Genomic DNA, 56,884 nt, shown 5'->3' with positions numbered 1-56,884 from the left:
ACAGGCCAGCGCCAGGGTGCCACGGCAAGCCCACGTCGCAGCACTATAAAGCAGACACCGCCGTACGCATAAGCGACCAATGAGTCAGTAACTGAATATTCGTCCGCCAGCCTTTGTTGATGCGGCGCACGTACGAGGGGAAAAAGTGGTGCTAGCATAGAGCCATCATTGAACCTGCATAGCCCACTAACAAGTAGCCAGGACATGACCCAAGCCGCGGAGCCGAGCCAGGAGCGCCTGTCGCAGGAGCTCGAACAGCTGTTGCAGCGCCTGTCGCGCACGCGCCTGCGCCATGACGACCAGCCCGACCAGCTGGAGCTGCCCGCTGCACGCAAACCGGTCTACCTGCTGCTGCACGACCATGAGCGTGCCGAGCGCCTCGCCCAGCAACTGGAGTTCTTCGGTTTGAGCGCGCAGCCGCAGCCCTGCGCCAATGCGTTTCTGGCATCGCTGGCCGAGCAGCCTCCAGCCGCCATCGTCATGGATGTCGACTTCACCGGCCCCGGTGCTGGCTTGCCATTGGCCGCGCTGGCGCAACGGGGCCAGGCGCAACCCATACCCTTGCTGTTCTTCAGCCTCCACGAGGCCGATACGCCGACCCGCCTGGCGGCAGTGCGCGCCGGCGGCCAGGCGTTTTTGACCGGTACCCTGGAAGCCTCCAGCCTGCTGGAAAAGCTCGAAGCCATGACCAGCCACGCACAGCAAGACCCCTTGCGCGTGCTGATAGTCGACGACTCCCGCGCCCAGGCCCTGCATACCGAGCGGGTACTGGCCAGTGCCGGGATGCTGACCCGCAGCCTGAACGACCCGATCCGCGCCATGGTCGAGCTCGCCGACTTCCAGCCCGACCTGATCATCCTCGACCTCTACATGCCGACGTGCTCGGGCCCGGAACTGGCCAAGGTGATCCGGCACAATGACCGTTACGTGAGCCTGCCGATCATCTACCTGTCCGCCGAGGACGACCTGGACAAACAGCTCGACGCGATGAGCGAGGGCGGCGACGACTTCCTGACCAAACCAGTAAGGTCGCGGCACCTGATCACCACCGTGCGCAACCGCGCCGCCCGCGCCCGCCACCTCAAGGCCCGCATGGTCCGCGACAGCCTGACCGGGCTGTACAACCACACGCACATCCTGCAACTGCTCGAAGACTGCAGCTACCGCGCCCGCCGCGAGCGGCAACCGCTGAGCTTCGCCATGCTCGACATCGACCACTTCAAGAAAATCAACGACCGCCACGGCCACCCAATGGGCGACCGGGTGATCAAGAGCCTGGCGCTGTTCCTCAAACAACGCCTGCGCAAGACCGACTTCATCGGCCGCTATGGTGGCGAGGAGTTCGCCATCGTCATGCCCAACACCTCGCTGGAAGCCGCGTACAAGGTGCTGGACGAGATTCGCCGGCGCTTTGCCGAGATCCTCTACCCGGCGCAGCCGGAAGATCTGCGATGCACCTTCAGTGCCGGGGTCGTGCAACTGCAGGATGAGCTGGATGCGCTGAGCATGGCCAGCACGGCGGACGAGGCGTTGTACCGAGCCAAGCATGCCGGGCGTAACTGCGTGGTCCGGGTCGAACCGTAACCGTCACAGGCAATAGCTCAACGCCATCATCGTCATCACCTGGTAACAAATTCGCCATAAACTCAGGCACCTATCTCTCGACTCCCCCGCAGGAAGTTCGCGGCTATGCGCCTGAAGTGGCTGACCAATTTCAACACCCTGTTGCTGGTGACCGTCTGCATCGCCCTGGGTGCGACCTTGTGGTGGTCGCAACGCGCCCTGGAGCGACCCTATCAGTTGATGGAGCGCTACCTGGGCCTGTCGCAGCAGTTTCAGAACCAGGCTGTGCGCAATGTCCAGGCTTACCTGGGCAGTGGCGACGCCTTGCGCCACGCCGCAGCCGTGGAGGCCAACAAGCAGCTCGAAGCTTCATTGACCGACTGGCCGCCAGCACTCGCCAGCAAGCTGCGCCCGAGCCTGGGCACCCTGCAGGCCTTCACCGCCAACGAACTGCTAGCCGCCGGCAAGCTGGCCGGCGACCCGCAGGCGCTGCTGCTGCAGGCCGAGCGCGAGCTGGGGGCCAACTTCGAACAGCTGACCACCTATGCCCGCGACAGCGGCAGCAACGAAGCCAACCGCTACCTGCTGCCCTTGCTCGACGCCAGCGTGCACCTGGGCCGGCTGTCGCTGGCCCGGGACAAACTGGTCAGCAGCGGCCGCGCCGAACTGGCCGACGAAGTCGAGCGCGAACTGCAACTGATCCGCAACCAGGCGCAAATCATCGACGGCCTGCCACTGCTGGGCGTGACCCGCGCCGCCGAATCCAGCGCCGACGACTTCGCTGCCATGATGGGCCTGGAGTCCCAGGCCAATGGGCAACAGGAAGACGTGGCGATCGGCCTCAAGCGCGAGTTGCTAAGCCTGCTCAACCGCTACCCCGCCGAACTGCAACGCACCCGCGAGCAAATCGAGCGCCGCACCGCGCTGGCTGCCAGCACCAACCAGCGGCTGGAAGCCGTGCAACAGGCCATCGCCAGCCTGGAGCCGCAAGTACGCGGCCAGCACGCCAAGATTGCCAGCGAAGTGCGCAGCATGCAGGGGCTGATGATCGGCATGATCCTGCTCATCGCCCTGCTCATCGACACCTTGCAACGGCGCCTGGCCCGCACCCTGACCAGCCTGGCACCGGCCCTGTCGCGCTGGGCCGAAGGCAACTTTGCCGCGCCTGTCGTGCTGGGCAAGACCAACCGCGAGCTGCACGACATACAGGAATCGCTCAACCGCCTGCGTCACTACCTGGTGGAACTGGTCGGCACCATTCGCCACAACGCCGAGCAGGTCGCCGGCAGCAGCCACGCCCTGGCCGGCATGAGCGCCGCCCTGCACGACGGCGCCGAGCGCCAGGCCGGCGACACCGGGCAGATTCGCGATGCGCTGGGCGAGCTGGAAGCGACCATCCAGCAAGTGGCCGGCGACGCCAGCTCCGCCGCCGATGCCAGCCGCGATGCCGGGCGTGCGGTGGAACAGGGCCAGGCGGTGATCGGCCAGAGCCTCTCGGGGCTGCGGGCGCTGGTCGACGAGGTGCAGGGCAACGCGCGGATGATCGAACAGCTGGCCGAGGAATCGGCCACCATCGGTGGGGTGTTGACGGTGATTCGTGCCATCGCCGAACAGACCAACCTGCTGGCATTGAATGCCGCCATCGAGGCCGCTCGTGCGGGCGAGATGGGCCGTGGCTTCGCCGTGGTGGCCGACGAGGTGCGCTCACTGGCGCAGCGCACCACGGGGGCTACCGGCGAGATCCAGGCACTCATCGACCGCCTGCAGCAGGCGGCGCGGGAGTCGGTGGCCGGCATGCGCACCCAGCTCGAACACGCCGAAGCCACCGCCAACCAGGCCCAGGCCGCCGATGGCGCGCTGGACGAGATCGTCAGCGCGATCCGCACGATCGCCGATACGGCGGTACGCATTGCCGACGTCACCGCGCAACAGAGTGGTGCGGTGAGCGAGATTCGCGATCACAGCGAGCGGATTCACGCGTTGGGTGAAGACAACCTGCAGCGCATTGGCGAAGGGCGTGAGCAGGGTGAGCAACTGCTGGACCTGGGCGCGGAGCTGAGCAAGGCCGTGCGGGCCTTCAGGGTCTAGCATGCATACGCTATCCATGTAGGAGCGGCCTTGTGTCGCCATCCCTTTCAACCTTCGCCAACTCCGTTATCATGCGGGCACGTTCCACCTCGCGAGTCCGCCATGCGCCGCCTGTTTTTCCTGCTGTTCCTGCTGCTGGCCAGCCCTGCTTTCGCCTCGGGCCTGCTCGACAACCGCCCCAGCGCCACCCTCGGCGCCGCTTCGCTGTCCAACAGTGCCGACTTCCTGCCAGTGCATGAAGCCTTCAAGCTCAGCCTGGTGCAGGCCGATGCGCAGACCCTCAAGCTGCGTTTCGTCGCCACCGACGGTTACTACCTCTACCGCCATCGCTTCCACTTCCGCACGGAACCGGCGGACATCGCCCTGGGCACGCCGAACATCCCCAAGGGTGAAGCCAAGCACGACGAGTTCTTCGGCGACGTCGAGGTCTACCACGGCGTGCTCGACATCGAGATCCCCCGTACCGACGCCCGTGCCTTCACGTTGCTGGTGGGTTACCAGGGCTGCGCCGACAAGGGTCTGTGTTACCCCCCGGAAACCGTGCGCCTGACTATTGATGGCGAAGGCGGCGCGGCTGGCGCGGCCCTGCCGGCAGGTAGCGAACAGGGCTGGAGCTGGAAGTCACTGCTGCTGTTCTTTCTCGCCGGGGTCGGCCTGACCTTCACCCCTTGCGTGCTGCCGATGCTGCCGATCCTTTCTGGCGTGGTCCTGCGTGGCCAGGTCGGTGGCCTGCGCGGCCTCTCACTGTCGCTGGCCTACGTGCTGCCGATGGCCGCCAGCTTCGCCGTGCTCGGCGCGCTGATGGGCCTGTTCGGCGCCGGCCTGAACCTGCAAGCACGCCTGCAGTCTGCCTGGGTACTGGTGCCGTTCGCGTTGTTCTTCGTGGTGTTCGCCCTGGCCATGTTCGGCCTGTTCGAACTCAAGTTGCCCCAAGCCCTGAGTAACCGCCTCAACAACGTCGCCAACCACACCCGGGGCGGCTCGCTGCTGGGTGCGGCAATTCTCGGTGTGCTCTCCAGCCTGCTGGTCTCACCCTGCGTATCGGCGCCGCTGGCCGGGGCCTTGTTGTACATCAGCGCCAGCGGCGATGCCTTGGGCGGTGCGCTCAAGCTGTTCGCCCTGGGCCTGGGCATGGGCGCCCCCTTGCTCATGATTGCCACCGGTGGAGCAGCCTGGTTGCCGAAGAGCGGCCCTTGGCTGAATACCGTGAAAAACGCGATCGGCGTGTTGCTGCTGGGCCTGGCCATCGGTTTGCTCAGCCGCGTGCTGCCGGGGCCGGCGACCTTGTTGCTGGTCGGCTTGCTGGCGGCTGGCGTGGCGCTGTTCCTCGGTGCACTGGAATTCGTGGTCAAGCCACCCCGCCAGCGCCTGGCTCAATTGGTGGGCCTGGCGCTGCTGGTGTATGCGTTGGCCTGCTGGTACGGTGCGCTGAGCGGCCAGGGCGACCCGCTGCGCCCATTGCCGCCCCCCGCCGCCGCCACAGTCAGCGGTGCAGCACCCAAGGCCGATGCCTGGCAAACCGTCACCACCCCGGCCGCACTGGACGCCGCCCTGGCCGAGGCCAAGGCCGCTGGCCAACCGGTGCTGCTGGACTGGTACGCCGACTGGTGCATCAGTTGCAAGGTGATCGAACACGACGTGCTCAATGCGCCGCAGGTTCAAGGGCAACTGGGCGCCTTCAAACTGCTGCGCTTCGACATCACCGAAAGCAGCGCCGAGCAGCGCACGCTGCTTGACCGCTATCAACTGTTCGGGCCGCCGGCGCTGCTGTTCTTTGCGGCGAACGGCAGCGAAATGACCAGCGATCGGGTCGTTGGCGAGATAAACGCCGGGGAATTTGCGCAAATTCTAACGCGCGTTCGCGGCAAACTCGGTCTATAACTTCCCGCGTGCCGGGAAATTTCTCCAAAGGAGTGACCAGATTTAAATATTTGGTCACATACTTCGCGCGAACCTCGGGCAACGTGCTGGCTATTGCCGGGAACTGGACACTTGCTGTCGCTTTGCGGCACACTCGCCGCGCTGTGTCGAATTGCCCTACAAATCCAAGGAAACCGCAGATGGCAACCCTACTGGTGCTTCACGGCCCCAACCTGAACCTGCTCGGGACTCGCGAACCGGGCCACTACGGTGCCGTGACCCTGGCCCAGATCAACCAGGACCTGGAACAGCGCGCCCGTGCCGCGGGCCACCATTTGCAGTACCTGCAGAGCAATGCCGAGTACGAACTCATCGAGCGTATTCATGCCGCACGCAACGAGGGTGTCGACTTCATCCTGATCAATCCGGCTGCTTTCACCCACACAAGCGTCGCATTACGTGACGCATTGCTCGCGGTGAGCATCCCATTCATCGAAGTGCACCTGTCTAACGTGCACAAACGCGAACCGTTCCGTCACCACTCCTACTTTTCAGATGTTGCCGTAGGAGTGATCTGCGGCCTGGGCGCCAGCGGTTATCGCCTGGCCCTGGAATCCGCGCTGGAGCAACTGGCTGCCAACGCACAGCCCTGATAACGAAAACCCTGGCCTCAGTGGGCCGGGGTTGCAGAGAAACGTTCAGATACGTTTTTAAATTTCGCCCCCTGACCGAACCTTTGGGAGTTGATGATTAATGGATATCCGTAAAGTCAAGAAACTGATCGAGCTGCTGGAAGAGTCTGGCATCGACGAGCTGGAGATCAAGGAAGGCGAAGAGTCGGTCCGTATCAGCCGCCACAGCAAGACCCCGGCTGCCCAGCAGTTCTACGCACCTGCGCCGATGGCTGCCGCACCTGCCGCTGCTCCGGTTGCCGCCGCTGCGCCTGCCGCCGAAACCGCTGCTGCCGCCCCTGCCCTCAAAGGCACCGTGATCCGTTCGCCAATGGTCGGTACCTTCTACCGCAAGCCTTCGCCGACCTCGCCGAACTTCGCGGAAGTTGGCCAGACCGTGAAGAAAGGCGACACCCTGTGCATCGTCGAAGCCATGAAGATGATGAACCACATCGAAGCCGATGTTGGCGGTGTCATCGACGCCATCCTGGTGGAAGACGGCCAGCCGGTTGAGTTCGACCAGCCGCTGTTCACCATCGTTTGAATCGCGGAGAGCCAACGATGTCTGGGAAGCTCGAAAAAGTCCTGATCGCCAACCGTGGGGAAATTGCCCTGCGCATCCTGCGTGCCTGCAAAGAGCTGGGCATCAAGACCGTCGCCGTGCACTCCACGGCCGACCGTGAACTGATGCACCTGGGCCTGGCAGACGAGTCGGTCTGCATCGGCCCTGCATCGTCCAAGGATTCCTACCTGCACATCCCGGCGATCATCGCTGCCGCCGAAGTCACCGGCGCCACTGCGATCCACCCGGGTTATGGCTTCCTCGCGGAAAACGCCGATTTCGCCGAGCAGGTGGAAAAGTCCGGTTTCGCCTTCATCGGCCCGAAAGCTGACACCATTCGCCTGATGGGCGACAAGGTTTCGGCCAAGGACGCGATGATCAAGTCGGGCGTGCCAACCGTACCGGGCTCCGATGGCCCACTGCCGGAAGACGAAGAGGTCGCCCTGGCGATCGCCCGTGACGTCGGTTACCCGGTGATCATCAAGGCCGCCGGTGGCGGTGGTGGTCGCGGCATGCGCGTGGTGCACAAGGAAGAGGACCTGATTGCCTCGGCCAAACTCACCCGTACCGAAGCCGGTGCTGCCTTCGGCAACCCGATGGTCTACCTCGAGAAGTTCCTGACCAACCCACGTCACGTGGAAGTTCAGGTCCTGTCCGACGGCCAGGGCAACGCCATCCACCTGGGCGACCGTGACTGCTCGCTGCAGCGCCGCCACCAGAAGGTACTGGAAGAAGCCCCGGCCCCGGGTATCGACGAGAAGGCCCGCCAGGAAGTCTTCAAGCGTTGCGTCGATGCGTGCATCGAGATCGGCTACCGCGGTGCCGGTACTTTCGAATTCCTGTACGAGAACGGCCGTTTCTACTTCATCGAGATGAACACCCGCGTGCAGGTTGAGCACCCGGTGTCGGAGATGGTCACCGGTATCGACATCGTCAAGGAGATGCTGAGCATCGCCGCTGGCAACAAGCTGTCGTACCGCCAGGAAGACGTGGTCATCCGTGGCCACTCGCTGGAGTGCCGGATCAACGCCGAAGACCCGAAGAAGTTCATCCCGAGCCCAGGCAAGGTCAAACACTTCCACGCTCCGGGCGGCAACGGCGTACGCGTCGATTCGCACCTGTACAGCGGCTATTCGGTTCCGCCGAACTACGACTCGCTGATCGGCAAGCTGATCACCTACGGCAAAGACCGTGACGAAGCCATGGCGCGCATGCGCAATGCCCTTGACGAGATCGTCGTCGACGGCATCAAGACCAACATCCCGCTGCACCGCGACCTGGTGCGTGATGAAGGTTTCTGCAAAGGCGGCGTGAACATCCACTACCTCGAGCACAAACTGGCCAACCAGGAGTGATCGCGTTAGCGTGATGCAAAAGAACCCCGGCTCAGCGCCGGGGTTTTTTATTGCCTGTCTGGCCCTACCCTTTCATCCGCGGCATCTCGATCCGGTGCTCATGCACCCGCCGATACAAGGTCGCCCGCGATATCCCCAAGGCCCGCGCCGCTTCCGACGGTATCCAGCGGTGCCGTATCAGGGCATCGAGCAGCAACTGCCGGGCCGGGCTCGATACCCCGGCATCAGCCACAGGCACGGCATCACCCCGCACCTCCTGCGGCAGATTTTCCAGGCAGACCTGCCCACCTTCGCTGACTGCACAGGCATAACGCAGTACCTGCCGCAGCTGGCGCAAATTCCCCGGCCAGCGATACACGAGCAGCGCCTGCAACGCATCGTCGGCCAGCATCACCTCAACCCCGCAAGCCTCGGCCTCCTCAGCCAGCAACTGATGAATCAAGCCCAACCGATCCTCCCGCTCCCTTAGTGGCGGCAACTCAAACCGGGCATTGGCCAAGCGGAAATACAGATCCTCACGAAAACGCCCTTCACTCACCATCGTGGCCAGGTCGCGATGAGTCGCACAGATCACCTGGATATCCACCCGCTCTCGCCGCGCAGCCCCCAGCGGCGCCACTTCACCTTCGGCCAGCACCCGCAGCAGGCGGGTCTGCAGGTTCAGCGGCATGTCGCCAATCTCGTCGAGGAACAAGGTGCCGCCATCGGCCTGCTGCAGCAGCCCCTGCATGCCTTTGCTCGACGCACCGGTAAACGCCCCGGCGACATAACCGAACAGTTCGCTCTCGATCAGGCTCTCGGGGATGGCGGCACAGTTCAAGGTGACGAACGGCCCGTCACGGCGCTGGCTCTGCTGATGCAACTGGCGGGCGAAGACTTCCTTGCCGGCCCCGGTCTCGCCCTGCACCAGCACCGCCAGGTGGCAATCCTTGACCCGTGTGGCCAACCGCAGGTGCTGCTCGATGCGCGCATCCTGTGTTGGCTGCAAGGGTTGCACCCGGCCCCGTCGCTGGGGCGCACTGACCCGCCCGTACAACCCGCCCCACCCTGGCAGGCGCTGGGCCGAGGCCTCGTTGGCGCGGCGCAGCTGGCCCATGTCGAACAGCTCACCGATGTGTTCAGGCAAGCGCCCGTGCTGCGCCAGCAAACGCGCGCGGGCCAGGCTGTTGATCGCCTGCAGGCGGCCGTCGGCGTCCCAGGCCAGCAGGTAGTCAGGCTGGCTCTCCACATAACCCGGCGTGCCGTGGGCGCGCATCACCCAGTGGCCTTGGGCGCTGTGCATGAAAAAGGCGTTTTCGATCTCCCGTGCAGTCTGTTCCACCAGCTGCAGGATCAGGTGCTGGCTGCGACGATCGTCAGGCGATTGCAGGGCGGACACATCCACTACGCCGAGCAGCCCGCCCTGCGGGTCGAACACCGGCGCCGCCGTGCAGGTCAGGCCGATGAACGCGGCGCGAAAGTGATCGCGCTTGTGCACAGTGACCGGCGCCTGGCTGGTCAATACCGCCGCCACGCCGCACGTGCCCTCCTCGCCTTCCGACCAGCAGGTGCCCAGATACAACCCGGCCTTGCGGCAGTCGTTGCGAATGGCAGATTCGACCCGGTAATCGATGGTGCGCCCCAGCGCATCGGTCAGCAGCACGCAATAGTCGGCACCACGCACCCGTGCATGCAAACGGGCCACCGCATCGCTGGCAATGCGCAGGAACAGTTCGGCGCGTTCGCGGCACTCGTTGAGCAGGCTCTGGGAAAGAATGCGCGGCCCTTGCTGGGACCCAGGGTCAAGACGGTACAGCTCCATGGAACGGCGCCAGGAATCGAGGATCAGCGGCGGCACCGGCGCCTGGGGCAGGCGGCCGGCGTTCTTCAGCACCCGGCTGACGCAATCGACATGGGCTCGGGAGTTCGCGGCAAGCATGAGGCCTCCGGTTCCTGTTTGTTCTTGTCGTTGTGCGGCCATTAAGCGCCTGACGGCCTGTGCAGACAAGCGCCGTGTGATTACCGGCGGGCTTGAGACGCCGCGTCTCAGCTCCGGGCAAACACCCGGCAATACTGGCACGCAGCGTCTCAGACAAGGGGCAACGGCAGCCTGGCCCTTTAGCCCTCCAGGCTTTCTGCCACGGGCTATCCAGCACCTATCTGGAAAGCTGGCATCCCGCTTGCTCAAGCCTAGGCAAACAAGAACACGAGGTGTGCCATGCCGCATCCCGCTCCGACCATCGGGATCATTGCCAACCCTGCTTCCGGCCGCGACCTGCGCCGCCTGACCAGTAACGCCGGGCTCTACTCCAGCACCGACAAGGCCTCGGTCATCCAGCGCCTGCTAGCCGCCTTCGGTGCCACCGGGGTGGCCGAGGTGCTGCTGCCCATCGACATGACCGGCATCGCCGCCGCCGTGCTCAAGGCCAGCCTTGGCCCCGTATCGCAGGACCAGCACTGGCCGCGCCTGGCACTGCTCGACCTGCCACTGACCCAAACCGTCAGCGATACCCGCCTGGCCACCCGGCACATGGTCGAGCGTGGCGTGGCAATGATTGCCGTTCTGGGCGGCGACGGCACGCACAAGGCCGTGGCGTCCGAGGCTGGAGACACCCCGCTGCTCACCCTGTCCACGGGCACCAACAACGCCTTCCCGGAACTGCGCGAAGCCACCAGCGCCGGCCTTGCTGGCGGTTTGCTCGCGAGCGGCCTGGTTGCGGCCAGCATCGGCCTGCGCCGCAACAAGCGGTTGCTGGTGAAAGTGCCGCAGCAACGGTTGTGTGAATGGGCACTGGTCGAAGTGGCGGTGTCGCCACAACGTTTCATCGGTGCCCGCGCGCTGAGTCGCAGCGAAGACCTCAGCGAAGTCTTCGCCTGCTTCGCCGAGCCCCACGCCATTGGCCTGTCAGCGCTCTGCGGCCTGTGGCAACCGGTGGCTCGCCATGAACCCTGCGGCGCCTGGGTACGGCTGAACCCCGGTGCCGACCAGGCCTTGCTCGCGCCACTGGCCCCCGGCCTGCTGCAAGGCTGCGGCATCACCGCCAGCGGCATGCTCAGCCCGGGGGTAGCGCACCGCCTGAGCCTCGCCGCCGGCACCCTGGCCCTGGATGGTGAACGCGAGATCGAGTTCGCCGAACACGACACCCCGACCATCACCCTCGACCTGCAAGGCCCGCTGACCGTCGACGTGGAGGCCGTGCTGGCCCATGCCGCCCGTCATCACCTGCTGGCCGTCCCACGCGGCCATCGGCTGCACCCTGCAACCCCGTGTTGAGACAACCCTGGAGAACAACAAGATGTCCACTCACCTCAGTTCAGAGCAATTGCTGCATGCCTACGAAGTGATGCGCACCATCCGCGCCTTTGAAGAACGCCTGCACGTGGAATTCGCCACGGGCGAGATACCCGGCTTCGTCCACCTGTATGCCGGTGAAGAAGCCTCCGCCGCCGGGGTCATGGCGCACCTGCGCGACAGCGACTGCATCGCCTCGACCCACCGCGGCCACGGACACTGCATCGCCAAGGGCGTCGATGTGTACGGGATGATGGCCGAGATCTACGGCAAGAAGACCGGCGTGTGCGGCGGCAAGGGCGGTTCGATGCACATCGCCGACCTGGAAAAAGGCATGCTCGGTGCCAACGGCATCGTCGGTGCCGGTGCGCCCCTGGTGGCCGGTGCCGCCCTGGCGGCCAGGATAAAAGGCAATGACAACGTGGCCGTGGCTTTCTTCGGCGATGGTGCCTCCAACGAAGGCGCGGTGTTCGAGGCGATGAACCTGGCTTCGATCATGAACCTGCCATGCATCTTCGTCGCCGAGAACAACGGCTACGCCGAAGCCACCGCCTCTACCTGGTCGGTGGCCTGCGACCACATCGCCGACCGCGCCGCCGGCTTCGGCATGCCAGGGGTGACCATCGACGGCTTCGACTTCTTTGCCGTGCACGAGGCTGCCGGCGCCGCCATCGAGCGCGCCCGTTCAGGGCAAGGCCCGTCGCTGATCGAGGTCAAGCTGAGCCGCTACTACGGCCACTTCGAAGGCGATGCCCAGACCTACCGCGCCCCCGATGAAGTGAAGAACCTGCGCGAGTCCCGCGACTGCCTGCTGCAGTTCCGCAACAAGACCACCCGTGCCGGCCTGCTGCAGGCGGCGCAACTTGACGCCATCGACGCCCGCGTCGATGACCTGATCGAGGACGCCGTGCGCCGCGCCAAGGCCGATCCCAAGCCGCAGCCCGCCGACCTGCTTACCGACGTCTACGTCAGCTACCCCTGAGCCCGGACAACAAGAACAACAGGAGAACCACCATGGCTAGAAAAATCAGCTACCAGCAGGCCATCAACGAAGCCCTGGCCCAGGAAATGCGCCGCGACAGCAGCGTGTTCATCATCGGCGAAGACGTTGCCGGTGGCGCCGGCGCCCCCGGTGAAGACGACGCGTGGGGCGGCGTGCTCGGCGTCACCAAAGGCCTTTACCACCAGTTCCCGGGGCGGGTACTGGATGCGCCGCTGTCGGAAATCGGCTACGTCGGTGCCGCAGTCGGTGCCGCCACCCAGGGCCTGCGCCCGGTGTGCGAGCTGATGTTCGTCGACTTCGCCGGCTGCTGCCTGGACCAGATCCTCAACCAGGCCGCCAAATTCCGCTACATGTTTGGCGGCAAGGCGGTCACCCCGCTGGTGATGCGCACCATGTACGGCGCCGGCCTGCGCGCCGCGGCCCAGCACTCGCAGATGCTAACCTCCCTATGGACGCACATCCCCGGCCTGAAGGTGGTCTGCCCAGCTTCACCCTATGACGCCAAAGGCCTGCTCATCCAGGCGATCCGCGACAACGACCCGGTGATCTTCTGCGAGCACAAGCTGCTCTACAGCATGCAAGGCGAGGTACCAGAAGAGGTGTATACCGTGCCATTCGGCGAAGCCAATTTCCTGCGCGATGGCGAAGACGTGACCCTGGTGACCTATGGACGCATGGTCCACGTGGCCATGGAAGCGGCAAACAACCTGGCCCGCCAAGGCATCGACTGCGAAGTACTGGACTTGCGCACCACCAGCCCGCTGGACGAGGACAGCATTCTCGAAAGCGTGGAAAAGACCGGTCGCCTGGTGGTGATCGACGAAGCCAACCCGCGCTGCTCGATGGCCACCGACATCAGTGCACTGGTCGCGCAAAAGGCCTTCGCCGCGCTCAAGGGCCCGATCGAGATGGTTACCGCGCCGCACACCCCGGTGCCGTTCTCCGATGCCTTGGAGGACTTGTACATCCCTGATGCCGCGAAGGTCGAAGCAGCGGTGCGCAAGGTCATCGAAGCTGCAAGGAGTGCCGCATGAGCCAGATCCATACCCTGACCATGCCCAAGTGGGGCCTGTCGATGACCGAGGGCCGGGTCGATGCCTGGCTCAAGCAAGAGGGGGATGAAATCAGCAAGGGCGACGAAGTGCTGGATGTCGAAACCGACAAGATCAGCAGCAGCGTCGAGGCGCCGTTCAGCGGCGTGCTGCGCCGCCAGGTGGCGCGACCCGACGAAACCCTGCCGGTCGGCGCGCTGCTGGCCGTGGTGGTGGACGGTGAAGCCGAAGAGGCAGAAATCGACGCCGTGGTGCAACGTTTCCAGGCCGAGTTCGTCGCCCAAGGCAGCGCCGACCAGGCCCAGGGGCCAGCACCACAGAAAGCCGAGGTGGGCGGGCGCCTGCTGCGCTGGTTCGAACTGGGTGACGGTGGCACGCCGCTGGTGCTGGTGCACGGCTTTGGCGGCGATCTCAACAACTGGCTGTTCAACCACCCGGCACTGGCGGCCGAGCGACGGGTGGTCGCCCTGGACCTGCCGGGGCATGGCGAGTCGGCCAAGGCCCTCGACAAAGGTGACCTGGATGAACTGAGCGAAACCGTGCTGGCCCTGCTCGACCATCTGGGCATCGCCAAGGCCCACCTGGCCGGGCACTCCATGGGTGGCGCGGTCTGCCTGAACGTGGCTCGCCTGGCGCCACAGCGGGTGGCGAGCCTGTGCCTGGTGGCCAGTGCCGGGCTGGGCGAGGCAATCAATGGCCAGTACCTGCAAGGCTTCGTCGCCGCGGCCAACCGCAACGCGCTGAAGCCGCAGATGGTGCAACTGTTCGCCGACCCGGGGCTGGTGACCCGGCAGATGCTCGAGGACATGCTCAAGTTCAAGCGCCTGGAAGGCGTGGATCAAGCCTTGCGCCAACTGGGTTCGGCGCTGGCCGACGGTGACCGTCAGCGGCATGACCTGCGTGGCGTGCTCGGGCAGCATCCGACGCTGGTGATCTGGGGGGCCGAGGACGCGATCATTCCGGCGGCGCATGCCGAAGGGGTCGAAGCCGAGGTGCTGGTAGTGCCAGGCGTCGGGCACATGGTGCAGATGGAGGCGGCGGACCAGGTGAACCAGCGGGTGCTGGAGTTCCTGAGCAAGCACTGACCCTTTCAACTGTCTGTTCCGGCCTCTTCGCCGGCAAGCCCGCTCCCACAGGATCTCCTGACCTTGAAGACCTTGGATAACCTGTGGGAGCGGGTGTGCCCGCGAAGAAGGCGACGCGGTCAGCCGCCCCTGCTCTACAAACCCCCCGCACTCGCGTAAACTGCCAGGCTTCGCGCAGCCTCGGGCTGCCCCTGTCAGATTTACCAAAGGTGCCCGCCATGCCTTGGCTGCAAGTACGCCTGGCCATCAGCCCGGAACAAGCCGAAACCTACGAAGACGCCCTGCTCGAAGTGGGCGCCGTATCGGTCACGTTCATGGATGCCGAAGACCAGCCGATCTTCGAACCCGACCTCAACACCACCCCGCTGTGGTCGCATACTCACTTGCTGGCACTGTTCGAAGCCGACGCCGAGCCGGAAGCGGTATTCGCCCACCTGCGCTTGCTGACCGGCGCCGAGCTGCCCGAGCACCAGGCCGAGGTGATCGAGGACCAGGACTGGGAACGCAGCTGGATGGACGGCTTCCAGCCAATGCGCTTTGGCCAGCGCCTGTGGATCGTGCCGAGCTGGCACGAGGCCCCCGAACAGGACGCGGTCAACCTGTTGCTCGACCCAGGCCTGGCCTTTGGCACCGGTACCCACCCGACCACCGCGCTGTGCCTGGAATGGCTCGACGGTCAGCAGCTGCAAGGCACTCAGGTACTGGACTTCGGCTGCGGCTCGGGCATCCTCGCCATCGCCGCCCTGCTGCTGGGCGCGCGCGAGGCCGTCGGTACCGACATCGACGTGCAGGCCATCGAAGCCTCGCGTGACAACGCCCAGCGCAACGGCATCGCCGACGACAAGCTGGCGCTGTACCTGCCCGAGCAGATGCCGGCGATGCAGGCCGACGTGCTGGTCGCCAACATTCTCGCCGGCCCGCTGGTGTCGCTGGCGCCGCAGCTGTCCGGCCTGGTCCGCCCAGGTGGCCTGCTGGCCCTGTCGGGCATCCTCGCCGAACAAGGTGTGGAGGTGGCTGCCGCCTACACTGCCGACTTCGACCTGGACCCGATCGTCGTACGCGACGGCTGGGTGCGCATCAGTGGTCGGCGCCGCTAAGCGGGCCTAGAATAATTCACTGCACAGCTCCCGGATCGCCGCATGACCGACAGTTTCGTCACCCAGTGCCCGCATTGCCAGACCAGCTTTCGCGTCACCCATCACCAGTTGAGCGTTGCTCGCGGTGTCGTGCGCTGCGGTCACTGCCTGCAGGTGTTCAATGCGGCCAAGCAGCTGCTGGAGCAGAACCGCGCCGCAGCCGGTGTCGCCCCACAGACACCACCGCCCGCAGTCGTCGAACCGGTCGCGGTGCCTGAGCCGGTCGCCAGCGAACCGCCTGCGGTCGAGAAAGACGACTGGGCCGTCACCGCCCAGGCGCTGGATGAGCTCGATCTGGACCAGGAACTTGCCCGCCTCGAACGCCGTGGCGAGCCTGCTGAGCCGCGCCCGGACAGCAAGGGCGCTGCGCTACAGGCCCGTCGCGACGAGCCGGTTGCCGACGAGCATGCTGATGAACTGTTCGGCACCGCGACCGACGACCGCCATGAGCCGCTTGCGGCCGATGACCCGGCGCCGGTGCTGCTGGACGAACAGCCCGGGGAGCCGGAGCCGGGTGATCGCACCGAGCCCACCCTGGGTGGCAACCTGGACCTGGAGCTTGACGACGAACCGCTTGCGCAGCGCGCTGCAGAGCCAGAGCCCAAGCAACGCTTCGACGAACACGATGACGATGTCATTCACGAAAAAGGCTTGAGTGCCCGTGATGACGACGACACCGACCTGCATTTGTCGGCCCGCGATGACGACCCGCTCGAGCCGCTGCCCGGTGAGCGCCTGGAGCCGGGCTTCGCCGCCAAGCCAGAGCGCCCGTCACGCAAGGAACCGCTGGTCGATGTCGTCGACGACCCGCTGCAACTGGGGTGGGAAAAACCCCGGCCCAACTGGGGCAAGCGCCTGTTGTGGAGCTTCCTGACCCTGCTGGCCGCTGGCCTGCTGGCATTCCAGTACGTGTGGTTCCACTTCGACGAACTAGCCCGCCAGGACCAGTACCGCCCGATCTTCCAGCAACTGTGCCCGATGCTCGGCTGCCAGGTGCCGACCCGCGTCGATATCGGCCGGATCAAGAGCAGCAACCTGGTGGTGCGCAGCCACCCGGATTTCAAGGGCGCCCTGATCGTCGATGCGATCATCTACAACCGCGCACCGTTCGCCCAACCGTTCCCGCTGCTGGAGCTGCGCTTCGCCGACCTCAACGGCCAGCTGATCGCCAGCCGTCGGTTCAAACCCAGCGAATACCTGTCGGGCGAACTGGCCGGGCGCGGCGAAATGCCGAGCCAGACGCCGATCCACATCGCCCTGGACATCCTCGACCCGGGCCCCAAGGCCGTGAACTACAGCCTCAGCTTCCGCTCCCCGGAATAAGCCCGCCAGCACATGGGGCGCGCTGACCAAAGCAAAAGACATAAGCCGACAGCTGTACAGAATTTATCCAAATCCTTCTTTATCCGGTCACCGAGAGCGGGTATCATGCCAACCCTTTTTCGGACTCCCATGATTCGGCCCCACAACAGGGAACACCTATGTCGGCGGTACGCATCGGCCCATACACACTACGCAACAACCTGATCCTCGCACCCATGGCCGGGGTCACGGACCAGCCTTTCCGGACACTTTGCAAGCGCTTGGGCGCCGGCATGGTGGTGTCGGAGATGGTCAGCAGCGACATGAGCCTGTGGAACAGCCGCAAGTCCAGCCTGCGCCGCATCCATGAGGGTGATCCCGAGCCACGCTCGGTACAGATCGCCGGTGGTGATGCGCAGATGATGGCCGCGGCGGCCCGGGCCAATGTCGAGGCAGGTGCGCAGATCATCGATATCAACATGGGCTGTCCGGCAAAAAAAGTCTGCAACAAAGCTGCAGGCTCTGCTTTATTGAGAGATGAAGACCTGGTCGCCGAAATCCTCCACGCCGTGGTCGGCGCGGTGGATGTCCCCGTGACCCTGAAAATCCGCACCGGCTGGGACCGGGCGAACAAGAACGGCCTGAACGTGGCGAAGATCGCCGAACAGGCTGGCATCCAGGCGCTGGCGGTGCATGGCCGCACACGCGCTGACCTGTATACCGGCGAAGCCGAATACGACACCATCGCTGCCATCAAGCAGGCGGTATCGATCCCGGTTTTTGCCAATGGCGATATCACTTCGCCAGAAAAGGCCCGGGCGGTGCTGGATGCCACCGGGGTCGACGGCCTGCTGATTGGCCGGGCTGCCCAGGGGCGGCCATGGATCTTTCGCGAGATCGAACATTTTCTGGGGACTGGCCAGCATTTGCCGGCCCCGCAGTTGGACGAAGTGGAACGCATCCTGCTAGAGCACCTGGCCGCGCTGCATGCCTTCTATGGCGATGTGATGGGCGTACGTATCGCCCGCAAGCACGTGGGCTGGTACCTGGCAACACGACCCGGCGGCAAGGAGTTTCGCGCCCGGTTCAACGCTTTGGAAGACACACAAGCGCAGTGCGCCAACGTTCGCGAGTTTTTCAGTGAACGTCGACAGAGCCTTGAGACAGAGGACGGACAAGGGGTGGCCGCATGACGATGATGACCGAGACATTAGTGAGTGGAACAACGCCCGTGAGCGACAACGCCAACCTCAAACAGCACCTCAACACGCCGAGCGAAGAGGGCCAGACCCTTCGCGACAGCGTCGAGAAGGCGCTGCACAACTACTTCGCACACCTGGAAGGCGCGACCGTCACCGACGTGTACAACCTGGTGCTCTCCGAAGTCGAGGCGCCCCTGCTCGAAAGCGTGATGAACTACGTGAAGGGCAACCAGACCAAGGCCAGCGAGATGCTTGGCCTCAACCGTGGCACCCTGCGCAAGAAGCTCAAGCAGTACGACTTGTTGTAAGCCAGAATCCCAATCAAAAAAGGCGGCCTCTGCGAAGAGACGCCTTTTTTGCTGACTCCACCGCGTTATTGGAACCCGAAATGACCGACCAGACTACCCGCCTGCCAGTCCGCCGCGCCCTGATCAGCGTCTCCGACAAGACCGGTATCCTCGAATTCGCCCGTGAGCTGCAACAGCTCGGTGTCGAGATCCTGTCCACCGGCGGCACCTACAAGCTGCTCAAGGACAACGGCGTGAACGCGGTGGAAGTGGCCGACTACACTGGCTTCGCCGAAATGATGGATGGCCGGGTCAAGACCCTGCATCCGAAGATCCACGGTGGCATCCTTGGCCGTCGCGGCATCGACGACGCCATCATGAACGAGCACGGCATCAAGCCGATCGACCTGGTTGCGGTCAACCTGTACCCGTTCGAAGCCACCATTTCCAAGCCAGGCTGTGACTTGCCGACCGCCATCGAGAACATCGACATCGGCGGCCCGACCATGGTCCGTTCGGCTGCCAAGAACCACAAGGATGTCGCCATCGTGGTCAACGCCAGCGACTACGCCGGCGTGCTGGAAGGCCTGAAGGCCGGCGGCCTGACCTACGCCCAGCGCTTCGACCTGATGCTCAAGGCGTTCGAACACACTGCTGCCTACGACGGCATGATTGCCAACTACATGGGCACCATCGACCAGGCGAAGGACACCCTGAGCACCGAAGCACGCAGCGAGTTCCCGCGTACCTTCAACAGCCAGTTCGTCAAGGCCCAGGAAATGCGCTACGGCGAGAACCCGCACCAGAGCGCGGCGTTCTACGTTGAAGCGAAGAAAGGCGAAGCCAGCATTTCCACCGCCGTGCAGCTGCAAGGCAAGGAACTGTCGTTCAACAACGTGGCCGACACCGACGCCGCGCTGGAGTGCGTGAAGAGCTTCGTCAAGCCAGCCTGCGTCATCGTCAAGCACGCCAACCCGTGCGGCGTGGCCGTTGTGCCTGAAGACGAAGGCGGCATCCGCAAGGCCTACGACCTGGCCTACGCCACCGACACCGAGTCGGCATTCGGCGGCATCATCGCCTTCAACCGCGAGCTGGACGGCGAAACCGCCCAAGCCATCGTCGACCGCCAGTTCGTCGAAGTGATCATCGCGCCGAAAATCTCCCAGGCGGCCCGCGACGTGGTAGCGGCCAAGCAGAACGTGCGTCTGCTGGAGTGCGGCGAGTGGCCAGCCGAGCGCGCTGCCGGTTGGGACTTCAAGCGCGTCAACGGTGGCCTGCTGGTGCAAAGCCGCGATATCGGCATGATCACCGCAGATGACCTGAAGATCGTCACCAAGCGTGCCCCGACCGAACAAGAGATCCACGATCTGGTGTTTGCCTGGAAAGTGGCCAAGTTCGTCAAGTCCAACGCCATCGTCTACGCCAAGCAGCGCCAGACCATCGGTGTCGGCGCCGGCCAGATGAGCCGCGTCAACTCCGCCCGCATCGCCGCCATCAAGGCCGAGCATGCTGGCCTGCAGGTACAGGGCGCGGTGATGGCGTCGGACGCGTTCTTCCCGTTCCGTGATGGCATCGACAACGCGGCTAAAGTGGGTATCAGCGCCGTGATCCAGCCGGGTGGTTCGATGCGTGATGCCGAAGTCATCGCCGCTGCCGACGAAGCCGGCATCGCGATGGTGTTCACCGGTATGCGCCACTTCCGCCACTGATTTACGGCAATCGGCCGCACTGAAGCAGGCATCTGCTGCGTTGGGGCCGGTTCCGCTGATGCTCATTGCCAGAAGGCAACTCCGCTCATCGGAACCGGCCCCGCCTTGCATCTACCTGCTTCATTGCGACCTCGTACAGCGTGAGGCGAGGCCTCTCGCTCGACAGATTTCGAGGTTTTGACATGAAAGTTTTGATCATCGGCAGCGGCGGCCGTGAGCACGCCCTGGCCTGGAAAGTCGCCCAGGACCCGCGCGTCGAAAAAGTCTTCGTTGCCCCGGGCAATGCCGGCACGGCCATCGAGCCGAAATGCGAGAACGTCGCCATCGACGTGTGCGCGCTGGAGCAACTGGCCGACTTCGCCGAAAAGAACGTCGACCTGACCATCGTCGGCCCGGAAGCGCCGTTGGTGATCGGCGTGGTCGACCTGTTCCGCAGCCGTGGCCTGGACTGCTTCGGTCCGACCAAGGGCGCGGCCCAGCTGGAGGGCTCCAAGGCCTTCACCAAGGATTTCCTGGCACGTCACAAGATCCCGACCGCCGACTACCAGAACTTCACCGAGATCGAGCCAGCCCTGGCCTACCTGCAGGAAAAGGGTGCCCCGATCGTGATCAAAGCCGACGGCCTGGCCGCAGGCAAGGGCGTGATCGTCGCCATGACCCTGGCAGAAGCCGAAGCCGCCGTGCGTGACATGCTGGCCGGCAATGCCTTCGGCGAGGCCGGTTCGCGCGTGGTCATCGAAGAGTTCCTCGACGGCGAGGAAGCCAGCTTCATCGTCATGGTCGACGGCCACAACGTGCTGCCCATGGCCACCAGCCAGGACCACAAGCGCGTCGGCGATCAGGATACCGGCCCGAACACCGGCGGCATGGGCGCCTACTCCCCTGCCCCGGTGGTAACTCCGGACGTACACCAGCGCGTGATGGACCAGGTGATCTGGCCGACCGTGCGTGGCATGGCCGAAGAAGGCAACGTCTACACAGGCTTCCTGTATGCCGGCCTGATGATCGACAAGGCGGGCAACCCCAAGGTCATCGAGTTCAATTGCCGCTTCGGCGACCCTGAGACCCAGCCAGTCATGCTGCGCCTGGAGTCGAGCCTGGTGCTGCTGGTCGAAGCCGCCTTCGCCAAGGCGCTGGACAAGGTCGAAGCGCAGTGGGACCCGCGCCCGAGCCTGGGCGTGGTGCTGGCTGCCGGCGGTTACCCGGGTGACTACGCCAAGGGCGACGTGATCAACGGCCTGGAGGCTGCGGCCAAGATCGAAGGCAAGGTGTTCCATGCCGGTACTTCGCTCAAGGACGGTCAGGTTGTCACCAACGGCGGCCGTGTGCTCTGCGCGACCGCCATGGGTGCCAGCGTCGCCGATGCCCAGCAGCAGGCCTACCGCCTGGCCAAGGAAGTGAGCTGGAACGGCAGCTTCTACCGCACCGACATCGGCTACCGGGCTATCGCCCGCGAGCGCGGTGAGCACCAGCAGTAACTTGTACCGGAGTGCCGCAGCGCCTTGTGCCTGCGGCATCCGGCTCGTCGACAGGGCCCCACGGGGGCCTTGCCTTCGCCTTGGCGCGCCGCGCATAGTTAGTATCTGGCACATCGGCTAGGAAGGGATCTCGTAGTGCGTCGGCTTCGGATTGCCACAGCTCTGATCGTCAGCTTGCTGACCCTGCTCTGCCTGTTGCCGGCTTCGGCCGAACAGGGCGGAGGCTGGTCCGTTCTGCTCGACGAACAGGCCAACCTGCAGTTGAGCGACGTGCGCTCCGATCGCTATCGCAGCCAGTTCAGCCCTATCACCCTTGGCGAACTCGATGCCGCACCGGCTGAACAGGCGCTGTGGTTGCACTACCACCTGGAACCGGGTGACCAGGAGCAACTGCTGCGCATCTTCGCTCCCGACCTGTCGCGCCTCGATCTGTACGCCCTCGATGGCGACAGGCTGCTGCGCCAGCTGCACCATGGCCGCCAGGCCGGTAACGGCAGCCCGACCCTGCGCGGCAGCGACCATGTATTACCCTTGCCCAACAGCCCGCACGCGCTGGACATCTACCTGCGTCTGGTCTCGGAACACCAGCTGCGCCCGGCGATAAGCCTGGAGCCCGCAGCGGTAGCCGCCTCCGACCATGGCCAACCCCTGCTGTTCGGCATGCTGTTCGGTGGCCTGGTGATGCTCATCCTGCATAACCTGATCCGCTTCATCTACACCCGCTCCAGCACCACCCTGTATCTTGCCCTGTACCACGGGCTGATGCTGCTCAGCGGCCTGATCCTGCTCAACCTCAGCGGCCCGTGGTGGCACCTGTGGCACAGCGCGCAAACCCCGGCGGCCTACCTGACCCTGGTTCTGGCCGGGCTGTCGGGGCTGTATTTCACCCAGCATTTCTTCTCTCCCTGCAACTCACCGCGGCTCAACCGCCTGCTGCAGGGTGAAATGCTGGTCGCAGCGGTCAGCGGGCTGATCCTGCTGTTTGTCGATACCTTGCCGCTCAACCTGATGACCTATGCCCTGCTGGCACTCGGCAGCGTGACCATGCTGATAGCCAGCAGCTACCACTGGTACAAGGGCTATGCGCCGGCACGGCTGTTCAGCGTCGCCATGCTGGTGTTCAACCTTGGCGGCCTGGTGCTGCTGCCCGCCCTGCTCGGCCTGACCCGCACCTCGACGCCGTGGCTGCTGTGCATCCTCCTCGGCATGACCGTGGTCAGCGGCCTGCTGCTCAACCTGGCCGTCAGTGAGCGCCTGCGGCGCATCAGCGAAGAACGTTTCCGCGCCAGCCGTGCGCTGGCGGCAAGCGATGCCGAAATCAACGCCAAGGCCGAGTTCCTGGCCAAGATCAGCCACGAAATCCGTACCCCCATGAACGGTGTCCTGGGCATGACCGAGCTGTTGCTCGGCACGCCACTGTCGGTCAAGCAGCGCGACTATGTACAGACCATCCACAGCGCCGGCAACGAGCTGCTGACGCTGATCAATGAGATTCTCGACATTTCCAAACTGGAATCGCGGCAGATCGAACTGGATGACGTGCAGTTCGACCTCAACGCCCTGATCGAAGACTGCCTGAACATTTTCCGCGCCAAGGCCGAGCAGCAGAATATCGAGCTGATCAGTTTCACCCAGCCGCAGGTGCCGCGGGTCATCAGCGGTGACCCGACACGCCTGCGCCAAGCCTTGTCGAGCCTGCTGGAAAATGCCCTGAAGAACACCTCCCAGGGCGAAATCCTGCTGGTGGTAGCGCTGGATCAGCGCGGTGAAATCCCACGCCTGCGCATTGCCGTGCAGGACAGTGGCGAGCCGCTGCCTGCGGCCGAGCGCGAGGCCTTGCTGCAGGCCGAGCTGCACAGCCACCACTTCCTTTCCAGCAACAAGCTTGGCGGCCACCTCGGGCTGGTCATCGCCAAGCAGCTGATCGGCCTGATGCAAGGCGAGTTCGGCATCAAGAGCAGCACCAGCATGGGCAATACCCTGTGGCTGACCTTGCCGCTCGATCCATCACGTCTGGAGCAGCCGCCGGCAGACCTGGACGGCCCGTTACGCGACGCCCGGGTCCTGGTGGTCGACGACAACGACACCTGCCGCAAAGTCCTAGTGCAGCAGTGCAGCGCATGGGGCATGAATGTCAGCGCGGTGCCATCCGGCAAGGAGGCGCTGGCCCTGCTGCGGACCAAGGCGCACCTTCGCGACTATTTCGACGCGGTGTTGCTGGACCAGAACATGCCGGGCATGACTGGCATGCAGCTGGCGGCCAAGATCAAGGAAGACCCGAGCCTGAACCACGACATCCTGGTGGTCATGCTCACCGGCATCAGCAACGCGCCCAGCAAGGTCATCGCGCGCAATGCCGGGATCAAGCGCATCCTTGCCAAGCCGGTTGCCGGCTATACGCTCAAGACCACCCTGGCCGAAGAACTGGCCCAGCGTGGCCGCGATCAGGGGGTGCCGGCTGCGCTGCCTGGCGCGCAGGGCTCACTTGAGTTGCCGAGCGACTTCCGTGTGCTGGTGGCCGAAGACAACAGTATCTCGACCAAGGTCATCCGCGGCATGCTCGGCAAACTCAACCTGGAGCCGGACACCGCCAGCAACGGCGAAGAGGCCTTGCAGGCGATGAAGGCGCAGCGTTACGACCTGGTGTTGATGGACTGCGAAATGCCGGTGCTGGACGGTTTCTCCGCGACCCAGCAGTTGCGTGCCTGGGAAACCACCAACCAGCGTCAGCGCACCCCGGTGGTGGCGCTGACCGCGCATATACTGGCTGAGCACAAGGAGCGCGCACGGCTGGCCGGCATGGACGGCCACATGGCCAAGCCGGTGGAGCTGTCACAGTTGCGCGAGTTGATCCAGTACTGGGCCAATCAGCGCGAAGCGAAAGCTGATCCGGCGCACAGCTCGTAACCAGACGGGTCGCTCCTGCACGCCACCCTTATCCCTCAAGGATCATCCCATGCTGCATGACTTGTTCAGTGTCTACCTGAAGATGCTGGTGCTCTACAGCCCGTTCTTCGTGCTGTCATGCTTCATCAGCCTGACCCGAGGCCACTCCAGCAAAGAGCGCAAACAGCTGGCCTGGAAGGTCGCCTTTGCCGCGCTGGTGGCCAGCGTCCTGCTGTACCTGTTCGGCAGGGTGATCTTCGGTATTTTCGGTATCACCGCCGACGCCTTCCGCATTGGTGCAGGCAGCGTACTGTTCATCTCGGCGCTGGGCATGGCCCAGGGCAAACCGGCTGTGCAGGCCGACAACGTGCAGCAGGACGTGACCATCGTGCCACTCACCATCCCGCTCACCGTAGGCCCAGGCACCATCGGGGCACTGCTGGTGATGGGCGTGGGCCAACCGCACTGGGACGACAAGCTGCTGGCCATTGTCAGCATCGCACTGGCCAGCTTCACCGTCGGCCTGGTGTTGTACCTCTCGCACGGCATTGAAAAACTGCTCGGTGACCAGGGCCTGCAGATCGTCAGCCGCCTGATGGGGCTGTTCGTCTGCGCCCTGGCGGCGCAGATCATCTTTACCGGGATCAAGGGCTACCTGGTCGGTTAGCCCTCAGGTTCAGGGCGCGGCGGGGTACCAACGCGGGGTGTAGACCCATTGCCCGCCACTGGCACGGTCGAAGGTACAGGTCGTGGAGGAACCGACCAGCACCATGGTGCGCATGTCGACCATCTCCGGCGTCAGCTCGGCCAAGCTCACCACCCTCAGCGTCTGCCCCGGCCGGCCGATATCGCGCCCCAACACCACCGGCGTCTGCCCATCCCGGTGCCGGCGCACGATCTCCAGTGCCGTGCCAAGCTGATGCGGCCTGGACCTGGAAATCGGGTTGTAGAAGGCCAGCACCAGGTCCGCCTGGGCCGCCAGGTCCAGGCGTTTTTCGATGATCGACCAGGGTTTGAGGTTGTCAGACAGCGACATCACGCAGAAGTCATGCCCCAACGGCGCGCCAGCTTGCGCGGCGGTTGCCAGCGAAGCCGATACCCCAGGCAGGATCTCCAGGTCGACACGGTGCCAGGCAGGGTCGCAAGACTCGTGCAGGGCTTCGAGCACCGCTGCGGCCATGGCGAACACACCAGGGTCGCCCGACGACACCACCACCACCGAACGGCCCTGGGCCGCCAGCTCGAAGGCATGCCGGGCACGCTGCATCTCTTCCCGGTTGTCGGTGCAGTGCTGCACCTGATCGTCACGGAACGGCCCGGCCATGCGCACGTAGGTCTCGTAGCCGAGGATGTCCTCGGCCCGCGCAAGCTCGGCTTTCACCGCCGGCACCATCAGCTCGGCCGCCCCTGGGCCAAGGCCGATCACTGCCAGGCGACCGCGCTTGCGCCCCAAACGTGCCGTATCGACCGGCAACGGCGCCGCAGCGATGACCAGGCCAGACTGCTCGACCAGGCGCGCCTCGGGCAAAGCCTCGGCCGCCATGCTGGCCAAGGTGCCGTTCATGGCCGCGAAGCGCAGCACGACGCCCAGTTCTGCGGCGGCCTCGTGCAACAACGGCTCGGCCATCGCCTGCTCGGCGACCAGCAGACACGCCAGCGAGGGCTCGGCAATGCCGGCCTCACGCAAGGCGCCACGTACCTGTTCAGCCAGGCCGGGCCCGCCTGCGGCGAGCGCCACCACCACCGAGCGTGGGTGGATCAGCAGCTCGTCACGGCTGGCCACGCGCACGTCACAGCCAACGTGGATGGTGCGCCGGGCGGTGTCGCTGGCTGGCAGTTGCGCCTGCGCAAGCCAGGGGGCATCACCCTCGACACGCACGCTTTCGCCGGCCAGCAGGTCGGAGACAAAGCGCTTGCCCTGCTCGAGGTCCGCCAGGGCATAGCCCTCGGGCGGGTTGAGCAGGCAGGTGCCGAAGCGCAATTCACCACTGGTGGTGATCGCTGCAGCCACCCCCAGGGTCTCGCCAAGTTCGCGCGCCATGAGGTTGACCCCGCTCAGACCACCCAACAACGGCACCACTGCGCTACCGTCCTCGGCGACGGCCAGCACGGGCGGCTCCGCTCCTTTCTCATCGAGCAGGCTGGCCAGGCTGCGGATGACGATGCCGGCAGCACACAGCGCGATGATCGGGGTGGCCTGCTGGTAGAGCATGCGCAGGGTGTCGGCAAATCCGTCGTAATACTGATCGGCGCCCTCGACCCGACCGCGCAGGCCGTAGACGGTCGCCTGTGGATAACGCTGCTGGATGCGCTGCGCCGTGGCCAGGCTCCCCGCTCCAAGGATGACGATGGCCGGTGCCTGTTGCCTGTTCAGCCCTGCCATTTTTCCCCCGGTACGATGATCAGCGAGAAGTACGGCGAAGACTGTGGATCCACGTCATCCAGCGGCACGATCTTCTGGTTGGCCATGGTGGCTCGCTCGACGTACAGCGCACGCCCGTCCAGGCCGAGTTCGGCGAGTACCTGGCGCACCTTGGGGAAGTTGCGGCCCAGCTTCATGATCACCGCCGCATCGGCATCTGCCAGGCGACGCTTGAGCTCTTCGGCCGGCAGCACGCCCGACAGTACCGACAGGCTCTGGTTACGGTACACCAGCGGCGCGCCCAGCACCGAGGCGCCACCGAGCATCGAACAGACGCCCGGGACCACTTCGGCCTCATGCTGTTGGGCAAGCCGGTCGTGCAGGTACATGTAGGAGCCGTAGAAGAACGGGTCACCTTCGCAGATCACCGCCACGTCACGGCCGGCATCCAGGTGCTCGGCCACCTGCACGGCCGCTTCATCGTAGAAATCGCTGATCACCTGTTCGTAGGACAGCGGCGCCGGCAGTGCCTCGGTCGTGACCGGGTACACCAGCGGCAGCAGGGTCTGCTCGGCTTGCAGGTGGGCCTCGATGATGCCGAAGGCGTTGCCGCGCTTGCCCTTGGCCACGAAATACGCCACCACCGGCGCCTCGCGTAGCAGGCGCAGGGCCTTGACGGTGATCAGTTCAGGGTCGCCAGGGCCTACGCCCAGCCCCAGCAGTCGTCCGCGCGGTGCCATCACTCTACCTCCGTGGCCAGGGCGTTGACCGCGGCAGCGGCCATTGCGCTGCCGCCCAGGCGGCCTTGCATGATCACGAACGGCACGCCGCGGCTGTCGGCGGCGAGCATCGCCTTGGACTCGGCGGCACCGACGAAGCCGACCGGGAAGCCGAGGATCAGGGCGGGTTTGGGCGCCCCGGCATCGATCATCTCCAGCAGGTAGAACAGCGCCGTCGGGGCATTGCCGATCACCACCACGCTGCCCTCCAGGTGCGGGCGCCACAGCTCCAGGGCCACGGCGGAGCGGGTGTTGCCGGCCTCCTTGGCCAGGCCTGGCACGCTAGGGTCGCGCAAGGTGCAGATCACCGGGTTGTTGGCGGGCAAGCGTGCGCGGGTGATGCCTTCGGCGACCATGTGTGCGTCGCAAAGGATCGGTGCGCCATTGGCCAAGGCTTCACGACCGGCGCGGCCGGCACCTTCGGAGAACTGCAGGCCATCGATGGCCTCGACCATGCCGCAGGCATGGATCACGCGCACGGCGAGTTTTTCCAGGTCTGCGGGAATCCGCTCGAGCCGGGCTTCCTCGCGGATGATCCGGAAGGAATTGCGATAGATCTCCTGACCATCGCGGATGTAGTCAATCATCAAGGTGCTCCGTCGGCAGGGCGAGCATGGCGCCTGCTTCATTCAAGGTAAGGTCGGTGGCGCGCAGGGCACCCAGGCCCGGCAGGTGCGCGTCACGCAGATACAGGTCATAGCGGCCCGGTGAACGGGCCAGCAGCGTAGCCGGGGCAACATGGGCCACGGCGCAGGAACGGGGGCAGCCGGACAGGTGCACGCTGCCGGGCGCGCCACTGCCCAGCATCGCCGCCAGCTCGACAGCGTCCGCCTTGGTCTCGGCCAGAGCCTTGGCGCAGCCGCTGCTGCCGGTGCAGGCAACCACGCGCACCAAGGGATCATCCACTTGGCAGAGCAAGCCCAGCGCCGACAGCTCGGTACGGGCCTGTTCGAGGCCGGCAGCGCTGATGTTGGTCAGCATCAGGCTTTGCCAGGGGCTCAGGCGCAGGCTGCCATCCCCCCATTGCCGGGCTACCCGGGCAGCACCGCGCAACATGGCGGGCGACAGGCGGCCCAGCGGCGGCGCGACGCCCAACGCCATGCCATTCAGCTGGGCCACGGCACCCAGCCAAGGCTGTTCGCACACGTGACGTTGCCACCTGAGCACCGCCGCATCGCGGCGCATGTGCAGGCCAAGGCCGTTGATGAAGTCCTCGACCGGGTAGCCTTGCAGCAATTGCCGCATGCGCGACTGCTCCGGGCTGGCCAGGTCGAGAAAGCGATCGAGCACCGCACGCACCAGCGCCAGCCCCTGCTCCAGCGGCACCGCGCCCAGCACCTGGCCATCGGCCGGGCAGCTGGCCAGGCCGAACGCCAGCCAGTCGCGCTGCTCCAGGCGCAGTGCCGAAAGCCACAGGTCGTGCGGGTGTTCGAGCATCGCCACGCCCTCACCACCGTCCAGCTGCACGGCGAACTTGGCCGACAGCTCATGGAAGCGCGGCGTGCCTTGCAGCAGCTCGAGGATCCGCCCGGCCAGGGGGCGGACATCCAGCAGCATCGACGGGTCATGGCCGGCCAGCGGGCTGAGCATCAGGTTGCGCACGTCGTCGCTGGCTGCGTCACGCGGACCGAGGCCGGCGGCCAGCAGGCTTTCGACCAGCCCGGCATGATCGCTGCCGATGCCGCGGATCTGCAGGTTGCCGCGGTTGGTGGCCTCGATCACGCCAGCGGCGAAACGCTCGGCTGCCGCTGCCACCGCGTCTGCCTGGTCGGCCAGCAGCAGGCCGCCGGGCAGCTTGATGCGGCAGATGCCACCGTCACGGGCGCTGACGATGCGCCACAACCCCGGGCAGGCCGAGGGACGGGGAGATGCTAGGGGCGTGTTGGCTGGCGTCAAAGGGGCGTCCGGCAATCGCTGAAAGTGCGCTTGAGTGTAGAAGGCGCGGTATTATGCCTGCTTTGTCCGGCGGCATGAAAAGCCGGTGGTCGAGCATTGACTGCGATCGGGCAGAAATTCAGGACCGCGTCGCCCTCTTCGCGGGTAAACCCGCTCCCACAGGATCCCCAGGCCCCAACAATGGCGGAACGAAACACATGACCCCCTGGCTGACAGTAGTAGGCATCGGCGAAGACGGCTTCAGTGGCTTGGGCAAACAGGCCCGGCGCGCCCTGCTGGGTGCCTCGCGGATCATCGGCAGCCCGCGCCAGCTGGCCCTGCTGCCGCGCTGCATCGGCGCCGAGCGGCAAGACTGGCCGAGCCCGTTTTCGCTCGCCCCGGTACTGGCCCTGCGCGGTGAGCCGGTCTGCGTACTGGCCAGCGGCGACCCGATGTTCTTTGGCGTCGGCGCCAGCCTGGCGCGGCAGGTACCGGCCGCGGAAATGCAGGTGCTGTCGATGCCTTCTTCCTGTGCCCTGGCTGCTGCCCGCCTGGGCTGGCCACTGCAGGACGTGCAGGTGGTGTCCGTGGTCGCACGCCCGTTGGCGACGCTCAATGCCCAGCTCTTCAGCGGCCAGCGCCTGCTGGTGCTGAGCAATGACGGCGACAGCCCTGCGGCCATCGCCGCACTGTTGCGCGAGCGCGGTTTCGGGCCCAGCCGCCTGCATGTGCTGGAACACCTTGGTGGCGCAGCCGAGCGTCATCTGTGCGGCACCGCCGATGACTGGCCCCACCGCGAAATCGCCGCCCTCAACCTGGTCGCCATCGAGTGCCTGATCAGCCCGAATGCCATGCCGCTGTCACGTGTGCCCGGGCTGCCAGACAGCGCCTTCCGCCATGACGGCCAGCTGACCAAGCGCGATGTGCGTGCCATCACCCTGGCGCGCCTGGCGCCGCAGCCCGGTGAGTTGCTATGGGATGTCGGTGCCGGCTGTGGCTCGATCGGCATCGAATGGATGCGTGCTCACCCTGCCTGCCGCACCCTCGCCATCGAAGCCGACGAAAACCGCCAGGGCTTCATCGAATACAACCGCGATGTCCTCGGCGTGCCAGGCCTTCAGCTGGTTCGCGGCAAGGCACCCGACGCTTTGGCCGGGCTGGAACGCCCGGACGCCATTTTCATTGGTGGCGGCGTGACCCGCGAAGGCGTATTGCCGCTGTGCTGGGAACGCTTGCGCCCCGGTGGGCGGCTGGTGGCCAATGCCGTGACCCTGCAAAGCGAGCTGGCCCTGGCGCACTTCCGTGAACAACACGGTGGCGAACTGACCCGTATCCATGTCGCCCAGGCCCAGCCGTTGGGCGCCTTCGACACCTGGCGCCAGGCGCTGCCGATCACCGTGCTCGACCTGGTAAAGCCCTTCGATGCGTGAAGAGACCCACGAGCAGCCCGCGCCCCTGCGCAGTGGCCTGACCACCGGCAGCTGCGCCACCGCCACCAGCCTTGCCGCCGCCAAATTGCTGCTGACCGGCCAGTGCGACGACGCGGTGAGCATCACCCTGCCCAAGGGCAAGGTGGTGCAGATGCGCCTCGAGTTCTGCCGCCTGGTCGGCGAGCGTGCCGAGGCGGGCACACTCAAGGATGCCGGCGACGACCCGGACGTTACCCACGGCGCCCTGCTCTACAGCCAGATCCGCTTGCAGCCGCAGCCCGGCATACGCTTCGTCGCAGGCCAGGGCGTGGGGACCGTCACCCGCCCCGGCCTGGTGCTGGCAGTCGGTGAGCCGGCCATCAATCCAGTGCCACGGCGGATGATCAGCGAGCACTTGCAGCAGCTGGCCGATGATTGCGGCTACCCGGGCGGCTTCGAGGTCACGGTCAATGTGCAAGGCGGGGAAGCGCTGGCACTGAAGACCATGAACCCGCGCCTGGGCATCCTCGGTGGGCTGTCGATCCTCGGCACCAGCGGCATCGTCCGGCCCTTTTCCTGCTCGGCGTATATCGCCTCGATCCACCAGGGTATCGACGTGGCCCACACCAACGGCTATACCCACATCGCCGCCTGCACCGGCAACGCCAGTGAAGACACCATGCGCCGCGTCTACAACTTGCCGGAAATCGCCCTGATCGAGATGGGCGACTTCGTCGGCGCCGTGCTCAAGCACGTACGCAAGGTACCGGTGCCACGCCTGACCCTGTGCGGTGGGTTCGGCAAGATCAGCAAGCTGGCTGCCGGCCACATGGACCTGCACAGCCGCCACTCCAGCATCGACCTGCCGCAGCTGGCAGGCTGGGCCGCTGACATCGGTGCCGACGCGGGGCTGCAGGCGGCCATCATCGCCGCCAATACCAGCCAGCAGGCGCTGGCCCTGGCACATGCCGCCGGTATCGCCCTGGGCGACGCAGTGTGCGCCCATGCCCTGGCTTTTGCCCGCAGCGTGGTGCCGGCTCAGGTGCACGTCGAAGTGTTTGCCATCGACCGCCAGGGCGGCATCGTGGGCAAGGCAGGTGTGCAATGAACCGCCGAATCCTGCTGCTCGGTGGCGTCACCGAAGCCTTGGCCATCGCCCGCCAGCTCGGCCCCGAGCACGTCTACAGCCTGGCCGGCATCGGCCGCGTGCCGCAGGACCTCACTTGCCAGGTGCGGGTCGGTGGCTATGGGGGGGCCGACGGTCTGGCCGCTTACCTGCGTGAAGCCGGCATTACCCTGCTGATCGACGCCACCCACCCCTATGCGGCGCAGATCAGCCGCAACGCTGCCAGCGCCGCACGGGCGGCCGGCATTCCCTGCTGGGCCTTGCGCCGCCCGGCCTGGCAGGCACAGCCGGGCGACGCCTGGCATGAAGTGGAAGACTGGGCAGGGCTGATCGAGGCGCTCAAGCCGTTCAAGCGGCCGTTGTTCACGCTTGGCCGCGAGCCACTGCAACACCTCGCCGAGATTCCGCCGGAGCAGTTCTGGACCTTGCGCGCACTCGAAGCCTGTGCGGGTAATGAGCGTTGTGAGGTGATCGGTGCACGTGGGCCGTTTCAGATAGAGGATGAGCGGGCACTGTTCGAGCGTTGTCGCATCGATGTGCTGGTGAGCAAGAACAGCGGCAGCGTGGCAACCGAGCCTAAGCTGGAGGTAGCACGGGAACGCGGCGTGCCGGTGTTGATATTGAAACGCCCGGCATTACCTCAGGTGGATCGAGCATTCCTATCCCCTGCCCAATTGACTACAGCGCTTTCAGACTTTTCCTTCGACCCATGAAGTGGCCTTGTGCCGCAACACTGCCTTAGACTTACGCCCTCCTCTCTGGAAGGCGTCCCCCCATATGGAAATGCAATGGTGGATCTGGCTGGTCTTCGGTATCGGCCTGATCCTGCTCGAACTGGTCCTGCCCACGTTCTTCATCATCTGGTTCGGCATCGGTGCCGTGCTGGTCTCGCTCATCGCCCTGGCCGCCCCCGCCCTGCAACTCGACATGCAGGTGCTGCTGTGGGTGGTGTTTTCCTCGGTGACCACGTTCCTCTGGTTCAAGCTGTTCAAGCGCAAGCAACCGGACGTGCGCTGGACCGCAGACAGCGTGATCGGTGAGGTCGGGCTGCTGACCAGCAGCGTCTCGCCCTTCCAGAAAGGCCGCGTGCGTTTCCAGAAACCGCTGCTCGGCAACGAGGAATGGACCTGCGTCGCCGACAGCGACATCCCGGCAGGCGAGCGTGTGCGGCTCGTCGCCATCGAAGGCAACACCGCCCGGGTCGTCCGGGCCTGAATTGGCATCTAAAAGGAAGTTTGCATCATGACCAGCCTCATCGTTGTCGGCGCCATCGCCCTGTTCGTCCTGATCACCGTGTTCAAGGGCGTGCGTATCGTCCCCCAAGGCGAGGAGTGGATCGTCGAGCGCCTGGGCCGCTACCACAGCACCCTCAAACCTGGCCTGAACATCGTCATCCCGTACATGGACGTGGTCGCCTACCGCCTGCCGACCAAGGACATCATCCTCGACGTGCAGGAGCAGGAAATCATCACCAGGGACAACGCAGTGATCGTCGCCAACGCACTGTGCTTCGCCAAGGTGGTCGACCCGCAGAAGGCCTCCTATGGTGTGCAGAACTTCTCCTTTGCCGTCACCAGCCTGACCATGACCTCGCTGCGCGCCATCGTCGGTGCGATGGACCTGGACGAAGCGCTGTCCAGCCGCGAACAGATCAAGGCGCGTCTACGTGAAGCGATGTCCGAGCAGACCGAAGACTGGGGCGTGACCGTGCGCTCGGTGGAGATCCAGGACATCAAGCCATCGCAGAACATGCAACTGGCCATGGAGCGCCAGGCGGCCGCCGAGCGTGAACGTAAAGCCGACGTGACCCGCGCCGAAGGTGCCAAGCAGGCGGCAATCCTCGAAGCCGAGGCGCGCTTGCAATCTGCCAAGCTGGATGCCGAGGCACAGATCAACCTGGCCGAGGCTTCGGCGCGGGCGATCTCGCTGGTCAAGGAAGCAGTGGGTAACGAGACCGTACCGGCCATGTACCTGCTTGGCGAGCGTTATGTAGGGGCCATGGAGAACCTGGCCAACAGCAGCAATGCCAAGGTCGTGGTGCTGCCAGCGGACCTGCAGGAAACCGTGCGTGGCCTGCTGGGCCGCAACAAGGCCTGAGTCTGCCGGGGCTGTCTTGCAGCCCCGAACCGCCCGGGCCTGCGTCACTTCACCACACCCCACCATTTTTACCTATACTCCGCCTTACAATACCGCCCACGATTCCTGACCGGATCTCTCCATGCCCCCACGTCGGCACATTGCCTGGATAGCCTGCCTTGCAGTGCTGTTCAACCTGCTGGCCATGCCGCTGTCTTCAGCCGCGCCCAAGGGCCCGGCCGAGCAGCTGCTGTGGGGGGCTTTCTGTTCCAGCGTGGCCGGCAAGACCAAGGCCGATGTCCAGGCGCTGGCCAAGATCGACCTCGGCACGCAAAGTGACCAGCACGCCAACATGCAGCACTGCTGGTGCTGTTCGGGCACTGCACCGCTGCTGGCGCTGCCGGGTTATCCGCCGCAACTGCACAACCCGCCGACGCTGTTGGCCGGGCGCCAGGCACCACCCGCCAATTACCAACCGACGCCGCGCCAACTCTGGCCTGCGCTCAATCCCCGCGCCTCTCCGCTGGTCTGAGTTCTTCATGCTGTCAGCCTGAACCTCACTGATCGGAGACACACCATGCTCAAGCAAGCTCTTGTACTGGCTGCCCTGTTGCTGCCCGGCGCCTACGCCAACGCCCATGAATACAGCGTGGGCGACCTGCACATCGCTCACCCGTGGTCGCTGCAACTGCCGCCCAACGCCCCCAACGTCGCCGCCTATTTCGTCGTGCACAACAACGGCAAGGCCGATGACCGTCTGCTCAGTGTCGACAGCCCGATCAGCGATGATGTGCAACTGCATGAGCACGCCATGAGCGCCAGCGGCGCAATGAAGATGCAGCAGGTACAAAGCGTGGCAGTGCCCGCTGGCAAAGACCTGGTGTTCGCCCCCAGCGCTTATCACGTGATGCTGATGCAGCCCAAGGACCGCAGCCTGCTTACCGACGGCAAGCGCTTCCCGCTGACCCTGCACTTCGAGAAAGCAGGTGACCTCACCGTCGACGTCGCCGTACAGAAACAGGCACCGGCAGACCAGCCCCAGGCTCACGAACACGCGCACTGACGCCCGCTGACAGGCGCTCGCCAACATGAGCCTGCCGCGCAACAGCTTCAGCCGTACCACCCGCCCTGAACGCAGGCGCGTCGGTGGCGGCTGGCTGAGCCTGTTCGCCATGTGGATGATCTTCATCGGCCCGCTGATTTCCCAGTCGATGCCGATGGACCACCACGCCGGCATGGGCATGCCGATGGACATGTCGATGTCCATGCCTGCGAGCGGCGATACCCATCACGGCCACGGCGACGATGGCCAGTTGCACGTGATGTGGGAAAAATGCGGCTACTGCAGCCTGCTGTTCAACTGCCCGGCCTTGCCGCAAACCCTCAGCCCGCTCAGCGTCGCCAGTGCAAATCCCCCCACCACCCTTCCCGCCTCTACGCGCCAGGGCCATGCCCGGCAGGCTGTGTTCCCCGGTGCGCGCAGCCGCGCGCCGCCTCTTTCGATCAGCGTCTGAAACCCCGTTATCGCCCGGAGCCAGGAGGCTTCGCGCACACTCATGACTGATCGACTGGAATCATTATGTCCGGCTGCACCCCTGTTTTAGCCCCCTCCCTGCGAGGCACATTCGCCGCGCTGTGCGGCTCGCTGCTCGCGCCCGTGGCGCTGGCTGCCGCCCCTGGCCATGAAGGCCCCGACGCCGAGCTGAGCCCGACGGTGATCACCGCGCTCGCACCAAGTTCGCCGCTGACCGTGGTCACCAACCCCAAGGACCCGCGCCAACCCGTGCCGGCCAGCGATGGTGCCGACTATCTGAAGACCATTCCAGGCTTCTCGGCTATCCGCGCTGGCGGCACCAACGGCGACCCGGTGTTGCGCGGCATGTTCGGCTCGCGCCTGAACATCCTCACCAACGGCGGCGTGATGCTCGGCGCCTGCCCCAACCGCATGGACGCCCCGACCTCCTACATCGCCCCGGAAACCTACGACCGCCTGACCGTGATCAAAGGCCCGCAAAGCGTGATCTGGGGGCCAGGCGGCTCGGCGGGCACCATCCTCTTCGAACGCGAGCCGGAGCAGTTCGGCGCTCTCGGCAGCCGGGTCAATGCCAGCCTGCTGGCCGGCTCCAACGGCCGCTTCGACAAGGTGCTCGATGCCGCAGCCGGCAACCGCCAGGGCTATGCGCGCTTCGTCGGCAACCAGTCGCACTCGGACGATTACCAGGATGGCAACGGCAACACCGTGCCTTCGCGCTGGGAAAAATGGAACGGCGACGTGGCGCTGGGCTGGACGCCCGACCAGGACACACTGCTCGAACTCACTGCGGGCAAGGGTGACGGCGAGGCACGCTATGCCGGCCGTGGCATGGACGGCGCGCAGTTCAAGCGCGAAAGCCTGGGCCTGCGCTTTGAAAAGTCCAACCTCGGCGATGTGCTCGACAAGGTCGAGACGCAGGTCTACTACAACTACGCCGACCACGTGATGGACAACTACAGCCTGCGCACACCCTCGGGCACCGGCATGATGGCCGGCCCCATGGCCGCCGCCGTCGACCGCCGCACCTTGGGTGCACGCATCAAGGCCACCTGGCGCTGGGCCGACGTGCAACTGGTCAGCGGCATCGACGCGCAGACCAACGAGCACCGCGCACGCAGTGCCATGGGTATCGACACCTACAAGGACAAACCTTGGGAAAAGGATGCCGATTTCCACAACTACGGTGCGTTCGGCGAACTGACCTGGTACGCCACCGGCGAAGACCGGCTGATCACTGGCGCCCGCCTGGACCGCGCCTCGGCCCGCGACTTCCGGGATGACAGCACCACCAACGGCGACACCCGCGCCGATACGCTGCCCAGCGGTTTCATCCGCTACGAGCACGACCTGGCAGCGCTGCCGGCCACCAGCTACATCGGCCTCGGCCACGCCCAGCGCTTCCCGGACTACTGGGAACTGTTCTCCCCGGACCAGGGCCCTGCCGGCTCGGTGAATGCCTTCGACAGCATCAAGCCTGAGAAGACCACCCAGCTCGACTTCGGCATCCAGTACCGCGACGAGCGCCTGGACGCCTGGGCTTCGGGCTATGTCGGGCAAATTCGTGACTACATCCTGTTCGACTACCGCACCGGGATGATGGGCATGAGCAGCTCCCAGGCACAGAACATCGACGCCCGCATCATGGGCGGCGAACTGGGCGCGGCCTACAAGCTCACCGAGCGCTGGAAGGCTGATGCCACCCTGGCCTACGCCTGGGGCAAGAACAGCAGCGACGGCAAGGCACTGCCTCAGATGCCGCCGCTGGAAAGCCGCCTGGGCCTGACCTACAGCCGCGACAGCTGGAGCGCTGGTGCGCTGTGGCGCCTGGTGGCGGCGCAGCACCGCATCGCCGAAAACCAGGGCAACGTGGTCGGCAAGGACTTCGACAAGAGCGCCGGCTTCGGCGTGTTCTCGCTCAACGGCGCCTACAAGGTGAACCGCAACCTCAAGCTCAGCGCAGGGGTCGACAACTTGTTCGACAAGACCTACGCCGAGCACCTGAACCTGGCCGGGAATGCCGGGTTCGGCTACCCGGCCACTGATCCACAGCCGGTGAACGAGCCAGGCAGGACCTTCTGGACCAAGGTCGATTTCAGCTTCTGACAACAACAACGGGCGCGGCTTCGGTCGCGCCCCTCAGCTGGTCAAACAGGAGGTTCCCATGAGCGGAACACGTGTTTCCTTCTACAACCTGGCTTGGCGCTGGCACTTCTATGCCGGGCTGTTCGTCGCCCCTTTCATGATCCTGCTGGCACTCACCGGGATCATCTACCTGTTCAAGCCGCAGCTCGACCCGCTGCTGTACCGCGACCTGATGGTGGTCGAAGCAGGGCATCATCGACAGGGCGCCGACACGCTGCTGGCCGAAGTGCGCCAAGCCTACCCGAACGGCCATGTCGGCCAGTACCTGCCGCCGATCAATGCCGAGCGCAGCGCGCAGTTCGTGGTGCATGACGGCGGCCGCGAGCTGAACGTGTTCGTCGACCCGTACAGCGGCAAGATCCTTGGCGAGCAGGACGGCAAGCAGAACCTGCAGGCCATCGCCCGCGCCCTGCACGGCGAACTGATGGTCGGCACGGTCGGTGACCGCCTGGTGGAGCTGGCCGCCGGCTGGGGCATCGTGCTGGTGGTGTCTGGCCTGTACCTGTGGTGGCCACGCGGGCGCAACGGTGCTGGTGTGCTGTGGCCACGCTTCGCGGCCAAAGGTCGCGTGTTCTGGCGCGACCTGCATGCGGTGACCGGGTTCTGGGGTTCTGCCCTGCTGTTGCTGATGCTGGTCAGTGGCATGACCTGGACCGGCATGTGGGGCAAGCAGTACGCCGATCTGTGGAACCGCTTTCCGGCGGCGATGTGGAATGACGTGCCCAAGTCGGACCAGCAGGCCCGCGAGCTGAACAGCGCCCACCGCCAGACCGTGCCTTGGGCGATGGAGAATACGCCGATGCCGCAATCCGGCGCCCATGCCGAGCATGCCGGGCACCACATGACGGACAGTGCGCCGGCTGCGCCACAGGTCAGCCTGCAACAGGTGGAAGACATCGCCACGGCGCGCCAGGTCGAGCCGGGCTACAGCATCACCGCACCGACCACGGCCGAAGGCGTGTACACCATCGCCGTTTTCGCCGACGACCCGCGCAACGACGCCACTCTGCATGTCGACCAGTACACCGGCAAGGTGCTGGCCGATGTGCGCTGGCAGGACTACAGCCCGGTGGCCCGGGCTACCGAGCTGGGCGTGATGCTGCATGAGGGCAAGATGTTCGGTGCGCTGAACCAGATCATCATCCTGCTGGTGTGCCTGATGATCCTGCTGGGCTCGGTGAGCGGCCTGGTGATGTGGTGGAAACGCCGGCCCGCGGGTGGCCTGGGCGTGCCGCCGCTGCGCCATGACCTGCCGCGCTGGAAGATGGCGGTGGGAGTGATGCTGGTGCTGGGCGTGATGTTCCCGTTGGTGGGGGTGTCGATGGTGGCGATGTGGGTGGTGGATAGCCTGGTGGTGAGGCGCCGTCGGATGCTGGCTCAGGCTTAGATCGCCGGGGGGCGCTTTGCGCCCCCATCGCGACGCAAGGCCGCTCCGACAGAAAAGTCGAGTCGATCTGTCGCGCCCCGATCTGGCACGAGCGTGTTAGCCTAACCGGCTACCTCTGACAAGAAGACTGACCTTTCAAGGGAATGCCGCTTGATGACGCACACTTCTCCCACCGCGCCAGATGAGCCACATCTGCAGCGCAACCTGACCAACCGCCATATCCAGCTGATCGCCATCGGTGGTGCCATCGGCACCGGTCTGTTCATGGGCTCGGGCAAGACCATCAGCCTGGCCGGGCCATCGATCATCTTCGTCTACATGATCATCGGCTTCATGCTGTTCTTCGTCATGCGCGCCATGGGCGAACTGCTGCTGTCGAACCTCAACTACAAGTCGTTCATCGACTTCTCCGCCGACCTGCTCGGCCCCTGGGCCGGCTACTTCACCGGCTGGACCTACTGGTTCTGCTGGGTGGTCACCGGCATCGCCGACGTGGTCGCCATCGCTGCCTATACGCAGTTCTGGTTCCCCGACCTGCCGCAGTGGATACCGGCGCTGACCTGCGTAGGCCTGTTGCTGTCGCTGAACCTGGTGACGGTAAAGATGTTCGGCGAGCTGGAGTTCTGGTTCGCCCTGGTCAAGATCGTCGCCATCCTCGGCCTGGTGGCCACCGGCCTTTACATGGTCATCACCGGCTTCACCTCACCGAGCGGGCGCACTGCACAACTGGCCAACCTGTGGAATGACGGCGGCATGTTCCCCAACGGCCTGATGGGCTTCTTCGCCGGCTTCCAGATCGCCGTGTTCGCGTTCGTCGGCATCGAACTGGTGGGCACCACTGCGGCTGAGGCGAAGAACCCCGAGCGCACCCTGCCGCGGGCGATCAACTCGATTCCGGTCCGCATCATCGTGTTCTACGTGCTGGCGCTGATCGCGATCATGGCGGTCACCCCATGGCGCGACGTGGTACCGGGCAAGAGCCCGTTCGTGGAACTGTTCGTGCTGGCCGGCCTGCCAGCAGCGGCGAGCATCATCAACTTCGTGGTGCTGACCTCGGCGGCCTCGTCGGCCAACAGTGGTGTGTTCTCCACCAGCCGCATGCTCTATGGCCTGTCCCAGGAAGGCGATGCGCCCAAGGCGTTCGAGAAATTGTCGAGCCGCTCGGTGCCGGCCAACGGCCTGTATTTCTCCTGCACCTGCCTGCTGCTGGGTGCGGTGCTGATCTACCTGGTGCCGAACGTGATCGAAGCATTCACCTTGGTGACCACGGTGTCGGCAGTACTGTTCATGTTCGTCTGGACGCTGATCCTGCTGTCTTACCTGAAGTACCGCACGCAAAGCGATACGCTGCACCAGGCGTCGAAGTACAAGATGCCGGGCGGGCGCTTCATGTGCTACGTGTGCCTGGCGTTCTTCGCCTTCATCCTGGTGCTGCTGAGCCTGGAGGCCGACACCCGCTCGGCGCTGGTGGTGACGCCGGTCTGGTTCCTGCTGCTGGCGGTGACCTACCAGTTCGTGCGTAGTCGTCGTCATCCGCGCTCGGCTGTGCGTAACGGCTGACTCAGCAAGGGGCCGCACAGCGGCCCCAATCCTGTGCACACGAAACCAACAAGCACCAAGCTGGACCTTGCAAACGCCCCAACACCTCGCACAACCCCTCTACTACGCACCTTCCGCCGCTAGGCACACCCCTTGCAACGCCCCTCCCCGCTTGGCCAACACGATAAAAAACTCAGCGGAGAGAGAGCACATGAAGCGTCGCAGTCTGATCAAGGCCTTTACCCTCAGCGCATCCATTGCCGCCATGGGCCTGAGCTGGAGCATCCAGGCCGCCGAGACCATCAAGGTCGGCATCCTGCACTCGCTGTCCGGGACCATGGCGATTTCCGAGACGTCGCTCAAGGACATGGCGCTGATGACCATCGACGAGATCAACGCCAAAGGCGGTGTAAACGGCAAGATGCTCGAGCCGGTGGTGGTCGACCCGGCCTCCAACTGGCCGCTGTTCGCTGAAAAAAGCCGCCAGCTGCTGACCCAGGACAAGGTCGCGGTGGTGTTCGGCTGCTGGACCTCGGTGTCGCGCAAGTCGGTGCTGCCGGTGTTCGAGGAGCTCAACGGCCTGCTGTTCTACCCGGTGCAGTACGAAGGTGAAGAGATGTCGCCGAACGTGTTCTACACCGGCGCGGCGCCCAACCAGCAGGCCATCCCGGCAGTCGAGTACCTGATGAGCGAAGACGGCGGCAGCGCCAAGCGCTTCTTCCTGCTGGGGACCGACTACGTGTACCCGCGCACCACCAACAAGATCCTGCGCGCCTTCCTGCACAGCAAGGGCGTGGCCGACAAGGACATCGAAGAGGTCTACACCCCGTTCGGCCATGCCGATTACCAGACCATCGTCGCCAACATCAAGAAGTTCTCCGCCGGCGGCAAGACGGCGGTCATCTCTACCGTCAACGGCGATTCCAACGTGCCGTTCTACAAGGAACTGGCCAACCAGGGCCTGAAAGCCACCGAAGTGCCGGTGGTGGCCTTCTCGGTGGGTGAAGAAGAGCTGCGCGGCATCGACACCAAACCGCTGGTAGGCCACCTGGCGGCATGGAACTACTTCGAGTCGGTGGATAACCCGGTCAACCAGAAGTTCGTCGCCGACTGGAAGGCCTACGCCAAGGCCAAGGGCCTGCCGGGCGCCGACAAGGCCGTGACCAACGACCCGATGGAAGCCACCTACGTGGGCATCCACATGTGGGCCCAGGCCGCCGAGAAGGCCAAGTCCACCGACGTCGACAAGGTGCGCGAGGCACTGGCCGGGCAGACCTTCAAGGCACCGTCGGGCTTCACCCTGACCATGGACAAGACCAACCACCACCTGCACAAGCCGGTAATGATCGGCGAGATCCAGGATGACGGGCAGTTCAGCGTCGTGTGGGAAACCGAGCAGCCGCTGCGGGCACAACCTTGGAGCCCGTTCATTCCAGGGAACGACAAGCGGCCGGACTATGCGGTGAAAGGTAACTGAGTGCATTGGGGCTGCTTTGCAGCCCTTTCGCGGATAAATCCGCTCCTACAGGTTTTTGTAGGAGCGGATTTATCCGCGATGAATCCACCGCCGATTTCCAGGATTGCCCGCATGCTCAGACTGCTGCTCACCCTGCTTCTGCTGATCCCCCTGGCAACCCAGGCCAGCGAGGGCGAATACTTCCTTACCGCCAAGCCCGCCGAGCAGGCCCAACTGCTCGAAGGCTGGGCGGCACAACCCGATGCCGCGCGCCTGCCGCTGCTGGACAACCTGCGCCAGGGCCGTATCGCCACCGATGACACCCGCAAGGTGCGCCTGAACAACCGCCTGCGCAGCCTGATCGACAATGCCCTGGCCAGCCATCAGTTGCTCAGCGATGACAGCGCCACGCGCCTGGCCGCTGCCCAGCAACTGCAAAAGAGCGCGCAGCCAGCGCAGATGGCCTTCCTCGACCGGCGCTTCGCCAGTGAGCCGGACGCCGCCGTGCACGCTGCCCTCGGCCTGGCCCTGGCCAACCTGCAACTGGGCGCCAGCGAGCCAGCCGTGCGCCTGGCTGCGGTGCGCCTGCTCGGCGAAACCGGCGACCCGCTGGCCCGCACCCGCCTCGAAGCCTTGCTGCAGCCCGGCGCAGAAAGCGATCCGGGCGTACGCACTGCCGCTGAAACCAGCCTCGCCCAGGTCAAGCGCAAGCTGTTGGTCGGCGAGCTGCTCGGCCAGGCCTTCAGCGGCCTGTCGCTGGGCTCGATCCTGCTGCTGGCCGCACTGGGCCTGGCGATCACCTTCGGCCTGCTCGGGGTGATCAACATGGCCCACGGCGAGATGCTCATGCTCGGCGCCTACAGCACCTATATGGTCCAGGTACTATTGCAACGCTACGCCCCCGGCGCCATCGAGTTCTACCCGCTGATTGCCTTGCCGGTAGCCTTTACGGTCAGCGCCGGGGTCGGCATGGCCCTGGAGCGCACGGTGATCCGCCATCTCTACGGGCGCCCGCTGGAAACCCTGCTGGCGACCTGGGGCATCAGCCTGATCCTGATCCAGGCCATCCGCCTGCTGTTCGGCGCGCAGAACGTCGAAGTCAGCAACCCGGCCTGGCTGTCCGGCGGCATTCAGTTGCTGCCGAACCTGGTGCTGCCGTACAACCGCCTGGTGATCATCGGCTTCGCCCTGGCGGTGGTGCTGCTCACCTGGCTGCTGCTCAACCGTACACGCCTGGGCCTGAACGTGCGCGCGGTCACCCAGAACCGCAACATGGCAGCCTGCTGCGGCGTCTCCACCGGGCGCGTCGACATGCTCGCCTTCGGCCTCGGCTCAGGCATCGCCGGCCTGGGTGGCGTGGCCCTGAGCCAGGTCGGCAACGTCGGCCCGGACCTGGGCCAGAGCTACATCATCGACTCGTTCCTGGTGGTGGTGCTCGGCGGTGTCGGGCAACTGGCCGGCAGCCTCTGGGCAGCGTTCGGCCTCGGCATCGCCAACAAACTGCTGGAGCCGCAGATCGGTGCAGTACTCGGCAAGATCCTCATCCTTGCGTTGATCATTCTGTTCATCCAGAAGCGCCCGCAAGGCCTGTTCGCCCTCAAGGGACGGGTAATCGACTGATGAACCAGCCACTGCTTGTCACCGCTACGCAAAAAGCCGGGCCACGGCTGTCGCTGGCCATCGGCGCGGTCGTCGTCCTGTTGTTGGTGGCCCTGCCGCTGCTGTCACTGCTGCCGGCGGGCCACGCACTGCAGGTCTCGGCCTACACCCTCACCCTGGTGGGCAAGATCCTGTGCTACGCCATCGTCGCCCTGGCCCTGGACCTGGTCTGGGGCTATGCCGGGCTGCTGTCGCTGGGCCACGGCCTGTTCTTCGCCCTCGGCGGCTACGCCATGGGCATGTACCTGATGCGCCAGGCGGCCGGTGACGGCCTGCCGGGGTTCATGACCTTCCTGTCGTGGACCGAACTGCCGTGGTACTGGGCCGGCACCCAGCATTTCGCCTGGGCCCTGTGCCTGGTGATACTGGCCCCCGGCCTGCTGGCGCTGGTGTTCGGCTGGTTCGCCTTCCGCTCACGGATCAAGGGCGTGTATTTCTCGATCATGACCCAGGCGCTGACCTTCGCCGGCATGCTGCTGTTCTTCCGCAACGAAACAGGCTTCGGCGGCAACAACGGCTTCACCAGCTTCCGCACCATCCTGGGCTTCGACATCGCTGCGCAGGGTACCCGCGCGGTGCTGTTCCTGCTCACCGTCGGCCTGCTCCTGGCCAGCCTGTACCTGTGCTGGCGCCTGACCCGGAGCAAATTCGGCCGCCTGCTCACCGCCGTGCGCGATGCCGAAAACCGCTTGATGTTCTGTGGCTACGACCCGCGCGGCTTCAAGCTGCTGGTATGGGTGCTCAGCGCCGTGCTGTGTGGGCTGGCCGGTGCGCTGTATGTGCCACAGGTGGGCATCATCAACCCCAGCGAGATGTCGCCGACCAATTCCATCGAAGCCGCCGTGTGGGTAGCGCTGGGCGGGCGTGGCACGCTGATCGGCCCACTGCTCGGTGCCGGCCTGGTCAATGGCATGAAGAGCTGGTTCACCGTGGCGTTCCCCGAGTTCTGGCTGTTCTTCCTCGGTGCGCTGTTCATTCTCGTCACCCTGTACCTGCCCAAGGGCGTGGTCGGCCTGTTGAAGAAAAGGAGCCAGCCATGAGAGGCGTGCCCCCGGTCCACCCGGAATTCATGCTGGAACCTGTGTTCGACACCCTCGGCAGCGGCCGCGAGGCAATCGGCCTGGGGCATAGCCGCAAGGCCGGCCTCGACACCCGCCACGGCACGGTACTGAGCCTGGAGGACATCAGCGTCAGCTTCGACGGCTTCAAGGCCCTCAATGCGCTGAACCTGTACATCGGCGTCGGCGAGTTGCGCTGCATCATCGGCCCCAACGGCGCCGGCAAGACCACGATGATGGACGTGATCACCGGCAAGACCCGCCCCGACACCGGCAGCGCCTTCTTCGGCGACACCCTCGACCTGACCCGCATGAGCGAATACCAGATCGCCCAGGCCGGCATCGGCCGCAAGTTCCAGAAGCCCACGGTGTTCGAAGCACTGACCGTGTTCGAGAACCTGGAGCTGGCGTTGAAGACCGACAAGTCCGTGTGGGCCAGCCTGCCCGCGCGCCTGAGCGGCGATCAGCGCCAGCGCATCGAGGACGTGCTGGCCACCTTGCGCCTGCTGCCCTTGGCCCAGCGCCAGGCGGGCCTGCTGTCGCACGGGCAGAAGCAGTTCCTCGAGATCGGCATGCTGCTGGTGCAGGAACCACAACTGCTGTTGCTGGATGAACCGGTGGCGGGCATGACCGATGCCGAGACCGAGTTCACCGCCGAACTGTTCAAGGGCCTGGCCGGCAAGCATTCGCTGATGGTGGTTGAGCATGACATGGGCTTCGTCGGCAGCATTGCCGACCATGTCACCGTGCTGCACCAGGGCAGCGTGCTGGCGGAAGGGTCGCTGGAGCAGGTGCAGGCGGATGAGCGGGTGGTCGAGGTTTACCTGGGTCGCTGATCAATACCAAGGACAAGACATGCTGAAAATCGACACCCTACATCAGTACTACGGCGGCAGCCACATCCTCCGCGGCCTGTCCTTCGAAGCCAAGGTCGGCGAAGTCACCTGCCTGTTGGGCCGCAACGGCGTGGGCAAGACCACCTTGCTGCGCTGCCTGATGGGGCTGGTGCCGGCCCGCGAAGGCAACATCGAGTGGGAAGGCAAAACGATCACCACACTCAAGCCTCAGCAGCGGGTGCATGCCGGGATCGCCTACGTGCCCCAAGGCCGCGAGATCTTCCCGCGACTGACTGTCGAGGAAAACCTGCTGATGGGCCTGTCACGCTTCCCGGCCCGCGAGGCTCGGGAAGTACCTGCTTTCATCTACGAACTGTTCCCGGTGCTGGAGCAGATGAAGCAACGCCGCGGCGGCGACCTGTCCGGTGGCCAGCAGCAGCAACTGGCCATTGGCCGGGCCCTGGCCAGCCGCCCGCGGTTGCTCATTCTCGACGAACCGACCGAAGGTATTCAGCCCTCGGTGATCAAGGAAATCGGCGCGGTGATCCGCCGTCTGGCCGAACGCGGCGACATGGCCATCCTGCTGGTCGAGCAGTTCTACGACTTCGCCGAAGAACTGGCCGACCAGTACCTGGTCATGGCCCGGGGCGAGATCATCCAGCGTGGCCGCGGTGAAAACATGCAAGCCGAAGGTGTGCGGGGGCTGGTAACCATTTAATCTGCACCCAAAGACCCTGCGAGACGCTGTCATGAGTTACGAAATCCGCGATGCCCTGGCCACCGACGTGCCGGGCATCCTCGACATCTACAACGACGCCGTGCGCAACACCACGGCGATCTGGAACGAGAACCCGGTCGATCTGGCCAACCGCCAGGCCTGGTTCGCAGCACGGGCGCAGCAGGGTTACCCGATCCTGGTGGCCGTGGATGACACCGGCGTGCTGGGTTATGCGTCGTTTGGTGACTGGCGGCCGTTCGAAGGCTTCCGCCTGACCGTGGAACACTCGGTGTATGTGCGCGGCGACCAGCGTGGCAAGGGCCTGGGCCCGGTGCTTATGGCAGCGCTGATCGAGCGCGCGCGTGGCTGCGGCAAGCATATGATGGTTGCAGCCATCGAAAGCGGCAATGCCGCCTCGGTGCGCCTGCATGAGCGGCTGGGCTTCGTGGTGACCGGGCAGATGCCACAGGTGGGGGTGAAGTTCGGCCGCTGGCTGGACCTGACCTTCATGCAGCTGGTGCTGAACCCGGGGGCGGAGCCAAGCTGAATTTGATTTTGCCTGTACTGGCCTCTTCGCGGGTGAACCCACGAAGAGGCCGGGCCTGCATACCTTACATCTGGATGAATCTACCCAGCCGCTGGCGCAGCATGCTGTTCTCGCTGCGCAGTTGCTGCACCTCCTGCAGCAGATCCAGCGCCAGCGCCACCCCTTCCCACTCCAGTTCCAGCTCCTTGTGCAACTTCGCCGCGCGCTTGGCCAATAGCGGCGCCTGATCGTCGAACAACCAGTCCTCCGGCGATCGCCCGGAAGGTTCGACAATGCCGTGCTCGACGATCTCGATCACGCAGTCAGCCGTGATATCGGCTTCCTGACACAGGGTACGCATGTCCAGTTGAACGATCAGGGTGCTACTCATGATCATTTACTCCATTGTGTCCTCGGGTCGAACGCCGCTTTCTCGGAAAGCTGGGTCCACAGTTCACGGGTGGCCGCGTCGGATGCCGGCGGCATCACCACCTTCAGCTGCGCGTAGAGGTTGCCGCGCTCGCCGTTCTTGTTCGCCAGGCCCATGCCCGGCACCCGCAGGCGCTGGCCGCTCTGGCTGTCGGGGCGGATGGTCAGGTTGATCTTGCCGGTCAGGGTCGGCACCGCCACCTTGGTGCCCAGGGCAGCCTCCCATGGCGCCAGTGGCACGGTGATGATCAGGTCATGGCCTTCGACATCGAACAGCGGGTGCGGCGCCATGCGCACGGTCAGGAACAGGTCGCCGTTGGCCCCCCCGCCAATACCCGGGGCACCCTGGCCCTTGAGGCGGATGCGCTCGCCGTCGGTGACCCCGGCGGGGATCTTCACGTTCAGGGTCTTGGTGGTGAACCCGGTGCGCTGGCCCGCCGCGTTGGTCTGCGGCACCTGGAAACTGATCTGCTTGGATTCCTTGCTGAGGGTTTCTTCCAGGAAGATCGCCAGTTCAAGTTCCACGTCCTGCCCCCGCCTGCCGGCACTGCGTTGTTGTTGCCGGCCGCCGCCACCGAACGGGTTACCGCCGCGAGCACCGAAGATCGAGCTGAAGAAGTCGGAGAAGTCGCCGCCTTCGAAACCACCGCCAGCACCACCCGCACCGCCACGGCTCTGCCAGCCCGGGGGCGCCTGGAACGGCCGGCCATGCTGGCCGCCATACTTGCGGATTTCGTCGAACTCGGCGCGCTTTTGAGCGTCACCCAGCACCTCGTAGGCCTCGTTGGCCTCCTTGAATTTCTCCTCGGCGTCGCGTTCCTTGCTGACGTCAGGGTGATACTTGCGCGCCAGCTTGCGGTACGCGGCCTTGATCGCCTTCTCGTCCGCCGTGGGCTCTACGCCGAGTATCTTGTAGTAGTCTTTGAAGTCCATCTATGGATCACCAGTGTGAATTTTCGTGTTGCATCTGAAGATAGGGCCCAAGCATAGCCTTTCAAGTGCGCTTGGGGTTGCCTCAAGGCAGACGATCGGTCTTGATTCTGTAGCCAACTCGCATACACTGCGCGGCCGTTTTGCCTCCGGAAGCCTTTTCCCATGTCTGACGTATCGCCGGCCCGCGCCCTGGGCATCGACTTCGGCACCTCCAACTCCACGGTCGGCTGGCACCGCGAGGGCGCCTCGTCGCTGATCGCCCTGGAAGACGGCAAGATCACCCTGCCCTCGGTGGTGTTCTTCAACATCGAGGAGCGTCGCCCGGTGTACGGTCGCCTGGCGCTGCAGGAGTACCTGGAAGGCTACGAAGGCCGCCTCATGCGCTCGCTCAAGAGCTTGCTGGGCTCCAAGCTGATCAAGCACGACACCAGCGTGCTGGGCAGCGCCCTGCCGTTCAAGGATCTGCTGGGCATGTTCATCGGCGAGCTGAAAAAGCGTGCCGAAGCTGCCGCAGGCCGTGAATTCGAGCAGGTGGTGCTGGGCCGCCCGGTGTTCTTCGTCGACGAAGACCCGGCCGCCGACCAGGAGGCCGAGGACACCCTGGCCGAGGTGGCGCGCAAGATCGGCTTCAAGGACGTGTCATTCCAGTATGAGCCGATTGCCGCAGCGTTCGACTACGAGTCGGGCATCAGCGCCGAAGAGCTGGTGCTCATCGTCGATATCGGCGGTGGTACCTCGGACTTTACCCTGATCCGCCTGTCGCCCGAACGCCATCGGGTCGCCGAGCGCCAGAGCGACATCCTCGCCACTGGCGGCGTGCACATTGGCGGTACCGACTTCGACAAGCAGCTGAGCCTGCAGGGCGTGATGCCTCTGTTCGGCTACGGCAGCCGGATGAAGAGCGGCGCGCTGATGCCGACCAGCTACCACCTGAACCTGGCCACCTGGCACACCATCAACGCCCTGTACTCGCAGAAGTCGCAGCTGGCACTGGGCAGCATGCGCTACGACATCGAAGACACCCTGGGCATCGATCGCCTGTTCAAGCTGATCGAGGAGCGCGCCGGGCACTGGCTGGCGATGGAAGTGGAAGCCAGCAAGATCGAGCTGACCGAGCAGGACAGCCGCCGCGTCGACCTTGGCCGTATCGAGCGCGAGCTCGGCGTGGACCTGACCCGGGTGCTGTTCGAGGAGGCCATCGAAGGGCTGCTGGAACGCGTGCGCGGCAGCGTGACCGAGTTGCTGGCCAAGGCTGGCGTGAGCGCGGGTCAGGTGGATACGGTGTTCTTCACCGGTGGTTCCAGCGGAATTCCGGCACTGCGCAACAGCGTGTCGGCGATGCTGCCGAATGCACGGCATGTGGAAGGCAACATCTTTGGCAGCATCGGTAGCGGGCTGGCCATTGAGGCCCGCAAGCGCTACGGCGCTGCCTGATCGTTCTTTTAATACCTGTACCGGCCCTTTCGCGGGTTTACCCGCGATAGGGCCGGTACAGATTGATCACACCAGCTCGGCCCGCTTGAGCTCACTCTTCAGGTAGGCGTAATAGACCGGCCCTGCCACCACTCCGGGCAGCCCGAATGCCGCCTCGAACACCAGCATCGCCAGCAACAGCTCCCAAGCCTTGGCACTGATCTGCCCACCGACGATCTTCGCGTTGAGGAAATACTCGACCTTGTGGATCACGATCAGATAGCCCAGCGCCGCCGCCGCCACCCAGATCGACAACGACATGCCGACAATGGTGATCAGGGTGTTGGACATCAGGTTGCCAATGACCGGCAGCAGCCCGAGCAGGAAGGTCAGCACGATCAGTGTCTTGGTCAGCGGCAGGTGCACGCCGAATGACGGCATCACCACGGCGAGGAAGATCCCGGTGAACGCGGTGTTGAGCATCGAGATCTTGATCTGCGCGAAGACAATGTTGCGAAACGCCTGGACCAGCAGGTTCAGCCGCTCGAACAAGGCCGCCGCCAGGGGCTTGCGCCGGGAAAGGTCGGGGATGCGCTGCAGGGCGATGATGGCGCCGAGGATCATGCCGATCAGCAGCGTCACGAACATGTGCGCCATGCCCTTGCCCACCAGCTGCAGGTCGCTCAGGTGGCTCTTGATCCAGTCACCGATGGCCACCTTGAACTCCGCCGCACTGGCCGGCAGGTAGGCCTCGATGAACGGTGGCAGCTGGCTGCGGGCGCGTTCGACCAAGGTCATGAACTTGTCCAGCGAGGCCCCGGGGTTCTCAGCCTCGTGCAGCAGGAAGCTGAAGGCACCGGCAATCAGCAGGGTCAGGACGCTGACCACCAGCACCCCCAACAGCGCCACCGCCAGCCAGCGCGCACGCTGCCCGGCGATCAGCGGTTGCAGGCGCGGGGTGAGCATGTTCACCAGCTCGAACACCAACAGGCCGGCCAGCAGGCTGGGCAGCAACTTCAGGGGCAGAGCTAGCAGCAGGCCGGCCATGACAATGATCAGGCTGGCCAGGGTGATCTGGCGGGGGGTGAAAGTCATACAGCCTCGACGGCAGACGGCAGGAATGCCCGCAGTCTGCCAGCCTTCAGCACACAGGCATAGGCACAGGTCACTTCTTCTTCAGGCAGTCGCTCATGAACGCCTTGCGTTCGTCACCCTTGAGCGCCTTGGTACTGGCGTCGGCGTTGCAGGTTTTCATCTTTTCCTGCTGCGACTGCGGTACGTCCTTCTTCAGGCAGGCGCTCATGAACGCTTTGCGCTCATCGCCCTTGAGCGCCTTGGCTGTGGCATCGGCGTTGCAGGTTTTCATCTTTTCCTGTTGCGCCGTGTTGGCGGCAAATCCTTGCGCACTGAACAACACAGCCAACACCAGCAAGGGCATGTGCAGCATTTTCATGGAGTGGTCTCCTTGACTCCGCGCCCGATGCACGGACATGTGCCTGAGTGTAGACAAGGTTTCTTACATTTTGCCTGGGCATGGGCCGTCATGATGACCTTGGCCGGGGCCATTCAGCCACGCCGGTACGCAGCTAGAGACCGGCTGCCTTGAGCCGCGCCGCATGTTCGGTGAACAGCCGCAGCGGCTCGGCCCCCTTGCCCACGGCGCCTAGCGACTGGTTGACGATGTCCAGGTGATCGAGCGGGAAGTCATCACCGATCACCTGCCCCAGGTGCGAGCTGAAGCGCCCGACCATGCCGTCGCAATGGCCCTTTTCCCTGACGAAACTGCGCGCGAACAGCCGGCAGAAATAGCTGCTGCCGTCGAAGCGGTTGCGCCCCTGGTCGGTCTGCCCCGGTTGCAAAGTGCCGGACCAGGAGTAGTAGCGCACCCCATTCACTTGATGTGCCCCTTCCCCACCCCAGGTTTCCGGCAGCCCCTGTGGATAAGCCTGGTTGAACAGCGCCACGCCGGCGCTGGTCAGGGCCTGATGCGAAGCATGCACGTCGACCGGCAGCGGGTCGCGCCGCCAGCCGGTTTCCAGCCATACCAGCAACACCGCCAGGCCATGCAGGATGGCCTTGAGCACACGCCCCTGGGGTGAATCCCCAGGCGCCGAGCGCTCAAGGTGATCGGCCAGTTCCGAGCCATGGTTGGGCCCCGCCACCGAAGTGACCGAGGCGACCCGATCCGGCCGCTTGGCCGCGGCATAGCGTGCGTTGAGCGCCCCCTGGCTGTGGCCGATGAGGTTGACCTTGGCAGCGCCAGTGCGCTGGCAGATGTCTTCGATGATCGCCAGCAACTGCTCTCCGCGCACCTCATTGGAATGCACCGGCGAGACCTGCACCGGGAACACCTGGGCGCCGCCCTTGCGCAGTGCCGGCACGATGCCGAACCAGTATGGATAGAGCAGCACCCGGACAAATCCGAGCATGCCCGGCACCAGCACCAACGGGTATCGCGTGGCCAACTCCTGCTGCATGGCTTGAGCCCCTTTCCGTGGACGACAGCCAACAGTAGCGCCGCTTCGATGACCATCGCAATCGAACTCCTGGCGCTGCGCAGGGTTCCAAGCCAAACAGACCCTTTGCAAGGAGCGGGACCATGTACAAGCAGACCCTGGCAATCCTTCTGGCAAGCGCGGCCCTGGCCGGCTGCAGCAACCGCCCGGAAAACCCCGTGGACTACGTCACCTTCCGCGACGAACCGCTGGTCAAGCAGGTAGAAAACGGCATGACCATGCAGAAGGTCATCGCCATCGGCGGCAGCCCGTCGAACGTGATCGACCTGCCACACGGCGGGACCTGCAACGACTACATCCTCAACCGCGACGGCCACCAGCAGCCGTACTACGTGCGCTTCGACGCCACCGGCCATGTCGATGCCAAGGGCTTCAAGACTTGCAAGCAACGAGAAGAGGACAGCAAAGCCGCCCACGGCGCTTGAGCTTCCCGCCTACCGTGACCAACCGACCTGATCTGATTGGAGACAACCATGAGCAACGTTGAACTGACCGATGTGCAAACCCTGCGCGAGCGTGCCCGTCAGCATGTCGAGCAAGGGGCGGTGACCGAGGGCTACCACGCCGACCGCCAGGAAATCCTGCGCCTGCTCAACGAATCGCTGGCCACCGAGCTGGTCTGCGTGCTGCGCTACAAGCGCCATTACTTCATGGCCAGCGGGATCAAGGCCAGCGTAGCGGCCAGCGAGTTCCTGGAGCATGCGAACCAGGAAGCCGAACATGCCGACAAACTGGCCGAACGCATCGTGCAGCTGGGCGGCGAGCCGGACTTCAACCCGGACAACCTCAGCAAGAACTCCCACGCTCAGTATGTGGCGGGCAACTCGTTGAAAGAGATGGTGCTCGAAGACTTGGTGGCAGAGCGGATTGCCATCGACAGCTATCGCGAGATCATCCAGTACATTGGCGATAAAGACCCCACAACCCGCCGGATCTTCGAAGACATCCTGGCCCAGGAAGAAGAGCACGCGGACGACATGTCCGATCTGCTTCAGGGGCTTTGATCGCTGGGGCCGCTGTGCGGCCCCAAGTTATTTCTGCTTTTTCACCGCAGCCGGCGCCTTGCCGGCTTTCATCTGCTGCAGCAGCGGCGTGCACTGGTTGGGCTCGTCACCGCTGCTGGGCGCTACCAGTGCCAGCAACCCGGCAGCCGGCCCGGCCACCACCCCCAACGCCACCATCCCCGCCCCGCGCAGCGCCAGCGGCACCGCCTGCACCCCGGCACTCGGCTTGGCAAACGGCCCGCGCACGTACAGCGGCGAGCGCAGCGAGAACAAGCGCAGCCCCTTGGATTCCGGGGTGATCTTCAGGTCCAGCTGCTCACTGGCAAAATTGGCCGTACCGTTGATGTAGATGATCGCGTTCTCGGTGTCGAAGATGAACAAGCGCGTGGTCGCCAGCCCGTCCTTGATCCCGACATCGGCCGCCGCACAGTTGATCTTCACGTCTTCGTCACCAAACAGTTTGCCGACCACATAGTTGCCGACATTCAGCCCGGCGATCTCCATCAGGCTGCGGCTGATGGCGCCATCGTTGATCAACATGCGCAGGTTGCCATTGGCCGTGCCCAGCAAGGCCGCCACCGAGTTGCCACGCCCACTGATGTCGGCATCGCCGTTCAACTCGCCGAAACTGGTCTGCATCGGCGCAAAAGTGGGGAACAGCTCTTTGAGCTTAAAGCCACGGGCTGTCAGCTGCGCCCGCCCCTGCAGCGGCACATTGCGGCCATCCAGGCGAATGTTGGAAGCCAGGCTGCCACCGGCTACGCCAAAGCGCAGCGGCTCCAGGCGCAGCAGGCCATCGTCGAGGATCACGTGGGCGGACAGGTCGTTGAATGGCAGCTTTTCGCTGTGCACGATGCGCTTGCCGGCAAAGGTAACGTCGGCGTCCATGGCCCGCCAGCGCTCGGTGCGGAACTCTTCTACCGGCAGCACCTTGTCGGCCGGCTGTTTGCTCGCACCGCCGCGTGCCTTCTGCTCGGTGTTGGAGTCGGCACCGATCAGCGGGGCCAGGTCCTTGAACAGCAACTGGTTGGACACCAGGTTGCCGGAGAGCTTGGGGCGTGGCTGGCTGGCGACGAAGGCCAGGTCGCCATGGATGTCGCTGTCGCCGATCTTGCCGTTGAAGCCCTGGTAATTGAAGGTCGCGCCTTCGGCGGCATGCAGGTTGGCGCTGAGCCGGCCGTCGGTCGAATAGGCGGGGGTGTCGGGCAGCGTCACGCCGGTCAGCGGGTAGAGGTTGCCCAGGCTGGCACCGGACAGGCGCAGGCGCAGGTCCAGCGCGCCGAGGTTGCGCGGGTCGGTCAGGGTACCGGCGAGCACGACGTGGGTATCGGCAATGTGTACATCGGCCTGCAGCGGGAAGGGCTGGCTGGCGTCTTGCAGCGCCAGCAGGCCGCCGATCTTGCCGGTGCCGGACACCGGCTGGCCTTTGTAGCGGCCTTGAGCCTTGAGCCCGAATGCATAATCCTGCGCGCCGCCGGCCTTTTCGGCACTGGCCTTGCCGACGATTTCACTGAACGGGATCGGTTTGCCCAGCGGGTCGATCTGCACCTTCATGCTGGTTTTCAACGTCTGGTCATCGAAGCTGACATTGCCTTGGTCAAAGCCGATGGCGCCGATGTCCAGCTGCCAGCTGGACGGCTCCTCGTTCTCGTCCTTGGGCCCGAAGTCGAACGTCCAGTTGGCGCGGCCATCAGCCAGGCGCGTAAGGCTGGCGGTGGGTCTGGTCAGGTCGATGCGCGGGATGCTGATGCGCTGGAATACCAGTGGCAACGGCGCCAGGCGGAACTCCACGCGCTCCAGGCCGACCATCTGCGGCTCTTTGAGCCAGTCGGGGTTGCCCAGGGTCAGGTCTTCGGCAATGAAGTGCGGCCACGGCACCCAGGCGCGCCAGCCGCCTTCTTCCGGCTCGGTGCGCCAGTGCACGGCGAGGTTGCCATTGATCGCGAACGGCCGGTGCAAGGCCTCGGAGACCTTCTCGTTGAGTAGCGGCTTGACGCGGTTCCAGTCGAAGGTAGCGATGATCACCACCAGGATCGCCAGCAGGGTGAACAAGGTGGTTAGGGTCCAGACGAAAATTCTGGCGGGACGCGTCATTGCGTGGTTCTCCTGACGGCATGGCACAAAGCAGGCGTAACGGTGGCACTCAGTATCTCGGACTGATGAAAACCCGCTGGGTTTTATCGCAGACGGCCATCATAGCGAGTTTTTGTCGGGTTTCTTGCTCGGCTCTTGCGCTTACCCCAGGCATTCCGGCGCCTCGAAACAGTACCGGCAAATAGCCGCAACACACCCTCAAACACCTGAGATAGAGCCTTCCGCCGAAGCTATCAATACCGTCGATTGTTACCATTACCCGTATGAACTTCTCTCTGGCGTCACCGGGCGTAGCATTGGCTTCGTACCCACTTTCCAGCCCCCGAGAGGAGCACCGAATCATGAAACGCACCCTGCTGACCCTGACCCTGTCGATCCTTGCGGCCAACGCCTTCGCTCTGCCAGCTGCCGACCAGCACCTGACCGCCGAATCGCGTTCCAGCGCTGCTGACATCGCCCAACCGCTCAAAACTGTCGCCGAAGGTGGCTCCGATCGCCTGATCGAACGCTCTGGCCGTGTAGCCGAAGGTGGCTCCGATCGTCTGATCGAGCGCTCTGGCCGTGTAGCCGAAGGTGGCTCTGATCGTCTGATCGAGCGCTCTGGCCGTGTAGCCGAAGGTGGCTCTGATCGTCTGATCGAACGCTCCGGTCGTGTAGCCGAAGGTGGCTCCGATCGCCTGATTGAGCGCTCCGGTCGTGTAGCCGAGGGTGGCTCCGATCGTCTGATCGAACGCTCTGGCCGTGTAGCCGAAGGTGGCTCGGACCGTCTGGTCGAACTCAGCCATGTGAGCTGATCGCCATGGCCGAAAAGAACAATCTCTGTCACACCGCTTGCTCACCTCCCAGCCCGGTCCATTGACCGGGCTTCGTTTTTTTATCTAGAGTGCCCAGCCTCACCGTCACAGAAGCCAGCCCCATGCTGCCGCGCGCCGAACAGAAGCTACAGACTCGCCAGGCCCTGCTGGACGCCGCCTGCCAGCTCATGGAGAGCGGCCGTGGCTTTGGCAGCGTGAGCCTGCGCGAAGTGGCCAAGGCGGCAGGCATCGTGCCTACCGGTTTCTATCGGCACTTTTCCGACATGGACGCCTTGGGCCTGGCGCTGGTCGCCGAAGTCGACGCCACATTCCGCCAGACCATCCGCCTGGTGCGGCAAAACGAATTCGAGCTTGGTGGCATCACCGATGCTTCCGTGCGCATCTTCCTCGATGTGGTCGCCGCCCACCGCGCCCAGTTCCTGTTCCTGGCCCGCGAGCAATACGGCGGCTCGCAAGCCGTGCGCCAGGCCATCGCCCGCCTGCGTCAGGACATCAGCGACGACCTGGCCACGGACCTTGCGCGGATGAAGCGCTGGCAACACCTGGACTCCGCCGCGCTGGCGGTGATGGCCGACCTGGTGGTAAAGACTGTGTTCGCCACCCTGCCGGAACTGATCGACAGCCCGGGGCCGGGTTATCCACAAGCACTGAGCGCCCAGGAAAAGATCACCCAGCAATTGCGCTTCAT

At 64.8% G+C, this 56,884-nt stretch carries 51 protein-coding genes (1 of these 51 cut by a window edge); 40 read left to right on the top strand and 11 right to left on the bottom strand.

All coding sequences use genetic code 11. From position 1 onward, the window contains the following. Positions 1 to 204: 204 nt before the first annotated feature. The 6 genes from ACQKPS_RS12235 (at position 205) to accC (ending at position 8,099) form a co-directional block, all read left to right on the top strand. Positions 205 to 1,584, top strand: coding sequence for a diguanylate cyclase (locus ACQKPS_RS12235; RefSeq protein ID WP_254482984.1), 1,380 nt, complete (start codon positions 205 to 207; stop codon positions 1,582 to 1,584). A 105-nt stretch (positions 1,585 to 1,689) separates the two neighbouring features. Continuing rightward, the gene (locus ACQKPS_RS12230) at positions 1,690 to 3,651 is read left to right on the top strand and encodes a methyl-accepting chemotaxis protein (protein ID WP_427604219.1); all 1,962 of its coding nucleotides are present in this window, start codon (positions 1,690 to 1,692) and stop codon (positions 3,649 to 3,651) included. Positions 3,652 to 3,753: 102 nt separating this feature from the next. Continuing rightward, complete coding sequence (locus tag ACQKPS_RS12225; protein ID WP_427604217.1) at positions 3,754 to 5,532, top strand: protein-disulfide reductase DsbD; 1,779 nt, start codon at positions 3,754 to 3,756, stop codon at positions 5,530 to 5,532. 179 nt (positions 5,533 to 5,711) lie between these two features. Beyond that, a complete protein-coding gene (gene aroQ, locus ACQKPS_RS12220) occupies positions 5,712 to 6,164 on the top strand; it encodes a type II 3-dehydroquinate dehydratase (protein ID WP_027920816.1) in 453 nt (150 codons plus the stop codon). A 100-nt stretch (positions 6,165 to 6,264) separates the two neighbouring features. Beyond that, entirely contained in the window at positions 6,265 to 6,726 is a 462-nt protein-coding gene (gene accB, locus ACQKPS_RS12215; protein ID WP_254482979.1) for an acetyl-CoA carboxylase biotin carboxyl carrier protein, read from the top strand. Positions 6,727 to 6,743: 17 nt separating this feature from the next. Continuing rightward, positions 6,744 to 8,099, top strand: a complete 1,356-nt coding sequence (gene accC / locus ACQKPS_RS12210) for an acetyl-CoA carboxylase biotin carboxylase subunit (protein WP_054886847.1) — start codon at positions 6,744 to 6,746, stop codon at positions 8,097 to 8,099. Between the two features lie 64 nt (positions 8,100 to 8,163). Here accC and ACQKPS_RS12205 read toward each other — a convergent pair whose 3' ends face one another. Beyond that, positions 8,164 to 10,017, bottom strand: a complete 1,854-nt coding sequence (locus tag ACQKPS_RS12205) for a sigma-54-dependent Fis family transcriptional regulator (protein WP_254482977.1) — start codon at positions 10,015 to 10,017, stop codon at positions 8,164 to 8,166. A 279-nt stretch (positions 10,018 to 10,296) separates the two neighbouring features. Between ACQKPS_RS12205 and ACQKPS_RS12200 the strand changes: the two genes are divergently transcribed. From ACQKPS_RS12200 to ACQKPS_RS12145, 12 genes are all read left to right on the top strand, one after another. Continuing rightward, on the top strand, positions 10,297 to 11,352 hold the full coding sequence (locus tag ACQKPS_RS12200; RefSeq protein ID WP_427604213.1) for an ATP-NAD kinase family protein: 1,056 nt from the start codon (positions 10,297 to 10,299) through the stop codon (positions 11,350 to 11,352). 22 nt (positions 11,353 to 11,374) lie between these two features. Continuing rightward, positions 11,375 to 12,352, top strand: coding sequence for a thiamine pyrophosphate-dependent dehydrogenase E1 component subunit alpha (locus ACQKPS_RS12195; protein ID WP_254482974.1), 978 nt, complete (start codon positions 11,375 to 11,377; stop codon positions 12,350 to 12,352). Between the two features lie 32 nt (positions 12,353 to 12,384). Then, positions 12,385 to 13,407: an alpha-ketoacid dehydrogenase subunit beta gene (locus ACQKPS_RS12190; protein WP_254482972.1), complete on the top strand. Its 1,023-nt coding sequence runs from the start codon at positions 12,385 to 12,387 to the stop codon at positions 13,405 to 13,407. Continuing rightward, positions 13,404 to 14,510 (top strand): acetoin dehydrogenase dihydrolipoyllysine-residue acetyltransferase subunit, encoded by a 1,107-nt coding sequence (locus ACQKPS_RS12185; RefSeq protein WP_254482970.1) that lies wholly within the window; start codon positions 13,404 to 13,406, stop codon positions 14,508 to 14,510. Before ACQKPS_RS12190 ends, ACQKPS_RS12185 begins: the two co-directional genes overlap by 4 nt. Before the next feature lie 218 nt (positions 14,511 to 14,728). Continuing rightward, complete coding sequence (prmA, locus tag ACQKPS_RS12180; protein WP_427604210.1) at positions 14,729 to 15,607, top strand: 50S ribosomal protein L11 methyltransferase; 879 nt, start codon at positions 14,729 to 14,731, stop codon at positions 15,605 to 15,607. Positions 15,608 to 15,649: 42 nt separating this feature from the next. Next, complete coding sequence (locus ACQKPS_RS12175; RefSeq protein ID WP_427604208.1) at positions 15,650 to 16,969, top strand: DUF3426 domain-containing protein; 1,320 nt, start codon at positions 15,650 to 15,652, stop codon at positions 16,967 to 16,969. A 158-nt stretch (positions 16,970 to 17,127) separates the two neighbouring features. Next, positions 17,128 to 18,141: a tRNA dihydrouridine synthase DusB gene (gene dusB / locus ACQKPS_RS12170; RefSeq protein ID WP_186604157.1), complete on the top strand. Its 1,014-nt coding sequence runs from the start codon at positions 17,128 to 17,130 to the stop codon at positions 18,139 to 18,141. After that, a complete protein-coding gene (fis, locus tag ACQKPS_RS12165) occupies positions 18,138 to 18,458 on the top strand; it encodes a DNA-binding transcriptional regulator Fis (protein WP_008093076.1) in 321 nt (106 codons plus the stop codon). Before dusB ends, fis begins: the two co-directional genes overlap by 4 nt. Before the next feature lie 80 nt (positions 18,459 to 18,538). After that, a complete protein-coding gene (gene purH, locus ACQKPS_RS12160) occupies positions 18,539 to 20,146 on the top strand; it encodes a bifunctional phosphoribosylaminoimidazolecarboxamide formyltransferase/IMP cyclohydrolase (protein ID WP_054886839.1) in 1,608 nt (535 codons plus the stop codon). Between the two features lie 182 nt (positions 20,147 to 20,328). Then, a complete protein-coding gene (gene purD / locus ACQKPS_RS12155) occupies positions 20,329 to 21,624 on the top strand; it encodes a phosphoribosylamine--glycine ligase (protein WP_054886838.1) in 1,296 nt (431 codons plus the stop codon). Between the two features lie 135 nt (positions 21,625 to 21,759). Next, positions 21,760 to 24,531, top strand: a complete 2,772-nt coding sequence (locus ACQKPS_RS12150) for a response regulator (RefSeq protein ID WP_427604205.1) — start codon at positions 21,760 to 21,762, stop codon at positions 24,529 to 24,531. A gap of 52 nt (positions 24,532 to 24,583) precedes the next feature. Next, a complete protein-coding gene (locus tag ACQKPS_RS12145) occupies positions 24,584 to 25,177 on the top strand; it encodes a MarC family protein (RefSeq protein ID WP_176509668.1) in 594 nt (197 codons plus the stop codon). Between the two features lie 9 nt (positions 25,178 to 25,186). Here ACQKPS_RS12145 and cobJ read toward each other — a convergent pair whose 3' ends face one another. Genes cobJ through cobG form a run of 4 tightly spaced genes read right to left on the bottom strand, consistent with a single transcriptional unit; the run spans position 25,187 to position 29,562 of the window. Then, positions 25,187 to 26,893: a precorrin-3B C(17)-methyltransferase gene (gene cobJ / locus ACQKPS_RS12140; protein ID WP_427604203.1), complete on the bottom strand. Its 1,707-nt coding sequence runs from the start codon at positions 26,891 to 26,893 to the stop codon at positions 25,187 to 25,189. Then, complete coding sequence (locus ACQKPS_RS12135) at positions 26,881 to 27,612, bottom strand: precorrin-2 C(20)-methyltransferase (protein ID WP_254482962.1); 732 nt, start codon at positions 27,610 to 27,612, stop codon at positions 26,881 to 26,883. The genes cobJ and ACQKPS_RS12135 overlap by 13 nt, the downstream gene beginning before the upstream one ends. Then, positions 27,612 to 28,238, bottom strand: a complete 627-nt coding sequence (locus ACQKPS_RS12130) for a precorrin-8X methylmutase (RefSeq protein ID WP_085676811.1) — start codon at positions 28,236 to 28,238, stop codon at positions 27,612 to 27,614. The genes ACQKPS_RS12135 and ACQKPS_RS12130 overlap by 1 nt, the downstream gene beginning before the upstream one ends. Then, positions 28,231 to 29,562 (bottom strand): precorrin-3B synthase, encoded by a 1,332-nt coding sequence (cobG, locus tag ACQKPS_RS12125; RefSeq protein ID WP_427604200.1) that lies wholly within the window; start codon positions 29,560 to 29,562, stop codon positions 28,231 to 28,233. Before cobG ends, ACQKPS_RS12130 begins: the two co-directional genes overlap by 8 nt. A 182-nt stretch (positions 29,563 to 29,744) precedes the next feature. On the opposite strand from cobG, the gene cbiE reads away from it, so the two are divergent. From cbiE to ACQKPS_RS12040, 17 genes are all read left to right on the top strand, one after another. Then, positions 29,745 to 30,956 (top strand): precorrin-6y C5,15-methyltransferase (decarboxylating) subunit CbiE, encoded by a 1,212-nt coding sequence (gene cbiE, locus ACQKPS_RS12120; RefSeq protein ID WP_427604198.1) that lies wholly within the window; start codon positions 29,745 to 29,747, stop codon positions 30,954 to 30,956. Then, positions 30,949 to 32,043, top strand: a complete 1,095-nt coding sequence (locus ACQKPS_RS12115; RefSeq protein ID WP_283724226.1) for a cobalt-precorrin-5B (C(1))-methyltransferase — start codon at positions 30,949 to 30,951, stop codon at positions 32,041 to 32,043. Before cbiE ends, ACQKPS_RS12115 begins: the two co-directional genes overlap by 8 nt. Next, a complete protein-coding gene (locus ACQKPS_RS12110; RefSeq protein WP_427604196.1) occupies positions 32,040 to 32,774 on the top strand; it encodes a cobalt-precorrin-6A reductase in 735 nt (244 codons plus the stop codon). Before ACQKPS_RS12115 ends, ACQKPS_RS12110 begins: the two co-directional genes overlap by 4 nt. A gap of 64 nt (positions 32,775 to 32,838) precedes the next feature. Continuing rightward, positions 32,839 to 33,276 carry an NfeD family protein gene (locus ACQKPS_RS12105; RefSeq protein WP_427604194.1) on the top strand — a complete coding sequence of 146 codons (438 nt, stop codon included), beginning with the start codon at positions 32,839 to 32,841 and terminating at the stop codon, positions 33,274 to 33,276. A gap of 27 nt (positions 33,277 to 33,303) precedes the next feature. Next, entirely contained in the window at positions 33,304 to 34,158 is an 855-nt protein-coding gene (locus ACQKPS_RS12100; protein ID WP_254482953.1) for an SPFH domain-containing protein, read from the top strand. A 121-nt stretch (positions 34,159 to 34,279) separates the two neighbouring features. After that, positions 34,280 to 34,669, top strand: a complete 390-nt coding sequence (locus ACQKPS_RS12095; RefSeq protein WP_427604192.1) for a DUF2946 domain-containing protein — start codon at positions 34,280 to 34,282, stop codon at positions 34,667 to 34,669. A 45-nt stretch (positions 34,670 to 34,714) separates the two neighbouring features. Continuing rightward, positions 34,715 to 35,200 (top strand): copper chaperone PCu(A)C, encoded by a 486-nt coding sequence (locus tag ACQKPS_RS12090; protein ID WP_427604190.1) that lies wholly within the window; start codon positions 34,715 to 34,717, stop codon positions 35,198 to 35,200. A gap of 25 nt (positions 35,201 to 35,225) precedes the next feature. After that, positions 35,226 to 35,651 (top strand): DUF2946 domain-containing protein, encoded by a 426-nt coding sequence (locus tag ACQKPS_RS12085; protein ID WP_254482947.1) that lies wholly within the window; start codon positions 35,226 to 35,228, stop codon positions 35,649 to 35,651. Between the two features lie 65 nt (positions 35,652 to 35,716). Beyond that, positions 35,717 to 37,774 (top strand): TonB-dependent copper receptor, encoded by a 2,058-nt coding sequence (locus ACQKPS_RS12080; RefSeq protein WP_427604188.1) that lies wholly within the window; start codon positions 35,717 to 35,719, stop codon positions 37,772 to 37,774. A gap of 58 nt (positions 37,775 to 37,832) precedes the next feature. Further along, positions 37,833 to 39,200: a PepSY-associated TM helix domain-containing protein gene (locus tag ACQKPS_RS12075; protein WP_427604186.1), complete on the top strand. Its 1,368-nt coding sequence runs from the start codon at positions 37,833 to 37,835 to the stop codon at positions 39,198 to 39,200. 153 nt (positions 39,201 to 39,353) lie between these two features. Further along, the gene (gene cycA, locus ACQKPS_RS12070) at positions 39,354 to 40,760 is read left to right on the top strand and encodes a D-serine/D-alanine/glycine transporter (protein WP_427604184.1); all 1,407 of its coding nucleotides are present in this window, start codon (positions 39,354 to 39,356) and stop codon (positions 40,758 to 40,760) included. A gap of 190 nt (positions 40,761 to 40,950) precedes the next feature. Next, positions 40,951 to 42,216 (top strand): urea ABC transporter substrate-binding protein, encoded by a 1,266-nt coding sequence (gene urtA / locus ACQKPS_RS12065; protein ID WP_427604182.1) that lies wholly within the window; start codon positions 40,951 to 40,953, stop codon positions 42,214 to 42,216. Positions 42,217 to 42,294: 78 nt separating this feature from the next. Then, on the top strand, positions 42,295 to 43,815 hold the full coding sequence (gene urtB, locus ACQKPS_RS12060) for an urea ABC transporter permease subunit UrtB (RefSeq protein WP_427604180.1): 1,521 nt from the start codon (positions 42,295 to 42,297) through the stop codon (positions 43,813 to 43,815). Next, on the top strand, positions 43,815 to 44,894 hold the full coding sequence (urtC, locus tag ACQKPS_RS12055) for an urea ABC transporter permease subunit UrtC (protein ID WP_283724219.1): 1,080 nt from the start codon (positions 43,815 to 43,817) through the stop codon (positions 44,892 to 44,894). The genes urtB and urtC overlap by 1 nt, the downstream gene beginning before the upstream one ends. Then, entirely contained in the window at positions 44,891 to 45,748 is an 858-nt protein-coding gene (gene urtD / locus ACQKPS_RS12050; RefSeq protein WP_427604177.1) for an urea ABC transporter ATP-binding protein UrtD, read from the top strand. The genes urtC and urtD overlap by 4 nt, the downstream gene beginning before the upstream one ends. Before the next feature lie 19 nt (positions 45,749 to 45,767). Next, a complete protein-coding gene (gene urtE, locus ACQKPS_RS12045) occupies positions 45,768 to 46,466 on the top strand; it encodes an urea ABC transporter ATP-binding subunit UrtE (protein WP_176510254.1) in 699 nt (232 codons plus the stop codon). Between the two features lie 31 nt (positions 46,467 to 46,497). After that, positions 46,498 to 47,013, top strand: a complete 516-nt coding sequence (locus ACQKPS_RS12040; protein ID WP_427604175.1) for an N-acetyltransferase family protein — start codon at positions 46,498 to 46,500, stop codon at positions 47,011 to 47,013. A 64-nt stretch (positions 47,014 to 47,077) separates the two neighbouring features. Here ACQKPS_RS12040 and ACQKPS_RS12035 read toward each other — a convergent pair whose 3' ends face one another. Together ACQKPS_RS12035 and cbpA are read right to left on the bottom strand one after the other, a co-directional pair. Continuing rightward, entirely contained in the window at positions 47,078 to 47,383 is a 306-nt protein-coding gene (locus ACQKPS_RS12035) for a chaperone modulator CbpM (RefSeq protein WP_283724217.1), read from the bottom strand. Between the two features lie 2 nt (positions 47,384 to 47,385). Further along, positions 47,386 to 48,354: a curved DNA-binding protein gene (gene cbpA / locus ACQKPS_RS12030; RefSeq protein WP_427604173.1), complete on the bottom strand. Its 969-nt coding sequence runs from the start codon at positions 48,352 to 48,354 to the stop codon at positions 47,386 to 47,388. A 162-nt stretch (positions 48,355 to 48,516) separates the two neighbouring features. Between cbpA and ACQKPS_RS12025 the strand changes: the two genes are divergently transcribed. Beyond that, the gene (locus ACQKPS_RS12025) at positions 48,517 to 49,788 is read left to right on the top strand and encodes an Hsp70 family protein (protein ID WP_254482938.1); all 1,272 of its coding nucleotides are present in this window, start codon (positions 48,517 to 48,519) and stop codon (positions 49,786 to 49,788) included. A 66-nt stretch (positions 49,789 to 49,854) separates the two neighbouring features. On the opposite strand, the gene ACQKPS_RS12020 is transcribed toward ACQKPS_RS12025, so the two are convergent. From ACQKPS_RS12020 to ACQKPS_RS12010, 3 genes are all read right to left on the bottom strand, one after another. Then, a complete protein-coding gene (locus ACQKPS_RS12020; RefSeq protein ID WP_254482937.1) occupies positions 49,855 to 50,862 on the bottom strand; it encodes an AI-2E family transporter in 1,008 nt (335 codons plus the stop codon). Between the two features lie 70 nt (positions 50,863 to 50,932). Then, a complete protein-coding gene (locus ACQKPS_RS12015; RefSeq protein WP_427604171.1) occupies positions 50,933 to 51,220 on the bottom strand; it encodes a PsiF family protein in 288 nt (95 codons plus the stop codon). 133 nt (positions 51,221 to 51,353) lie between these two features. Further along, positions 51,354 to 52,244, bottom strand: a complete 891-nt coding sequence (locus ACQKPS_RS12010) for an alpha/beta fold hydrolase (protein ID WP_427604169.1) — start codon at positions 52,242 to 52,244, stop codon at positions 51,354 to 51,356. 122 nt (positions 52,245 to 52,366) lie between these two features. Between ACQKPS_RS12010 and osmE the strand changes: the two genes are divergently transcribed. After that, the gene (gene osmE, locus ACQKPS_RS12005) at positions 52,367 to 52,708 is read left to right on the top strand and encodes an osmotically-inducible lipoprotein OsmE (RefSeq protein ID WP_054887835.1); all 342 of its coding nucleotides are present in this window, start codon (positions 52,367 to 52,369) and stop codon (positions 52,706 to 52,708) included. 48 nt (positions 52,709 to 52,756) lie between these two features. Continuing rightward, positions 52,757 to 53,287, top strand: a complete 531-nt coding sequence (locus ACQKPS_RS12000) for a ferritin-like domain-containing protein (RefSeq protein WP_060510601.1) — start codon at positions 52,757 to 52,759, stop codon at positions 53,285 to 53,287. Between the two features lie 27 nt (positions 53,288 to 53,314). Here ACQKPS_RS12000 and ACQKPS_RS11995 read toward each other — a convergent pair whose 3' ends face one another. Beyond that, complete coding sequence (locus tag ACQKPS_RS11995; protein ID WP_254482933.1) at positions 53,315 to 55,381, bottom strand: AsmA family protein; 2,067 nt, start codon at positions 55,379 to 55,381, stop codon at positions 53,315 to 53,317. A gap of 341 nt (positions 55,382 to 55,722) precedes the next feature. Between ACQKPS_RS11995 and ACQKPS_RS11990 the strand changes: the two genes are divergently transcribed. Next, positions 55,723 to 56,175, top strand: coding sequence for a phage infection protein (locus tag ACQKPS_RS11990; protein ID WP_427604166.1), 453 nt, complete (start codon positions 55,723 to 55,725; stop codon positions 56,173 to 56,175). A gap of 122 nt (positions 56,176 to 56,297) precedes the next feature. Continuing rightward, positions 56,298 to 56,884: the 5' portion of a TetR family transcriptional regulator gene (locus ACQKPS_RS11985; RefSeq protein ID WP_283724831.1), read on the top strand. It continues 49 nt past the right edge of the window; only the first 587 of its 636 coding nucleotides appear in the window; the start codon lies at positions 56,298 to 56,300; its stop codon lies beyond the right edge, outside the window.

Origin of the sequence: Pseudomonas sp. NPDC086566, from assembly GCF_050280885.1 — a bacterium.
Lineage (GTDB): Bacteria > Pseudomonadota > Gammaproteobacteria > Pseudomonadales > Pseudomonadaceae > Aquipseudomonas > Aquipseudomonas vlassakiae.
This window is presented reverse-complemented; position numbering and strand designations above follow the sequence as displayed.

Excerpts from the sequence above, each read along its gene's own strand:
- accB (WP_254482979.1), top strand. The coding sequence starts at position 6,265 with ATGGATATCCGTAAAGTCAAGAAACTGATCGAGCTGCTGGAAGAGTCT.
- urtE (WP_176510254.1), top strand. The coding sequence starts at position 45,768 with ATGCTGAAAATCGACACCCTACATCAGTACTACGGCGGCAGCCACATC.
- cycA (WP_427604184.1), top strand. The coding sequence starts at position 39,354 with ATGACGCACACTTCTCCCACCGCGCCAGATGAGCCACATCTGCAGCGC.
- purH (WP_054886839.1), top strand. The coding sequence starts at position 18,539 with ATGACCGACCAGACTACCCGCCTGCCAGTCCGCCGCGCCCTGATCAGC.
- cbiE (WP_427604198.1), top strand. The coding sequence starts at position 29,745 with ATGACCCCCTGGCTGACAGTAGTAGGCATCGGCGAAGACGGCTTCAGT.
- urtD (WP_427604177.1), top strand. The coding sequence starts at position 44,891 with ATGAGAGGCGTGCCCCCGGTCCACCCGGAATTCATGCTGGAACCTGTG.
- ACQKPS_RS12000 (WP_060510601.1), top strand. The coding sequence starts at position 52,757 with ATGAGCAACGTTGAACTGACCGATGTGCAAACCCTGCGCGAGCGTGCC.
- ACQKPS_RS12135 (WP_254482962.1), bottom strand. The coding sequence starts at position 27,612 with ATGGCACCGCGCGGACGACTGCTGGGGCTGGGCGTAGGCCCTGGCGAC.
- ACQKPS_RS12095 (WP_427604192.1), top strand. The coding sequence starts at position 34,280 with ATGCCCCCACGTCGGCACATTGCCTGGATAGCCTGCCTTGCAGTGCTG.
- ACQKPS_RS12010 (WP_427604169.1), bottom strand. The coding sequence starts at position 52,244 with ATGCAGCAGGAGTTGGCCACGCGATACCCGTTGGTGCTGGTGCCGGGC.
- cobJ (WP_427604203.1), bottom strand. The coding sequence starts at position 26,893 with ATGGCAGGGCTGAACAGGCAACAGGCACCGGCCATCGTCATCCTTGGA.
- ACQKPS_RS11990 (WP_427604166.1), top strand. The coding sequence starts at position 55,723 with ATGAAACGCACCCTGCTGACCCTGACCCTGTCGATCCTTGCGGCCAAC.
- ACQKPS_RS12035 (WP_283724217.1), bottom strand. The coding sequence starts at position 47,383 with ATGAGTAGCACCCTGATCGTTCAACTGGACATGCGTACCCTGTGTCAG.
- cbpA (WP_427604173.1), bottom strand. The coding sequence starts at position 48,354 with ATGGACTTCAAAGACTACTACAAGATACTCGGCGTAGAGCCCACGGCG.
- ACQKPS_RS12195 (WP_254482974.1), top strand. The coding sequence starts at position 11,375 with ATGTCCACTCACCTCAGTTCAGAGCAATTGCTGCATGCCTACGAAGTG.
- ACQKPS_RS12110 (WP_427604196.1), top strand. The coding sequence starts at position 32,040 with ATGAACCGCCGAATCCTGCTGCTCGGTGGCGTCACCGAAGCCTTGGCC.
- fis (WP_008093076.1), top strand. The coding sequence starts at position 18,138 with ATGACGATGATGACCGAGACATTAGTGAGTGGAACAACGCCCGTGAGC.
- ACQKPS_RS12015 (WP_427604171.1), bottom strand. The coding sequence starts at position 51,220 with ATGAAAATGCTGCACATGCCCTTGCTGGTGTTGGCTGTGTTGTTCAGT.
- ACQKPS_RS12115 (WP_283724226.1), top strand. The coding sequence starts at position 30,949 with ATGCGTGAAGAGACCCACGAGCAGCCCGCGCCCCTGCGCAGTGGCCTG.
- ACQKPS_RS12090 (WP_427604190.1), top strand. The coding sequence starts at position 34,715 with ATGCTCAAGCAAGCTCTTGTACTGGCTGCCCTGTTGCTGCCCGGCGCC.
- ACQKPS_RS12080 (WP_427604188.1), top strand. The coding sequence starts at position 35,717 with ATGTCCGGCTGCACCCCTGTTTTAGCCCCCTCCCTGCGAGGCACATTC.
- ACQKPS_RS12200 (WP_427604213.1), top strand. The coding sequence starts at position 10,297 with ATGCCGCATCCCGCTCCGACCATCGGGATCATTGCCAACCCTGCTTCC.
- accC (WP_054886847.1), top strand. The coding sequence starts at position 6,744 with ATGTCTGGGAAGCTCGAAAAAGTCCTGATCGCCAACCGTGGGGAAATT.
- ACQKPS_RS12185 (WP_254482970.1), top strand. The coding sequence starts at position 13,404 with ATGAGCCAGATCCATACCCTGACCATGCCCAAGTGGGGCCTGTCGATG.
- dusB (WP_186604157.1), top strand. The coding sequence starts at position 17,128 with ATGTCGGCGGTACGCATCGGCCCATACACACTACGCAACAACCTGATC.
- prmA (WP_427604210.1), top strand. The coding sequence starts at position 14,729 with ATGCCTTGGCTGCAAGTACGCCTGGCCATCAGCCCGGAACAAGCCGAA.
- ACQKPS_RS11995 (WP_254482933.1), bottom strand. The coding sequence starts at position 55,381 with ATGACGCGTCCCGCCAGAATTTTCGTCTGGACCCTAACCACCTTGTTC.
- ACQKPS_RS12225 (WP_427604217.1), top strand. The coding sequence starts at position 3,754 with ATGCGCCGCCTGTTTTTCCTGCTGTTCCTGCTGCTGGCCAGCCCTGCT.
- urtB (WP_427604180.1), top strand. The coding sequence starts at position 42,295 with ATGAATCCACCGCCGATTTCCAGGATTGCCCGCATGCTCAGACTGCTG.
- ACQKPS_RS12100 (WP_254482953.1), top strand. The coding sequence starts at position 33,304 with ATGACCAGCCTCATCGTTGTCGGCGCCATCGCCCTGTTCGTCCTGATC.
- ACQKPS_RS12085 (WP_254482947.1), top strand. The coding sequence starts at position 35,226 with ATGAGCCTGCCGCGCAACAGCTTCAGCCGTACCACCCGCCCTGAACGC.
- ACQKPS_RS12235 (WP_254482984.1), top strand. The coding sequence starts at position 205 with ATGACCCAAGCCGCGGAGCCGAGCCAGGAGCGCCTGTCGCAGGAGCTC.
- ACQKPS_RS12020 (WP_254482937.1), bottom strand. The coding sequence starts at position 50,862 with ATGACTTTCACCCCCCGCCAGATCACCCTGGCCAGCCTGATCATTGTC.
- purD (WP_054886838.1), top strand. The coding sequence starts at position 20,329 with ATGAAAGTTTTGATCATCGGCAGCGGCGGCCGTGAGCACGCCCTGGCC.
- ACQKPS_RS12190 (WP_254482972.1), top strand. The coding sequence starts at position 12,385 with ATGGCTAGAAAAATCAGCTACCAGCAGGCCATCAACGAAGCCCTGGCC.
- ACQKPS_RS12230 (WP_427604219.1), top strand. The coding sequence starts at position 1,690 with ATGCGCCTGAAGTGGCTGACCAATTTCAACACCCTGTTGCTGGTGACC.
- ACQKPS_RS12025 (WP_254482938.1), top strand. The coding sequence starts at position 48,517 with ATGTCTGACGTATCGCCGGCCCGCGCCCTGGGCATCGACTTCGGCACC.
- ACQKPS_RS12075 (WP_427604186.1), top strand. The coding sequence starts at position 37,833 with ATGAGCGGAACACGTGTTTCCTTCTACAACCTGGCTTGGCGCTGGCAC.
- ACQKPS_RS12040 (WP_427604175.1), top strand. The coding sequence starts at position 46,498 with ATGAGTTACGAAATCCGCGATGCCCTGGCCACCGACGTGCCGGGCATC.
- urtA (WP_427604182.1), top strand. The coding sequence starts at position 40,951 with ATGAAGCGTCGCAGTCTGATCAAGGCCTTTACCCTCAGCGCATCCATT.
- ACQKPS_RS12130 (WP_085676811.1), bottom strand. The coding sequence starts at position 28,238 with ATGATTGACTACATCCGCGATGGTCAGGAGATCTATCGCAATTCCTTC.
- ACQKPS_RS12105 (WP_427604194.1), top strand. The coding sequence starts at position 32,839 with ATGGAAATGCAATGGTGGATCTGGCTGGTCTTCGGTATCGGCCTGATC.
- aroQ (WP_027920816.1), top strand. The coding sequence starts at position 5,712 with ATGGCAACCCTACTGGTGCTTCACGGCCCCAACCTGAACCTGCTCGGG.
- ACQKPS_RS12175 (WP_427604208.1), top strand. The coding sequence starts at position 15,650 with ATGACCGACAGTTTCGTCACCCAGTGCCCGCATTGCCAGACCAGCTTT.
- urtC (WP_283724219.1), top strand. The coding sequence starts at position 43,815 with ATGAACCAGCCACTGCTTGTCACCGCTACGCAAAAAGCCGGGCCACGG.
- ACQKPS_RS12205 (WP_254482977.1), bottom strand. The coding sequence starts at position 10,017 with ATGCTTGCCGCGAACTCCCGAGCCCATGTCGATTGCGTCAGCCGGGTG.
- osmE (WP_054887835.1), top strand. The coding sequence starts at position 52,367 with ATGTACAAGCAGACCCTGGCAATCCTTCTGGCAAGCGCGGCCCTGGCC.